Origin of the sequence: Arthrobacter sp. Leaf234 (assembly GCF_001422665.1) — a bacterium.
Taxonomy (GTDB): Bacteria; Actinomycetota; Actinomycetes; order Actinomycetales; family Micrococcaceae; genus Arthrobacter_D.
In genome coordinates, this window is the sequence record NZ_LMLU01000006.1 from 230,412 (window position 1) to 286,979 (window position 56,568).

Here is a 56,568-nt window from a genome sequence, read left to right on the forward strand (position 1 = left end):
TGCCACCACCTCGGCTTCCAGGGAGCGGAAGCCCTGCTCGCCGTCGCGCTCGAAGATCCTGGCGATACTGCCGTGGCGCGAGACGATCACGCGATCGGTGTCGACGAACCGCGCGCCCGTGCGCAGCGCCAGCACCCGACCCACCGTCGATTTGCCCACGGCCATGGGACCCACGAGCACCACAGGCCGGTCCAGCTGCATCAGGCCTGCGCGGAGCCCAGGAACTCCGGGATGTTCTCGAGGTACGTGCGGAGGTTCCGCCTGGTCTCCTCGAGGGAGTCGCCGCCGAACTTCTCGGTGACCGCTTCGGCGAGGACCAGGGCCGTCATGGCCTCGGCGACGACGCCGGCCGCGGGCACGGCGCAGACATCCGACCGCTGGTGGTGGGCACGGGCGGCGGCACCCGTGCTGACGTCCACGGTGCGCAGGGCACGCGGCACGGTCGCGATGGGCTTCATGGCAGCGCGGACGCGCAGGATGTCCCCGATACTCATGCCGCCCTCGATCCCGCCGGCGCGGTTGCTGGCACGCACGATCTTGCCGTCGTCGTCGCGGATGATCTCGTCATGGGCGGCGGTCCCGCGGCGCGCCGCGGTCTCGAAGCCGTCGCCGACCTCGACGCCCTTGATCGCCTGGATGCCCATGAGGGCCGCAGCGAGCCGTGCGTCGAGTCGCCGGTCCCAGTGCACGTAGCTGCCGAGGCCGGGCGGGAGGCCGTAGGCCACCACTTCGACGACACCGCCGAGGGTCTCGCCCTCCTTGTGGGCCGCGTCGACCTCGGCCACCATGGCGTCCGAGGTGTCGCGGTGGAAGCAGCGCAGCGGGTCGGTGTCGAGGGCGATGACATCGCTCGGCCTCGGCAACGGGGCGTCCTCGGGCACGGACACCGAGGCGATGGACACCGTGTGGCTGACGAGGCGGATGCCGAGGCCCTCGAGGAACTTCACGGCGACGGCGCCGAGCGCCACGCGTGTGGCGGTCTCGCGGGCGCTGGCCCGTTCGAGCACGGGGCGCGCCTCGTCGAAGCCGTACTTCTGCATCCCGGTGAAGTCGGCGTGTCCGGGCCGCGGCCGCGTGAGGGGTGCGTTGCGCGCGGAATCGGCGAGCTCGGCGGCGTCCTCCTCGCTCAATGGATCGGCGGACATGATCTTGTCCCACTTGGGCCACTCGGTGTTCGCGACCTCGATGGCCACGGGACCGCCCTGGGTCACACCATGGCGCACCCCGCCGATGATCCGGACCTGGTCCTGCTCGAACTTCATCCGGGCGCCGCGGCCGTAGCCGAGCCTGCGCCGGGCCAGGGACTCCTGGATGTCGGTACTCGTGATACCCACCCCGGCGGGCATCCCCTCGATGATCCCGACCACGGCGGGGCCGTGCGATTCTCCTGCCGTCAGCCAACGCAACATGGCTCCCATACTGCCATGCAGCAGGGCGGTGATCAGCGTCGGGTCACGCCGACCGCGTCACACATCACGCCGAGCACCGCGGCGCGGTCCTGCGCCACCTCGGGGAAGAACAGGCGCACCTGCTCCACCGCCTGATGCAGCAGCATGTCGAGGCCGGGGACGATGGTCCCGCCGGCCCGCTCCCACGCGTCGGCGAGCACGCTCGGCCAGGGGTCGTAGGCGACGTCGAGCAGTGTCGCCTGCGTGCGGAAGCGCTCATCGGCGGCGAGTTCCCTGCCGAGGTCGTCGGCCGCCCGCGGCGGGAGGGTCGAGAGGACGACGTCGGCCGACCGCACGCGCTCCCCCGCGCTGTCCCACGACTGGAGGGAGACGTCGATCCCGAGGGCCGAGCCGATCCGCAGCAGGTCTGCGGCGGCGCCGGGGCGCCGGACCAGCACCGTGACGGCGCGCGCTCCGAGCCCGGCCAGACCTGCCACCGCCGCGGCGGCCGTGCCGCCACCTCCGAGGATCACGCCGCGCGCAGGATCGACGACGCCCGCTGCGGCCAGCGCATGAGAGATACCGGCGACGTCCGTGTTGTGCGCCTGCAGGCGGGCATCACCGCCTGCGTGCTCGACCACGAGGGTGTTCGCGACGCCGAGGACTTCGACGAGCTCCGAGACGCCGTCGGCCAGCCGTGCGATGCCGGGCTTGAGCGGCATGGTGACGGACAGTCCCCGCCAGCCCGGCGTGCTCCGTACGTCGGTGACGAAACCGGTGAGGGCCGACTCCGGCACGTCGATGGCGCTGTAGTCGCAGTCGACGCCGATGAGGCGATAGGCAGCCGCGTGCAGCACGGGCGACTTCGAGTGACCGATCGGCGAACCGATCACGGCGGCGCGCAGATCAGGCGCCGCCGATCCGTCCCGAACCACCTACTCGCATCGCCCGGGGTTGTCCCCGCACCAGGCGTCGTACTCGGCGACGTACCGGAGGTGCTCCGCGTAGGTCTCGGAGAACTTCGTCTCGGCCGTATCGAGGTTGACGGTCACCCAGAAGTAGAACGGCACGTCGGCGGGATTGACCGTGGCGTCGATCGCCTCGTCGCTCGGCGAGCCGATCGGACCCTTCGGGAGCCCGGGATTGGCGAAGGTGTTGTAGGGATTGCTGGTGTCAGCCTTCTCCTCGGGACTCAGCTGGTAGGTCCGCTTCCCGAGTCCGTAGGCCACCGTGGCGTCGGACTGCAGGAGCCCGTTCGTCTCGGTGTTCCCCGGGGTGAGGCGGTTGTTGATGGACCCGGCGACGGTCGCGTAGTCGCCCTCGCCGGCTTCCGCCTGCACGATGCTCGCGATGGTCAGGATCCGGTACTGCTCGCTCGGATCGGTGACGCCGTCCTGCGCAAGGCGGTCGGTGGTCGCCTGGACCATCTCCGCCACGATCTCGGTGGCGGTGGCCTCGACGTCGAAGCGGTACTCACCCGGGTGCAGGTACCCCTCCAGGGACAGCGCCTCGGGCGGCAGCCCGAACTCCGTGGGCTCTGCCGCCAAAGCGTCGAACTCGGCCCGCGGGATCCCCGTGGACGTGCTGAGAATGTCGAACACCTCACCCTGGCGCAGGTCGCGGGCGACAGCGGCGTAGGAGACGAGGGATGGATCCTCTCCGAGGAGTGCCTCTGCGGCATCGGCGGCCGGCATCTGGAGCCGCATCTCGTACTCGCCGGGCTGCACCTCGCGGCCCTCCGAGATGCCACCGAGCGCGTCGATGAAGGTCTGGGAGTCCGCGACGATGTCCGCGCTCTCGAGTCCGGTACCGATCGCCAGCGCGCCGGCGCCTTCGGGAACGGTGAAGACGGTCGTCTCACCGCCCGGCCCGGGATAGTCCGTCACCTCGTTCAGGCCGATCGCGTCCCGGAGCATCAGCGCCGCAGCGTACACCGTTCCCGCGAAGAGCATGAGGACCACGAGCAGGACGACCGTCCGGCGGAGACGCCGCCGCTGCTTGGCCTTCGAGGCCGGCCGGCGAGGGCTGCGCCGGGGCGCCTCCTGGGCCGCGAAGAACTCCTCGACGGGTTCGGGGTGCGCGTAGTCGGCGTCGTCGTACGCCTCCGCGTGCTGGTCCGGGGTGTCCTGGGGCGTGGAGGGGTTGTGGGTCCGATGGTTCACGACTCCTGGTCCCTCCTGCTCGGCGTGCTGTGCTTGATAACTGGCTCCTCCGTAGGGGTCAGCAACGGGTCCTGAGCGCCCGGTGCGTCACGCACAGGAACCGGATCCCCCACGTCCCGTCCACGTGAACGTTGCATGTCGATGGCGTGCTGGAGAATTTCGACGGCCGCCACCTGATCCACTACCTTACGATGCTCCCGGCTGCTCAGACCAGCGGAATGTAGCGATCGGTGCGCGGATACGGTACTGAGCCGCTCGTCGACCAGCCGTACCGGTAACGGATGGGACTGCCGGGATAGTTCCCCCACGAGCAGGTCGGCGTACGTCCTCGCCATCTCCGCGGAGGCACCCTCCCTGCCGGACATGTTCTTCGGCAGCCCCACGATGACCTGCACGGCGCCCCGCTCGATCGCCTCGCGCACCACGATCCGGATGTCGCTGTTCCTGCGGGGGTCCCGCTTCATGGTGCGGACGGGCGTGGCGAGCAGGCCGTCCCGGTCCGACGCCGCAAGCCCGACGCGGACCTGCCCGACGTCGACCCCCAGCTTGGGCCCACGGGGGTACGGGGGTACGGACGGGCCGGCCTCCGCTCCCCCGTCGCCCTCGGACACCGGAACGGTCAGCGCTCGGCGACCGCGGAGCGGATCGCCGAGAGCGCATCGGGGATGCGTGCGGCGTCGGATCCGCCGCCCTGCGCGACGTCGTCCTTGCCGCCACCGCCGCCCCCGAGGATCTTCGCGGCGGTGCGGACGAGGGCACCCGCCTTCACGCCGGCGGCCCGGGCCGCTTCATTGGTCGCCACGAGGACGAGCGGGCGGTCCTGGGAGACACCCGTGGCGGCGACGACGGCGGGTTCGGAACCGAGCCGGCCCCGCAGGTCCAGCACGAGGGTGCGGAGCTCGTCCGCGCCACCGATCGAGCCCGCATCGTGGGCGATCAGGCGGACGCCGTCGACGTCGACCGCCGTGTCGACGAGCGATCCCGCGGCCGCGGCGAGCTGTTCCTTCCGCAGGCGGTCCAGCTCCTTCTCCGCGGTCTTGAGCTTGGACAGCGTGGCGGAGAGCCGCTCGGGCAGCTGCGCGGAGGGGACCTTGAGCATGTCGGACAGCTCGGAGACCAGGGCGCGTTCGGCGGCCAGATGGCGGAAGGCGTCGAGCCCCACGAGGGCCTCGACGCGCCGGTTCCCCGAGCCGACGGACTGCTCGCCGAGCAGGGTCAGGCTGCCGATGAGCGACGTCGAGGCGACGTGGGTACCGCCGCACAGTTCCCGGGAGAACTCGGCATTCATCTCGACGACCCTCACCGTGTCCCCGTACGCCTCGCCGAACAGCGCCGTTGCACCGAGCGCCTTCGCGTCGGCGAGGGACATGATCTTCGTCTCCACCTCGTAGTTGTTGCGGATCGCGATGTTCGAGACCTCCTCGATCTCCGAGCGGGCGGCGGCACTGATGCCCTCGCCCCAGGAGAAGTCGAAACGGAGGTAACCGGCCTTGTTGAAGGATCCGCGCTGGAGCGCCTCGGGGCCGAGGATTTCGTGGAGTGCCGCGTGGACGATGTGCGTCCCCGAGTGGGCCTGCTCGCCCGCGTGGCGGCGCTGCCGGTCGACGGCGGCCGTGACGGTGGCGCCCTGCGCGATCTCACCCTCGCGGACCACCGCGCGGTGGACGCTCAGGCCCTTGACCGGGCGCTGGACGTCGAGGACCTCGACCACGAAGCCGTCGCCCGTGATGAGCCCGACGTCCGCCGCCTGGCCGCCTGCTTCCGCGTAGAAGGGCGTCTGGTCCAGGACCACCTCGATCTCGTCGCCCTGCAGGGCGCTGGGGATCGACTGTCCCTTGTCGAGGACCGCGACGACGAGGGCCTCGGTGGTCAGCTCGTCATAGCCCGTGAAGACGGTCTGACCCCGTCCGAGGAGTTCGGTGAAGACGGAGAGGTCGGCGTGGCCGGCCTTCTTGCCCCGGGCATCCGCCTGCGCCCGTTGGCGCTGCTCGAGCATGAGGGAGCGGAAGCCGTCGGCGTCGACGGCGAGGCCGGCCTCCTCCGCCATCTCCAGCGTGAGGTCGATCGGGAAGCCGTAGGTGTCGTGGAGCGTGAAGGCTTCCTCGCCCGAGAGCTGGCGCTGCTCGGCGAGCGATTCGCGCACGGCGTCCTCGAGACGCGCGGTCCCGGAGGCGATGGTGCGCAGGAAGGCCTTCTCCTCGGCGTAGGCGATGCGGCTGATGCGCTCGAAATCGCTCTCGACCTCCGGGTACACACCCTTCATCGCGTCACGCGATGCGGGGAGCAGTTCGGGGAGGCAGGCCTTCTCGACGCCGAGGAGCCGCATGGCACGCACGGCGCGACGGATGAGGCGGCGCAGCACGTATCCGCGTCCCTCGTTCGAGGGTGACACGCCGTCGGCGATGAGCATCAGTGAGGAGCGGATGTGGTCGGCGACCACCCGCATCCGGACGTCGTCGGTGTGGTGGGGGTCCTCGGGTGACTCGGCGCTCGTGTAGGCCCTGCCGCTCAGCGCTGCGGCCCGGTCGAGGACGGGGCGCACCTGGTCGGTCTCGTACATGTTCTCGACGCCCTGCAGGATCATGGCGAGCCGCTCGAGGCCGAGACCGGTGTCGATGTTCTTCTTGGGGAGCTCGCCGAGGATCTCGAAGTCGTCCTTGCCCGTGCCCTCGCCACGCTGGTACTGCATGAACACGAGGTTCCAGATCTCGACGTACCGGGTGTCGTCGGCCTCCGGGCCGCCGTCGATCCCGTACTCGGGGCCGCGGTCGTAGAAGATCTCCGAGCAGGGGCCGGCGGGGCCGGGTTGCCCGGTGGACCAGTAGTTGTCCTTCTTGCCCATCTTCTGGATGCGATCGGCGGGGACGCCGATGCTGTCGCGCCAGATGCCCAGCGCTTCCTCGTCCTCGTGGTAGACGGTGATCCAGAGCTTCTCCGCGGGCAGACCGAAGCCGCCGTCGGCGACGTCGCTGGTCAGCAGGTTCCAGGCCATGCGGATGGCCTCGGCCTTGAAGTAGTCGCCGAAGGAGAAGTTGCCGCACATCTGGAAGAAGGTGCCATGGCGTGCGGTCTTCCCGACCTCCTCGATGTCTCCCGTGCGGATGCACTTCTGCACGCTGGTCGCACGGTCGTAGGGCGCCTCCTCGCGGGCGGTGAGGTACGGGATGAAGGGCACCATGCCGGCCACGGTGAACAGGAGCGAGGGATCGGAGGAGACCAGCGAGGCCGACGGCACGACCGTGTGCCCGTTCTTCTCGAAGTAGCTCAGCCAGCGGCTGGCGATCTCGTGGGACTTCATGGGAGGAACATCCTTCGTTCAGTGGTCTGGACGCTGCCGTGGGCGCGTCCGGGCACGGGGGCCGACGCCGGTCCGTGGCTGCGGCGCCTGCGGGACATACCGCGCGCCGGAGGGTCTGCTAGCGGAGGGAGCGGCGCGAGGCGGGAGCGGCGTCGGCCTCCGGCGCAGGGGCAGCGGGGGCCGCGGGCGCCTCTACGCCGAGGGCGGCGCGGAGATCGGTCTCCCGCTCGGACATCGCGGACCGGAGGGCGTCGGTGAAATCGGCGAGGCTGTCGCTGATCTGTCCGACGGCACGGTTGAGCCCCTCGGGCCCGAGGTTCGACTTCGCCTGCGACACCTTGCGTACGGCGATGACGCCGATGGTGATACCGGCGGCCAGCCAGAAAGCTCTTCTGATCATCGTTTCTCTCCGGGGTTCGTGGGTCTAGCGGCTGCGGCGTCGGCGCGCGGGTGCGGTCCGGCCGGCGACTGCGGAGCGGACGCCGTAGGAGAACGCCGACACCTTGATGAGCGGGGAGCCGATCGTCGCGGCGATGAGCGACGACAGCGCGGAGATGTTGGCCGAGGCGTCGGAGACGTTCGAGGTGATGCCGTCGACGGTCTTGAGCTGCTGGTGCGTGGTGCTCACGGTGCTGGTGACTTCCTCGATGAGCGGCGTCGTCCCGTCGGTGACGGTCCGGATCGCCGTGCGCAGCTCGTCGAGGACCCGCCCGAGCTTCCAGATCGGTACGGCCAGCAGCAGGACCAGGACGGCGAACACGCCAGCAGCTATCAGGCCCGCAATATCTCCACCTGACATGGGCGGTCTCCTTTACGCAGGGGTGCACCGCCTCCATGGGCGGGCGTGGGAATTCTTGGCTCCTAGTACCTTACAGAACGAAGAGCCCGCGGCGTGTGCCGCGGGCTCTTGGTCCACACTCCTCGCAGATGCCGGCTGGTTCGCAGCCGGTACCGGGCGACTAGCGTGCGTAGTACTCGACGACGAGCTGCTCTTCGCAGGTCACGGGGACCTCGGAGCGCTTCGGGCGACGCACGAGGCGCGCCTGGAGCTTGTCGAGCTGGACATCCAGGTAGCCGGGGACGGCGGGGAGGACGTCGCGGTGCGCACCGGCGGCGGCAACCTGCAGCGGGACCATGGTCTCGCTGCGGCTGTGCACGTGGATGAGCTGGCCTTCGGCCACGCGGAAGGACGGGCGGTCCACGCGGGCGCCGTCGACCATGATGTGGCGGTGCACGATCAGCTGGCGGGCCTGTGCGCTCGTCCGGGCGAAGCCGGCGCGGAGCACGAGGGCATCGAGACGCATCTCGAGCAGCTCGATCAGGTTCTCACCGGTCAGGCCTGCGGTGCGGCGCGCTTCCTCGAAGATGCGGGCCATCTGCGCTTCGCGGATGTTGTACTGGGCGCGGAGTCGCTGCTTTTCGCGCAGGCGGACGGCGTAGTCGCTGTCCTGCTTGCGACGCGCGCGGCCGTGCTGGCCCGGCGCGTAGGGCCGACGCTCGAGGTACTTCTCGGCCTTGGGGGTCAGAGCAATGCCGAGGGCCCGCGAGATGCGGACCTTGCGGCGGGCACGTGTGTTGTTAGCCACGTTCACCTTTCGATTTTTGCGGCGAAGAAGCGGAGTGAGCCACGGGGGCGTCCGCACTTCCTGGTGTCGCTGGCCTCCACTTGCGGAGAGCCGGGATTGGCCGCTTCCCGGTACTACAGTCCGCCGCGACCCTGGCCGCCCGCGCACACACCATCAGCGGAACTGCCGGGATGCGAGGGGAGGCTGGTACACGACGACTTGCCAGTCAGCGTCCAATGGTACCAGCGCCACGGGGCGGGTCCGAATCACGAGGACCCGGACGGATCGGCCGGGCCCGGGCCTATTTCCCGCGGATGATGCGGCGCAGCTTCGACACCCTCGACGCGATGTCGCGCTCGACACCACGGTCCGTCGGCTCGTAGTAGTCCCGACCCACGAGGTCGTCCGGTGCGTACTGCTGGAGGGCGATCCCGTGGGGCTCGTCATGGGAGTACACGTAGCCCTTGCCGTGCCCCAGCTGGGACGCGCCGGGGTAGTGCGCGTCCCTGAGGTGCGCGGGGATGCCCTGCCCCCGCCCGGCCCGGACGTCGGCAATGGCGGCATTGATGCCGTTGTAGGCGGCGTTGGACTTGGGCGCCGTCGCGATGTGCACCACCGCTTCCGCGAGGATGATCCGCGCCTCGGGCATCCCGACGAGCTGGACGGCCTGCGCGGCCGCGACGGCGGTCTGCAGCGCCGTCGGATCGGCCATCCCCACGTCCTCGGCGGCGGAGATCATGAGCCGGCGCGCGATGAACCGCGGGTCCTCCCCCGCCTCGAGCATCTTCGCGACATAGTGCAGGGCTGCGTCGACGTCGGACCCGCGGAGCGACTTGATGAACGCGCTGGCGACGTCGTAGTGCTGGTCCCCTGCGCGGTCGTAGCGCAGGGCTGCGACGTCCACCGCCTTCTCGGCGTGCTCGAGCGTGACCAGGACGGGGAGGACCGACCCGTCGCTGCCGCCCCCGTCGCCGTCCTCCCCGTCGTCCGCTTCGTCCGCACCGGGTCGTCCCGCGGAGGGGTCACCCTGCGCCTCGGGTCGTGCTCGTTGCTCGGGTTGCTCCGACTGCGCGACGCCGGCGGCCGCCTCCAGGGCTGTCAGCCCGCGCCGGGCATCGCCCGCAGCAAGGCGGACGAGGTGTTCGAGTGCCTCCTCCGACAGTTCGACGGACCCGGCGAGGCCGCGCTCGTCGGTCACGGCGCGCTCCAGGAGGCCCCTGACGTCGGCTTCGTCGAGCGGCCTGAGGGTCTGGAGCAGGGATCGGGACAACAGGGGCGAGACCACCGAGAAGGAGGGGTTCTCGGTGGTCGCGGCGATCAGCACCACCCAGCCGTTCTCCACGCCCGGCAGCAGCGCATCCTGCTGGGCCTTGTTGAACCTGTGGATCTCGTCGAGGAACAGCACGGTGGTCTGCCGGTACAGGTCACGGGTGGTCAGGGCTTCATCCATGACGCGGCGGACGTCCTTGACGCCGGCGGTGATGGCGGACAGTTCCACGAACGTCCGGCCCTGGCCGCGGGCGATCACGTGCGCCAGTGTGGTCTTGCCCGTGCCGGGAGGGCCCCAGAGGATCACCGACGACGGCGCCGCATGCGCACCCGGATCGTGCTCACCCGCGAGTGTGCGCAGCGGGGCGCCGCGACCGAGCAGGTGCTGCTGGCCGACCACCTCGTCGAGCGTGCGCGGGCGCATGCGCACCGCGAGCGGACTGCGCGGGCGTGCGGAGCCGGAGGGCCTCGCGCCCCGAGCGCCACGGACGGCGGAACCGTCCGCTCCGTCGTCGTCGGAAGCCGCGCTGAATAGATCGTCCACGACGTCAACGTTACTGTGGGCCACTGACCCCCCGAGCACCACCCGGACCCGCCGGGCGCGTGTCCGCGCGGCGCCGCCGCACCGCCGTCACCGGTCCCTCCGCTCCTGCGGAGAGCCTGACGGCACGCGGCCGAACGGAAGGTGATCATGCCCACGACCAGATCGGTGCTCGTCGAGCCTGCCCGTCTGCCCGGCTGGCTCGCCCGCTTCGAGGAACGGAACGGCGCCTACGCCATCGAGCCCGGCACGACGGCGGACCACGGCGTCGGCCTCGTCGCCGCCAACGGCTGCAGGGCACGGCTGACCCCCCCGCTGCCCGGACCCGGCACCGTGGGAGGTGCGCCCGCGCCGGTGCACCGCGAGGCCCTGCTCGCAGCGGTGCTGCCGGACGCCGAGCAGGCGCACACGGTCGGTCTGGTGCTCGTGCGCCGCGGCGGGTACTCCGTAGGAGTGGCGCGCGGCGGGCAGATCGTGTCCTCGAAGACCGGTACACGGTACGTCCAGGGCCGCACGGCGGCCGGCGGGTGGTCGCAGCAACGCTTCGCACGCCGCCGGGCGAACCAGGCGGATGCGCTCGTCGAGGAGACGGCCGTGCGGGCGGCGGCGCTCTTCCGTGCCGACCCGCCGTCGTGCCTGCAGCTCGGCGGGGACAGGACGCTCGCGGCCGCCGTCCTGGCGGAACCGGTCCTGGCGCTCGTCGCCGATCTGCCGCGGGTGCCCTTCCTGACCGTGCCGGATCCCCGCTTCGTGGTGCTGAAGGACGCGGCCCGGACGGCTCTCGCCGTGCGCATCGCCGTGACGGATCCTCCGGCCGGGACTCCGGACGCCAGCAGCACGGACCCCGGAGCCTGAACCCTCGGGCAGTTCTTCGCAGCGTGCGGCCTGCGCCCGGGCCGCGATCTTCTCGACGGCCTCGGCGTGCAGGACCGCGTAGGTGTCATCGGTGACCCACCGGGGTGCGGGGTGAGGACCGTCCTTGGCGCCGTGAGCAGCGGATGGTCCGCCGTCAGGGGTTCGACGTCGAAGGCGTCCGGCCGGGCTCCCCGGAGGCGCCCGCTCCGGAGTGCTCGGATCAGCGCGTCGGTGTCGTCGAGCGGTCCTCCCGAGGTGTTCACGAGGATCGCCGAAGACGTATCAGCGCCGGTTCACGGGCCCCGACGATCCCTCGGCTGCGGTCGCTCGGCGCGTGGACCGTCGCGACGTCGGACGACGCGAACGGCTCCTCGAGGCCCACCGTCCGTGCGCCGGCTTCCGCTGCCCGTGCCGGATCGAGGTTCTGGCTCCCGCGATGATCTCCGTGCTCACGGTCGCGCCGACGGCTGCGACCCTCGTCCGGCGGTTCGAGAACGGGACGTGGACGAACCCTCGGCCGCCCAAAGGAGCCGGCTCGGGTCAGGTGCCGGAGTGGCCGCCGTCAGCAGCCCGGCTGCCTGCCGCAGCCCGCAGGGAGGCGATCGCGGCGGCGGCGTCCTCGGCCCCGTACACGGAGGAACCGGCCACGAAGACCGTCGCCCCGGCATCGGCTGCGCGGAGGATGGTCTCCTCGGTGATCCCGCCGTCCACCTGGATCACGAGGGGCAGGCCGGCACCCCGGATGGCGTCCGCTGCGCGGCGGATCTTCGGCAGGGTGAGATCCAGGAAGGACTGTCCGCCGAATCCGGGCTCCACCGTCATGACGAGCAGCAGGTCCAGCTCCCCCAGCAGGTCGAGGTAGGGCTCCACGGGGCTGGCCGGACGCAGCGCCATGCCCGCTTTCGCACCGATGCTCCGCAGCTCCCGGGCCAGCTTCACGGGAGCCGCGGCCGCCTCCGCGTGGAAGGTCACCGACGCGGCTCCCGTCTCCGCGTACTGCGGCGCCCAGCGGTCGGCGTCCTCGATCATGAGGTGGATGTCGAGGGGAAGGGGACTGACCTCCTGGATGCGCCGGACGATCGGCAACCCGAGCGTCAGGTTGGGCACGAAGTGGTTGTCCATCACGTCGACGTGCACTGCATCCGCGGTGGAGATCCGCTGCAGCTCGGCCTGCAGGTTGACGAAGTCCGCCGAGAGGATGCTCGGGTTGATGCGGAGGTGGGTCACAGCCGTTCCTTTCGTTGCGGCGCCCTGCCGTGGACCGGCGGGATGTACGCGCTGTGGACGGGTCAGGTGGTCTTCCGGATGAGGGCCAGGTACATGGCGTCCGTCCCGTGGACGTGCGGCCAGAGCTGCGCGGTCGGGCCGTGTCCGGCACCGAGCGCTCCCCCGATGCTGACGGCGTCGAGCGCTGATCCCGCGTCGAGCCGCTCGAAGCCGCTGCGCTTGCGCAGGCAGTCGTCGACGACCGCGTCGGTCTCGGCGTGGTGCGGGGAGCACGTCACGTAGGCGACCACACCGCCCGGCGCGACGGCGTCGAGTGCGGACGTGAGGAGTTCCCGCTGCAGCGGCGCGAGGGACACGAGGTCCGAGGGCGTCCTTCGCCAGCGCGACTCCGGCCGGCGACGCAGGGCACCGAGGCCGGTGCACGGCGCATCGACGAGGACGCGGTCGAAGCTCTCGGGCCGGTCCTTGCCGACACCGCGCCCGTCGGCGACCTGCACCGTCCAGGACTGCTCGGGCAGCGGGCGGAGGGCCTGGCGGACCAGCTGTGCGCGATGCGGGACGGGCTCGACCGCGGTGAGGTGCACCCCCGTGTCCTGGCCGATCGCAGCGAGGAGTGCCGATTTGCCGCCCGGCCCTGCACACAGGTCCAGCCAGCGTTCCGGCTCCGCGCCGCCGCGGTGCCCGAGGTCCACCCCGGCCAGTGCGCGGGCGACGAGTTGCGACCCCGAGTCCTGGACCCGGACGGTCCCGGTCGAGATCCCGGGCAGGCGGCTGACGTCGCCGCCCGCGTAGTAGGCGGAGTCCGGTACCAGACGGCCGGGTTCCGCCCCCTCGGCGAGGGCGGCGTCCAGCGTCGCCAGTCCCGGCAGGGCCACGAGGTGCACCATCGGCGCGGCGTTGTCCGCGGCGAGGAGCGCATCGATCTCGGCGACGTCCCGGCCGTGGGCGACGAGAGCCTGCCGCAGGGCCCGCACGATCCATTCGGGATGGCTGTGGGTGAGGGCAGCGATGGCGGTGCCGTCCGTCAGGCCGTCGGTGATCTCCGTGATCCAGCCGTCGAGATCGCGCACCGTCACCTTACGGAGCACCGCGTTGACGAGCGACGACGGTCCCGCGCCGATCACCGCGCGCACCAGGCCGACGGTCTGGTCGAGCGCCGCGTGGGCAGGGACGCGCATGGCGAGGATCTGGTGCACCCCGATGCGCAGGGCGTCGAGGACCGCGGGGTCGAGCTGGTCGAGTGGACGGTCCACGCAGCGCGCGAGCACCGCGTCGTACGTGCCCTGGCCGCGGAGGGCGCCGTAGGTGAGTTCGGTGGCGAATCCGGCGTCGCGACGATCGAGGCGGTGCCTGCGGATGCTCGTCGGCAGCACGAGGTTCGCGTAGGCGTCCTCGGCCGCGACCGCGCGCAGGACCTCGAAGGCCACCAGTCGGGCCGGATCCGCCCGCCTCGTGCGCTGCGACGGCGCCGCCTGGGAGAACTGACGCTCTCCGCCCCGGTTCCGCTCCCTGCCCTGCTCGTTGCGCCGGCCGGCTCCCTGCCCGCCTGTACCCTGCCCACCGGCTGCACCACCCGAGCGCTGGCCCTTGCCCTGCCGGGGGGTTCCTCGTCCCCGGGATCCGCCGGTTCCTGCGGTCTCGCTCATTCGAACACCAGCTCTCCGCGCGCTGCCGCGCCTCGTGCCCAGTCGAGGGCACCCATCATCTTCTTACCCGCGGGCTGGACCTGTCCGAGCTGCACGGGGGCGGTGCCGGTACCCACGAGGACGGCGCGCCCCTCGACGCCGAGCTCGCCGGGCGCCAGCGCGCGTCGTCCCGGCTCCCCTTCCGTCGGCGCGGCGCCGTCGGGACCGGTGGTCCGGGGTGACCCGGCCGGTTCGGCGGCCTGCGTCACGGGCCCCACCTTCACCCGCTGGCCCTCCAGCGTGGTCCAGGCACCCGGCTCGGGCGTGACCGCGTTGATCCGCCGCCGGACCGCGACGGCAGGCTGTGACCAGTCGATGCGGGCGTCGTCGATGGTCAGCTTGGGTGCGAGGGTGGGCTCCCCCGTCTGGGGAGTCGCCGTGACCTGCCCGGTGTCGATCCCCGTGAGCGTCTGGACGAGGAGCACCGATCCGCTGCGCGAGAGGCGCTCGAGCACTTCACCGCTGGTCGAACCAGGATCGAGCGTCTCGGTCATCACGCCGAACACGGGCCCTGTGTCGAGGCCCTCCTCGAGCAGGAAGGTGGAGGCGCCCGTCACGTCGTCGCCCGCGAGGACGGCGTGTTGCACCGGGGCCGCTCCGCGCCAGGCGGGGAGGACCGAGAAGTGGAGGTTGATCCAGCCGTGGCGCGGGATCCGCAGCCCGGCCGGCGGGACGATGCCGCCGTAGGCGACAATCGCCGCCGCGTCGAGGTGCAGCTCGTCGAGCTCGGCGATGAGTTCCGGCGAGAAGCGGTTCGCCTTGAGGACCGGCAGACCCAGCTCCTCCGCGGCCGTTGCCACGGGGCTGGGCGTCAGGACCTTCCGCCGTCCGAGCGGCGCGTCGACGCGCGTGAGCACAGCGGCGACGTCGAACCCCGCGTCCACCAGCGCGCGCAGTGCGGGCACCGCCACCTCGGGTGTCCCTGCGAACAGGATCCTCATCGGCTCGTCCCGCCGGAAGGTCCCGGCGTCGCTCCCGGCGCCGGCACGACTCCGCGGGTGAAGCTCGAGCCGAGCGATCGGGCCCGCTCCGCGGCGGTGCGGGTCGTCACCCGGTTGTAGTCGGCGCTGCGGATGGCGCGGAGGGCGTTCTTCCGGTCCTCGCCCGCCAGCCGGTCGATGTAGAGCCTCCCCCTGAGATGGTCCGTCTCATGCTGCAGCGCCCGCGCCAGCATGCCGGTACCCTCGACGACGATCTCCTGACCCGCGAGGTCCCTGCCGGTGACCCTGGCCCATTCCGTCCTGTCGACGAAGCTGCCGAGCCCCGGGACGGACAGGCAGCCCTCGACGTCGACCTCGCCCTGCGATGCGCCGGCGACCTCCAGCACCGGGTTGATCACATGGCCCTCGGCGCCGTCCACGCGGTAGGTGAAGACCTGGAGGCCGATGCCGACCTGGGGTGCAGCGAGGCCCGCCCCCTGGACGTCGATCATCGTCTCGGTCATGTCGCCGATCAGGCGCGCGAGCTCGGGGCCGAAATCGGTGACCTCGGCGGCCGGTGTGCGGAGGATCGGGTCGCCGATCATGCGGATGCTCAGGACGGCCATCGGTGTTCGGTGCCTCGTTTCGGTCGCGCGGCGCTCCCGCCGGACTGTGGGTCTGTGCCCCGCGGGCCACTCCATGGCCGCGAGGCTCCCGTCAATCCTAGTGCCGAGCCGGGATCCGGTCGCAGGGACCCACCGTCTGCAGCTCTCGCCTGCATCAGGCGGGGACGGTGGGTCCGGTCCTGCCGGTGGTGCCCGTCGAGGCAGGGTCCGATCCAGAAGGCGAGCCCGTCCGGGCGGGCGGTGGACCGACGGGCAGGAGGGCGCGCCCTGCCTCCTCCGCCTCCAGGCCTGCCTCCCACGCACGCCGCAGCGCGCAGAACCGCAACCAGTGGTTCCTGAGCACTGCCGGGTTGGCACGCATGGCGCGAACCTCGGTCTGCCCGACGGCCACGCCGAGCAGGAGCGGCTGGTCTCCGTGCGCCCACGGGCGCCATTGCCCCTTCTCGGGATCGACCAGCGACTCCTCGGCCTTCATCCCTGCGACCAGCTGCATGACGACCTTGTCGTCGAGTGCCTTCACGAACCCATGGCGGTCCGTGTTCTTGGTCTTGTAGTCGATTAGGCACGTGCGTCCGCCGATCGTCGCGACCAGGTCGAGGGTGCCCGCGTAGCCGAGTGCAGCGTTCCAGACGGTGATCTCCGGTTCCACGGGCCGGACGTCGTACAGGTCCCACCATTCGTCGAAGCGCTGCGCGAAACCCTGCTCCCCGTTCTCCTCGAGAGCCAGGCGCGCGGAGTCCAGCGCGTCGGGCCTGCCGAGGGCCCGCAGCGCCACCTGCTCGCAGTAGTGGTGCACCCGGGTTCCGCGCAGGGCCGCCTCGTCGCGGTACCGTTCGGCCGCCGAGGACGCGTCCCGCACCGTGGTCCGCAGTTCGGCGGGGTTGCCGAGCGCGCCGGGAAGCCGCGGATCCTTGGCCAGGGCCGTTGCGGCCATGTGGCCGTACCAGCCGCCGAGGGAGCTGGGCAGCTGGGAGATGACGGTGGTGATGGAGGGTACGGCGGGCTGTTCCGCGGTGGAACGCGCGTACATCCTGCCGTGGGGCGTCGCATGGGCGAGGAGCGGAGCGGTCATAACCCAAGTCTCTCAGGCACCTCCGACAGGATGGTGCGAGGGCGGCCCAGGGCCGTGATGCGGAGAGCGGACCGACGGCACGTCGCGAAGCCGGACCGCCGGCGTCGGCCGATTGGACGAACCCCCGAACGTCCTATAGAGTTTTTTCTCGTTGGAAAACGAAGAAACACCGTGAAATGCAGGTCATCGAGCGGATATTTCGGAGCATTTTCTTCTGCGGACGTAGCTCAGCTGGCTAGAGCACCACCTTGCCAAGGTGGATGTCGCGGGTTCGAATCCCGTCGTCCGCTCGCAAGTCACTGTGAAGCCGGACCAGTCCGGTGACCGGAGTCATCCGGTCATGGTGGGGTGGCCGAGAGGCGAGGCAGCGGCCTGCAAAGCCGTATACGCGGGTTCGAATCCCGTCCCCACCTCGGTGCAGTACGAGCAGCACAACCCATGAATTTGGGCGATTGGCGCAGCGGTAGCGCGCTTCCCTGACACGGAAGAGGTCACTGGTTCGATCCCAGTATCGCCCACGACGGCGCCCCCTCGGGGGCGCTTTTTTGCGGACGTAGCTCAGCTGGCTAGAGCACCACCTTGCCAAGGTGGATGTCGCGGGTTCGAATCCCGTCGTCCGCTCTCAGGCCGGTCGTCGGCCGTTGCCCGGTCCTGGCGAGGACCGGGCATTTTTTATGCCCTGCGCGTACCGGCCTCACTCCCGGTCCTGCTCGGAGGACATCCCCCTGTTCGTGCCCTAGAATTTCGGGAGCGGAGACGGACTGCGTCTCCACGACCGAAAGGAGGTGTCCGTGGGTTTATTGGACGGGCTCAAGGGCAAGGCCGGCACCCTCGCGGGTAAGGCGACCGAACTCATTGGCGATAATTCCGACAAGGTGAAGAACGGCATCGGGAAGGCCGGCGACTTCGTCGACGGCAAGACCCATGGCAAGTACGCGCACCACATCGACGGAGTGCAGACGAAGGCTTCGGAGATGGTCGACAAGATCGACAAGAAGGACGGCAAGGGCGACGTCGGCCCTACCCCTCCGCCGGCCGTGTAGTACCCAGCCTGGCAATACGGAAGCGCCGGTCCCGCCGAGAGGCGGCACCGGCGCTTCCTGCGTTCCCGGGCGAGACCGGGGCGCATGACGTTCTAGCCTGCGACCTCACTGCCCTGCCGGGCCAGAGCCGTGAGGCGTGAGACAGCGCGGTAGTACTTCTTCATGTAGCCACCGTGCATCATCTCCTCGGTGAAGAGCTGATCGAAGGTCGTCCCGCTCGCCATGATGGGCACGTCGCGGTCGTAGAGACGGTCGGCGAGCACCACGAAGCGCAGGGCGACGGACTGCTCGGTGATGGTCTCCACGCCGTGCCACGCCACGGCATCGACGCCGTCGAGGAGCTGCCGGTAGCGGCTCGGATGGACGTCCGCGAGGTGACCGACGAGCTCGGAGAAGTCGTCCTCGGCGAGGACCCCGCCGGAGAAGGAGTCGATCCGGTCGCGGAGCGCTGCGTCGTCCATGGCGTCCGGTGCCTGCGGGAGACCGCGGTGGCGGTAGTCCTCGCCGTCGATCCGCGCCACGTCGAACTGGTCCGCGAGGACCTGGATCTCCCGCTGGAAGTCCTCTGCGGCGAACCGTCCGTCACCGAGGGAACCGGGGAGGGTATTGGACGTCGCGGCCAGCTTGACCCCGGCGTCGGCCAGTTCACGCATCAGGCGGGACATGAGCACGGTGTCACCGGGATCGTCGAGCTCGAACTCGTCGATGCACACGAGGCTGTAGTCGCTGAGGGCCTCGACGGTCTTCCGGAAGGTCAGCGCTCCCACCAGGTTGGTGTACTCGACGAAGGTCCCGAAGGACTTCTTACCGGACGAGGCGTGCCAGAGCGAGGCGAGGAGGTGGGTCTTGCCGACGCCGAACCCGCCGTCGAGGTAGATACCTGCCCGGGAGGGAGCCTTCCTCGCCCCGAAGAGCTTCCGTAGGCCCGAGGGTGCCGGCTCGTCGACCGTGCCGGCGAATTCCCGCAGTGTCGTGACGGCGGCCGCCTGGGAGGGTTGCTGGGGATCGGGCCGGTAGGTGTCGAAGGACACCTCCCCGAACCTCGGCGACGGGTAGAACCCGCCGAGCAACTCATCGACGGAGACCTTCGGTGAACGCTGCGTCAGGTGTTCGATGACTGGCACGGATGTGGACCGCTTTCTCTTTCCGGCAGGCGCGTCCCGTCCGGTACACGCACACGACGGCGGTGTGGTCACAGCGCCGCCCCGCTACGCCAGACTACGGCACGGTGCGCACCGCGGGCGGCCCACTCCGGCGCCGGTACCGCGCCTTGACCTCGCCGTCGACCGCTCCCCCACAGCCTCCGGCGACCGGAAGGAATTGCCGCCTCGCGTGGTTAGGGTAGGGGAAGACCAGCACCGTGCACACCGCTATGCGAAAGGCCGCAATGACCCTGGCACCAGACACGCAGGACAAGTTCGCCGAATACGCCCATCCGGAGCGGCTCGTCTCCACCGACTGGCTCGCCGCGCATCTCGGCGCCGACGGACTCGTCGTCGTCGAGTCCGACGAGGACGTGCTCCTGTACGAGACGGGCCACATCCCCGGTGCCGTGAAGATCGACTGGCACACCGAGCTCAACGACGAGGTCACGCGCGACTACATCGACGGCGCGGGTTTCTCGCGCCTGATGGCCGCCAAGGGCATCGCGCGCGACTCCACCGTGGTCATCTACGGAGACAAGAGCAACTGGTGGGCGGCCTACGCCCTCTGGGTCTTCACGCTCTTCGGCCACGAGGACGTGCGCCTGCTGGACGGAGGCCGCGACATCTGGGTCGCCGAGGGTCGGGACATCACGACGGACAGGCCCGATGTCGTCGCCACCGACTACCCCGTCGTCGAGCGCGACGACTCCTCGATCCGCGCCTATCTCGGTGATGTGCTCGAGCACCTCGGCAAGCCACTGATCGACGTCCGATCCGGCGACGAGTACACCGGCGCACGCACCACCATGCCCGCCTATCCCGAGGAGGGTGCGCTCCGTGGCGGCCACATCCCGACGGCGGCGTCCGTCCCCTGGGCGCGAGCCGCGGCCGAGGACGGGACCTTCCGGACACGGGCGGAACTCGATGCCATCTATCGTGGCGAGGCCGGGCTGAAGGACGGCGACGACGTCGTGGCCTACTGCAGGATCGGCGAGCGGTCGAGCCACACGTGGTTCGTCCTCACGCACCTCCTCGGCTTCGAGCGGGTGCGCAACTACGACGGCTCCTGGACCGAGTGGGGCAACGCGGTCCGTGTCCCGATCGTCCGAGGCACGGAGCCCGGCGAGGTTCCCGTGTCCGTGAACCGCTCCGCGCAGGCCGCACGATGACCACCGGGACCGTCCCCGCGAAGCTCGCCGAGATCATCGACGACTTCCAGGACCTGACCGAGCCCGACCGCCTGCAGCTGCTACTCGACTTCTCCCGGGAGCTGCCCGCCCTGCCGGAGCGCTACAGCGACCACCCGGAGCTGCTGGAGCAGGTCGTCGAGTGCCAGAGCCCGCTGTTCCTCACGATGGAGATCGGCGAGGCCCCCGGGCACCCGGTGCACCTCTTCTTCTCGGCACCCCCCGAGGCTCCCACGACCCGAGGTTTCGCGGGCGTGCTGCTCGAGGGGCTCGACGGACTCCCGGCCGCGGAGGTACTCGCCGTGCCAGACGACGTCCCGGACCGCCTCGGCCTGACCCGCGCCATCACTCCCCTGCGCATGCGGGGCATGTCCGCCATGCTGGGGCGCATCAAGCGGAAGATCCGGGAGTCCGTCAGGGACGAGGCGTAGGCGCGGGCGGCTCCTGCGCCGCGGGCCCGGCGGACCGACCGCCGGGCAGGGTCCTGCCGAAGACGTTGTCGTCCAGCCAGTGCTCGACGACGCTCTCCCACCGTTCCGGCGCGACGTTCCACTCCTTCGTGTGGCGCGCCCGCTGGAATCGCTCGAGCGTCACGAAGGTCGGGTTCTTCGCCGCGAGTTCCGCCGAGGGCCCGATGGGCACGAACTCGTCGTCCTCGCTGTGCAGCACGAGGGTCGGCAGGGTGAGCTGTTCCGCGCGGGCGATCCAGTCCATGCTCTTGAGGTCAAGGGGCGCGGCCAGCCCGGTGATGCGTCGGGCCCGCTGACTGGCCAGCAGGTACTGGCCCAGGCGGCCCACCGGTGCGGGGATCCTGTTGAGCTCGGCGTGGTGGGCGAGCACCTCGATCCAGTTGATGACCGGTCCGTCGAGCACGAGCGCCCTGATGCGCCGCCTGTGGCGCGAGAGATCGGCCGTCTGCAGCACGATCGCGCCGCCCATGGACCAGCCGAACAACACGACGTCGCGTGCACCGTGGGACACCGCGTAGTCGATCGCGGCATCGACGTCGTGCCACTCCGTCATCCCGAGTCCGTACCTGCCGTCCGGTGCCGAGGGGGCTTCGCCGTCGTTCCGGTAGGACAGCACGAGGCTCGTCATCCCCAGCCGGCGCGCGGGTCGCAGGGCGCGCAGGGCTTCCGCGCGGGAGGCACCCCGACCGTGCACCATCACGGCCCACGTACTGGCGGGGCCCTCGGCCCGGACGAGCCAGGCCGGTGCCGAACCGCCCTCGACCGGGATGAGGACCTCCTCCTCGGCGAAGCCCATGGCGAAGGGGCTGGGGTAGACGGCGCCGCCCCACCAGCCCCTCGTCGCCGCGGCGAGGTCACCCGCGTAGACCTGCTCCACCTCACGCTCGACGGTGCCCTCCCGGGGCACGTAGGAGCGGATGGCGCCGATGCGCGCGTGCCCCGTTCCCTGGGCGAAGTGGAGGCTGTAGGTCCCCTCAATCGTCGTGTCGTCGGTGGCGGGGAGGATGACGGTCTGCCGGCCGGTGGCTCCGACCACTGCGAGGATGTCCAAGTTCTCGACCCGGACGCGCGAGGGTGTCACGATCTGCCGCGCGAAGTACACGGCCAGCCCGGAGACGGCGCCGGCCGCGGAGGAGGCAAGGGCTACTCCCGCCCCGATCCCGAGGGCGGTCCACCTGAGCCAGGAAGCAGGGGGCCGCTGCTCTGCGGCCGGTGACCTCGTCGATGCCATGGTTCCATTTCTACCCTGCCCGAGGCCCGTCCTGCGACGTGCCGCCGCATTCCGGTGCCCGTGGCGAGGCGAGGCTCCCCCGCCGGCAGTACAGTGGCGCCATGAGCCAAACGATCCTCGTGCTGACCGAGGAAGCCCTGACGCCCGCCGATCTCCTGAACCTGCGGACCCTGCAGGGTGATGACCCCGCGGATCTCGTGGTCCTCATCCCCGAGGACCGGAACGAGTCGGTGCTCGGGGAGTTCTTCCGCCATTTGAGCCTCCTCGAGGTCGGCGAGGCCTTCCGCAGCTTCTCGCCCGACGACCGACGTCATGACGAAGCAGCGGCACGTGCCGCCGTCGAGGAGTCACTGCGGCTGCTCTCCCGCGAGGGCTTCACCGCACGCGGGCGGACGACCACCGGGAACCCCGTGGACGCGCTGGTGGAGGAGGCCGCCGCCGGCGGTGCGACCCAGGCCGTCGTGATCACCCGACCCCACGCGATGGCGGACACCTTCCACACCGACTGGGCCAACAGGGCGCAGGACAAGCTCGGCATCGCCGTGCTGCACCTGTACTCGGGATCGGGATTTATTGGCGACTCGTAGGCGTTGAGCACGGTATGACGACCGAACGCGAGGCATTCCTGCCTGACATCGACAAGTCCGACGACGAGTGGCGGCAGGAACTGACGCCCGAGGAATTCCAGGTCCTGCGCAAGGCGGGCACCGAACGTCCCTACACCGGCGAGTACTACGACTCCAAGGCGGAGGGCACCTACGCGTGTCGGGCCTGCGGCGCCGAGCTGTTCACCAGCAACGAGAAGTTCGACTCCCACTGCGGTTGGCCGTCCTTCTGGGCACCCCTCGCCGAGGACAAGGTGCGCTACCTCCATGACCGCTCCCTCGGCATGGAGCGCATCGAGGTCCGTTGCGCCCGGTGCGACTCGCACCTCGGCCACCTGTTCAAGGGCGAGGGTTTCGACACCCCCACAGATCAGCGCTTCTGCATCAACTCCATCTCCATGCGGCTCGTCGAAGCCTCCTAGGGCCTGATCGACCCGCTCCGCTGCACGACGAAGGCCGGCCCCCGCGCCGGCCTTCGTCGTTCTCGTGATGATCCTCCCGGGCGGTGAAGGAGGACTGGTCCTCGGCGGGACCTCCTGACGTCCCAGCGTAAGGAACTCTGGATCTCACCGAACTCCTCTGTAAGTATTCCTGTTCCCCTTGCTACGCTCGCCGCAGACGTACACCGCCCGGCCCGTCCCGAGGAAGCAGGAGCCATGACACTCGCCCCGATCGACAGCACATCTGCCCGGAACACCCCCCACGAGCACGCGTCCTGGCTCTCGCTGAAGCACGCCGTGGAGGAGCTGCGCCTCCTGCAGGTCAAGGACGGCTCGATCCCGGATCCCGGACACCACGATGCCGCCGGAGCACTGACGACCGCCATCATCCAGTCCGTCCAGGACCTCGCGCCGCTCTTCCCCCAGGATGCCGAGTACCTCGCCAACACGGTCACGGCCTTCGAGGCGTGGCGGACCGGGACGTTCGGCGTCCCCGACTTCCTCGAGCCGCTCCTCGCCTTCCAGCCACAGCTGGACCGTGTCGACGGGCTGCAGCATCTCGTCGTGTTCCCCATGTACACCCAGAACGGCAGCACCAACAGGCTCGTCGAGGCCGTGCTGATCGAGGTCCTCTGGCCCGATTTCATCGACGAGCTCGAAGCCGGCGCCTACTCCAACGCCCTGTTCGTCCCGATCCGCTTCCTCGATTTCACCGAGGGCTACAACACCAATTCCGCCGTGCTCTTCCCCGAGACCGTGGCCGTCAGCTCCACCCCGACCTTCACCTGGGGCGCCATCTTCGCCGATCGCGAGGCGGCCCGCTTCCGCCGGGTGGTCCGCGCAGCGGCGGAGATCACGCGCCTGGACCTGCCCCAGGATGCCATCGAGCTGCTCGACGACCAGACCCTGACGGAGGAGACCTTCGTCATGTGGGACCTGATCCACGACCGCACCCACATGCGCGGCGACCTGCCTTTCGACCCCTTCATGATCAAGCAGCGGATGCCGTTCTTCCTCTACTCCCTCGAGGAGCTCCGCTGCGACCTGACGGCCTTCCGCGAGTCGGTCCGCATCGAGAAGGACGAGGACGCATCACCCGAGGCCCGGAAGCATGCCCGGCTCGTGCAGTACGCGGTCATCTTCGACCGCATCTTCCGCTTCAGCATCACCGGGAGCCGGGTGCGCAACTACGACGGCCTCGGCGGCCAGCTGCTCTTCGCCTGGATGCACCAGCACCATGTCCTCCACTGGACCGACACGAAGCTCACCATCGACTGGGACAAGGCCGCCGACGTCGTCGTCGCCCTCGGCGAGCAGATCGAGCAGCTGTACTGGCGTTCGATCGACCGTCCGAAGATCGCGCACTGGCTCGCCGCCTACGAGCTCGTGTCCGCGACGGTCACGCCCCACCCCGCCTCGGTGTGGGCGAAGGGGCCCGCGGCGCTCGAACTCATGGGTCCGCCGCGCGGCCTGACGGACGCCGTCCTCGATGACGAGTTCCCCCTGTCGATGTTCTTCGAGGCCCTCGACCGCAAGATGAAGCCGGTCATCGAGTCCACTGCCGGCATCACCGCGGACGCGGCATGACGGGAGCCGGAGCACGGACGGCGGTCGTCGCAGGCGCCTCGAGCGCCTCCGGCGCGACCCTCACGCGGGCCCTGCTCGAGGACGGCTTCACCGTCGTGGCGGTGGGAACCGATGCCGGCCGCCTCGCGTCGGCCTTCGACGGGCTCGACGGCGTCGACCGGCGGGTGTGCGACCTGACGGACGAGTCCGCCGTCGCCGCCCTCGCGGCGGAGGTCCTCGTCCAGCACGGGGGCGCCGACGCGCTCTTCCACCTCGTCGGCGGATGGCGCGGGGCCAGGGGCATCACCACGCAGGCGAGATCCGACTACGACACCCTGCACCGCTCGGTGTTCGTCACGCTCTTCACCACCAGCCGCGCGTTCTACGACCAGCTGGCTGCCCGGGACGGACGGCTCGCGGCCGTGTCCGCCACGGCCGTCGCAGCACCCACCGCCGGCAATGCCTCGTACGCGGCCGTCAAGGCATCGGTCGACGCGTGGCTGCAGGCGGTCGCCGACGGATTCTCGAAGGACGGGACGGCGGCGGCAGCCACGGCCGTCGTCGTGAAGGCCCTGGTGGACGACCGCATGCGGGCGGAGCACCCCGAGCGGACCTTCCCCGGGTACACACACGTCGCGGACCTCGCCCGGATCCTCGCGTCCCTCCCCGGCCGGCCGGCCACGGAGATCAACGGGGCCCGCATCGACCCCGTTCGGGGATAATGGCATGGTGACCGAGACCATGATTCCCGCCGCTCCCGCCTCCCCTGCGCTGCACGACCCCACGCAGCGCAGCTTCGCCTCCGACAACTACTCCGGCGTGCACCCCGAGGTGCTGACCGCACTCGCGGCCGCCAACGAGGGGCACCAGGTCGCCTACGGGGACGACCAGTACACCGCGCGCCTGCTGGAGGTGATGGAGCAGCACTTCGGCGAGGGCATCTCCATCTACCCCGTGTTCAACGGCACCGGCGCCAACGTCCTGTCCCTGCAGTCGATCCTGCCGCGCTGGGGTGCCGTGATCTGCCCCCAGACCGCGCACATCAACGTCGACGAGAACGCGGCCCCGGAGCGCGTCGGCGGCATCAAGCTCCTGACGGTCCCGACGCCGGACGGCAAGCTGACGCCCGAGCTGATCGACCGCGAGGCCTGGGGCTGGGGCGACCAGCACCGTGCGCAGCCGCTCGCCGTCTCCATCACGCAGACCACGGAGCTCGGGACGCTCTACTCGGTCGCCGAGATCAGGGCCATCGCCGACCACTGCCACACCCGGGGCATGCGCGTCCACATGGACGGGGCGCGGCTCGCCAACGCAGCCGCGGCCCTCGGCCAGCCGTTGCGAGCCTTCACGCGCGACGCCGGCGTGGACATCCTCTCCTTCGGGGGCACCAAGAACGGGCTGATGTTCGGCGAGTGCATCGTGGTCCTGGACCAGGAGGCCTCCACCGGACTCGACTACCTGCGCAAGCTGAACATGCAGCTCGCCTCGAAGATGCGCTTCGTCTCGGCCCAGCTCATCGCCCTGCTCGAGGGGGATCTCTGGCTGCGCTCCGCATCGCATGCGAACGCCATGGCCGCCCGGCTCACCGAGGGCGTGCGCGCCATCAAGGGTGTCGCCCTGACGCAGGAAACCACCGCCAATGCCGTCTTCGCGATCCTTCCGCCCGGTGCAGCGGACCGGATCCGCGAGAGCTTCCGGTTCTACGACTGGGACCAGGCCACGGGCGAAGTGCGCTGGATGTGCTCGTTCGACACCACCGAGGAGGATGTCGACGCCTTCATCGAGGCGATCCGCCGGGAAGTGTCGAACTGACGGTGCCGTGATCCGGGAGGCCGACACCTCCCGGGAGCGGCGCGCCGCCGAACGTCCGCCGGGATCAGGGCGTAGCCTGCGGGGGTGAGTGCAATCGGCGGCGTATCCCATCTTCCTGGGGAATTCCTCGACGCCCTCGCCGGCCTGCGGACAGCGGCCCGGCGCAGCGAGATCAGGCTCGAGGAGATCCCGGCCCCCTCACGCCTCGCCCCGTTCGCGGTCGCGCTCGGGGCCGAGGTGTTCGAGGCGACACCTGTCGTGCCGCCGCCCCTGCATGGACCGGCCCGCACCCTGCTGGTTCCGCCCGAACCGCAGGAGCTGGCCACCGGGCGTTTCATCCTCCTCTACGACCCGGAGGGCTCCGAGGTCTGGAACGGGCGCTTCCGGATCGTCACCTACATCCGGGCGCAGCTCGAACCCGACATGGGTAACGATGCCCTGCTCGGATCCGTCGCCTGGACGTGGCTCGTGGAGGCCCTCGACAACCATGGTGCACGCCACCACAGCACCGGCGGTACAGCGACCCGGATCCTGTCGGAGAGCTATGGAACGCTCGAGGACCGCCCCGACACGATCGACATCGAACTGCGGGCCTCCTGGACACCCGAGACCTCCGACGTGCAGCGGCACCTGGAGGCGTGGTCCGAGATGGTCTGCACGTTCGCCGGCCTGCCTCCCCTTCCCGCCGGCGTCGCGCACCTGCCCCACCGCCGATCCTGACCGGTCAGGGAGCCGTCCGGTTCCGCCCGGCAGGCGGCCGCGCGGGGATAGACTGAAATCACCATGAGTTCCCACACCTCCGAGCAGACGGACAGCACCGAAGCGTCCGGTCCCGCAGCCACCGAAGCCGATGCCCCGATCGAACTCCCCCTCCTGACCGAGCCGCGTGACGGCGTCCCCCTCGTCGTCGACACCCGGGCCGGGCTCGAGCGGGCGGCGGCGGCCCTCGCCGCCGGTACCGGACCAGCAGCGGTCGACGCCGAGCGGGCGTCGGGGTTCCGGTACGGACAGCGCGCGTTCCTGGTGCAGATCAGGCGTGAGGGAGCGGGGACCTGGCTCATCGACCCCGAGCCCTTCGAGGACCTCCGGATCATCGACGACGCCCTCGACGGCGTCGAGTGGATCCTGCATGCCGCGAGCCAGGACCTGCCCTGCCTCTCCGAGCTCGGGATGTGGCCCGATCATCTCTTCGACACGGAGCTCGCCGCCCGTCTGGCCGGTCTGCCGCGGGTCGGCCTCGCGGCCGTGATCGAGTCCCAGCTGGGCTTCAGCCTGGCGAAGGAGCACTCGGCCGCCGACTGGTCCAAGCGACCGCTGCCCGAGCCATGGCTGCGCTACGCGGCGCTCGACGTCGAGGTCCTGGCCGAGCTCCGCGACAGGCTCGCCGAGTTGCTGGAACGCGACGGGAAACTGGCCATCGCCGAGCAGGAGTTCGAGCACATCCGGCAGACTCCGCCGGCGGAACCACGCGTCGATCCCTGGCGCCGGACCTCCGGGCTGCACCAGCTGCGTGACCGCCGCCAGCTGGCGGCCGTCCGGCAGATGTGGCTCGAGCGCGAGGACCTCGCCCAGCGACGCGACGTCGCTCCCGGGCGCCTCGTCCCGGATTCCGCCATCATCGCTGCCGCCAAGGCCATGCCGGCAACCGTCCCGCAGCTGCTCGGTACCAAGGGCTTCCACGGGCGCGCCGCGCAGAAGGAAGCACCGCGGTGGCTGAAGTGCATCAGCGACGCGCGGAAGCTGACTGACCTGCCGCCGCTGCACATCTCCACGAATGCCCCCCCACCCCCTCGCATCTGGGCCGAGAAGGATCCGGAGGCAGCCGCCCGGCTGCTGACGGCGCGGCCCCGCGTCGCAGCACGCGCCGAGTCGCTCGGCATGCCGGTGGAGAACCTGCTCACCCCCGACTACCTGCGGCGCATCGCCTGGCGGCCCCCTGCCGAGGTGTCCCTCGAATCGGTCTCGGCAGCCCTGGCGGACCTCGGTGCGCGCCCCTGGCAGATCGAGGAGATCGCCGCGGTCATCACAGTGGCGTTCCTCGACCCCGATCCCCTGCCCGACAAGGGCCGGGCACAGCAGCAGGTTGCCGCCGGCGACTGAGCCCGCCGCCTCCCGGGCTTGCTTGCACGCTATGTTACCCACCAGTAACATGATCGCGGATCAACAACTCGAAGAGGAGCACCAGGTGAGCCAACACACCGAGACCCCTGCCGCGCGGCGTACGTCACGTGCCGTCCGCGACGTCGTCTTCGTCGACGGAGTCCGCACACCCTTCGGCCGAGCAGGCGAGAAGGGCATCTACGCCGGGATGCGCGCCGACGACCTCGTGGTCAAGTGCATCCGCGACCTCATGCGCCGCAACCCGTCGCTGCCGGCCGAGCGCGTCGACGAGGTCGCGATCGCCGCCACGACCCAGACGGGGGACCAGGGCCTGACGATCGGCCGCACCGCCGCCCTGCTCGCAGGACTCCCCCGGACCGTACCGGGTTTCGCCATCGACCGCATGTGCGCGGGTGCCATGACCGCCGTGACCACGACGGCCTCGGGTATCGCCTTCGGCGCGTACGACGTCGTGATCGCCGGTGGCGTCGAGCACATGGGGAACCACCCGATGGGCTCGGGAGCCGATCCGAACCCCCGCTTCATGTCGGAGCGCATCGTCGATCCCGCTGCACTGAACATGGGGAACACCGCGGAGAACCTGCACGACCGCTTCCCGGACATCACGAAGGACCGCACCGATGCCTACGCCGTGCGGAGCCAGCAGAAGCTGGCGAAGGCCTACGAGGCCGGGCTGATCCAGCCGGATCTCGTCCCCGTCGCGGGCAGGAAGGCCGGCGGGGGCTGGACCTTGAACACCGTGGACGAACCTCCCCGCCCCGACACGACCGTCGAGGACCTCGCGTCCCTGCGCACGCCCTTCCGGGCCCATGGCCGTGTCACGGCAGGCAATGCGGCAGGCCTGAACGACGGGGCGACCGCCGCGCTGCTCGCCTCCGGGGACGCCGCTCTCGAGCTCGGCCTCCCGGTCCGGATGCGCCTCGTGGCCTACGCCTTCGCCGGCGTCGAACCCGAGGTCATGGGGATCGGACCGGTGCCGGCGACCGAGAAGGCGCTGCGTCAGGCAGGGCTCGGCATCTCCGACATCGGGCTCTTCGAGATCAACGAGGCCTTCGCCGTCCAGGTGCTGAGTTTCCTCGACCACTTCGGCATCGACGACGAGGACCCGCGCGTGAACCGCTACGGCGGCGCCATCGCCGTCGGGCACCCCCTCGCCTCCTCCGGCGTCCGGCTCATGAACCAGCTCGCCCGCCAGTTCGAGGAGGACCCGTCGGTGCGCTACGGCATGACGACCATGTGCATAGGCCTCGGCATGGGAGCCACGGTCATCTGGGAGAACCCGCACCACGAGCACTACGGACAGGACGCAGCATGAGCTTCGAACGCTACGACGAGCTGGCAGCACTCGTCCCCACCGAGATCGTCACCCACTCCTACGTCCAGGACATCACCCTGCCGGAGGGCGCCGGCGTCCTGGCTCTCATCACGCTCGACAACGACCTCGACCATGCGAAGCCGACGACGCTCGGGCCGAACACGCTCATCGAGTTCGGCCGGACGCTCGAGGGCCTGAAGGAGCGCGCTGCGCACGGTGAGATCCAGGGTGTCGCTGTGACCGGCAAGCCGTACTTCCTCGTTGCGGGGGCCGATCTCAGCACGGTCAAGAGCGTGAGGTCCGAGCACCTGGGCCGCCTCATGGCCGAGCTCGGGCACGAGGCGTACGATCTCCTCGCGGATCTGGGCGTGCCGAGCTTCGCCTTCATCAACGGCGTGGCCCTCGGTGGCGGGCTGGAGATCGCCCTTGCCGCGAACTACCGGACCGTGTCCTCGGGCGCCACGGGGATCGGTCTGCCCGAGGCGTTCATCGGCCTGGTTCCGGGCTGGGGCGGCGTGTACCGCCTCCCGCGCCTCGTCGGGCCCGCGAACGCAGTCAAGGTCATGATCGAGAATCCCCTGAGCAACAACCGCAGCCTGGACGGCGCCTCGGCGCATGCGCTCGGGATCGCCGATGCCCTGTTCGAGCCGGCGGACTACCTCGAGCAGTCACTCCTCTGGGCGGCGCGGATCCTCACCGGCGGCGGGACACTGGAGGCCGTCACCCGCCGCCGTGCCGAGCTCGGCTCCTACGACGACGCCGCGTGGACGGGCGCGGTCGCCGCGGGGCGGGCGTTCGTCGAGGCGAAGACCGGCAATGCCGCGCCGGCGCCGTCGCGCGTGCTGGACCTGCTCGAGGCAGGCCTGACGCTCACGCGGAAGGAATCCGCGGCGGCCGAGTGCACGGCCCTCGCCGAGCTGATGCAGACCCCGGAGTTCCACGCGACGGTCTACGCATTCCTCGACCTCGTACAGAAACGCGCCAAGCGCCCGGCCGGAGCACCCGACAGGAGGCTCGCGCGGCCCGTCTCGAAGGTCGGCGTCGTGGGGGCCGGACTCATGGCGGGCCAACTCGCACTCCTCTTCGCGCGCCAGCTGAAGGTGCCGGTGGTTCTCACGGACATCGACCAGGCGCGCGTGGACAAGGGCGTGGCATACGTCCACGCCGAGATCGAGAAGATGCTCGGTCGGAAGCGGTTGTCCCAGGACGCGGCGAACCGCACGAGGGCACTCGTGACCGGCTCCGTCTCGAAGGACGCGTTCGCAGACGCGGACTTCGTGATCGAGGCCGTCTTCGAGGAACTCTCCGTCAAGAAGCAGGTGTTCGCGGAGGTGGAGGCCGTGGTTTCCCCCGACTGCATCCTCGCGACCAACACCTCCTCGCTCTCCATCGCCGAGATGGCCGCGGACCTGAACCACCCGGAGCGCGTGGTCGGCTTCCACTTCTTCAACCCCGTCGCGGCCATGCCGCTGCTCGAGGTGGTGCGCGCGCCGAAGACCGACGACGCCGTCCTCGCTACGGCCTTCGTCCTCGCCAAGGGCCTGAAGAAGAACGCCGTGCTGGTGCAGGACGCGCCGGCCTTCGTGGTCAACCGCATCCTGGGACGCATGTTCGGGGAGATCACCGCCGTCTTCGACGAGGGGACCGACGCGGCGACGGCCGACAACGCACTGCGGCCCATGGGTCTTCCGATGACGCCGTTCATGCTGCTCGCTCTTGTGGGTCTGCCCGTCGGCCAGCATGTGCAGGAGTCGCTGCACTCGGCCTTCGGCGACAGGTTCCACGTCTCGGCGAACCAGCAGAAGCTGATCGACGCGGGCGTGAAGGGGCTGTGGCAGAAGCAGGAGGACGGCTCCTTCACCGTCCCCGAGACCACGCTCGCCCTCCTGGAGCGCCATGCGTCGCCGTCCTCCGCCGACGAGGTGCTCCGCCGGACGCAGGACGCGCTGGCGGACGAGATCGGACGCATGCTCGACGAGGGCGTGGTTGCGGCGCCCGAGGACATCGATCTCTGCATGATCATGGGAGCGGGGTGGCCCATGCACCTGGGCGGCATCACCCCGTACCTCGACCGAGTCGGTGCCTCCGAGCGCGTCCGCGGGAGGGCTTTCCACCGGGCCTGATACCACCGGCGCCTAGGCCGTGCTCCGTCGACCGCCCGCTCCCCGCGAGCGACGGCCACCGCGAGCAGCGGAACGGGTGGTGGGGCGTTGCCCCACCACCCGTTGCGCTACTGCCTGTGACATGCGGCGCGGCGTGCTAGTGGGCCTTGCCGTTACCGGGTCGCACGGTGATCTCGGCCGCCGCGGTCGTCTCGATCCCGGCGTGGTTGACCGCCGTCGCGATCAGCTCGTAGCTGCCCTTGAGTCCTTCGAGGGGCAGGTCGTATCGGCCGTCGCTTCCAGTGATCTCCTGACCGTCGAAGGTGACGATGAGCGAGCGGACGCCCGATTCGGCGTCCTCTGCCCGGACGTCGACCGTGAGCCCCCGTTTGGCACCGACCTTGGTGTCCTTCAGCCCTGTGACGACCGGTGCTGTCCCATCCAGGACCGGGGCGTTCACGTAGGTGATGCTCGGCGCCGCAGGCATGGTCATTCCCTCGCCGAGGAAGAAGCTCGTGTGAGGGGGCTGGTTGTACGCGGTGTTCTGCCAGGCGACGCCGAGACGGTACACGGGGTCGTGCATGAGGGTGCGGATGCGGTGCTCGGTGACAGCGGTGGTGGTGAAGATCTTCAGCGAGGAGTGGTCGGCACTGCGGTAGACCAGTTCCTCGCGCCAGTCACCGAACAGGTCGGCCTGGAGTGCCGGGTTTCCCTTGGTGCCGTTTCCGGTGAGGGTGCCGTCGAGCGTGAGCAGCCGATCCTCCGCGCCGGACTCCCAGTTCCACTTCGAGATGGTCGGCGTCGCGCCGGTGGCGAGCTCCAGGGGGTCGGTGTAGTCGTGGTCGGTGATCTCGCGCAGCAGGTCCCCGTCCCACCAGGTGAGGAAGTTCGCCGCGGGAATGCTGGCGCCGAGGTCGGTGCCGTCGGCTGCCCGGAGTGATCCGACCTTCGAGGAGAACTTGTAGGTGCCGCCGATCGCCCACGCCTCATTGCCCTCGTGGGTCGGGTCGATGTCCCCTGCAGCTCCACGACCGGTGTCGCGGGCACCGGGTATGGACCACAGGATCTCGCCAGTCCCTGCGTCGCGCATCGTCGCGGCACGCTGACCGCTGCTCGTCATACTCTCGTGCACCGAGTAGACCTCGAGGCCGTCACGGGACGGAACGTGGTCTGCAACGTGCATCGCGTCCCCGTGGCCGAGGCCGGTGGCGTACAGCGGAGTGCCATCACTGTCGATCGTCATCGATCCGAAGACGATCTCGTCAGACCCGTCGGCGTCGACGTCGGCGATGGAAAGGTTGTGGTTGCCCTGCCCGGCGAACTGGTTCCCGGCCGTGGTCGAATCGAAGGCCCAGCGCTCCTGGATCCTGCCGTCCATGAAATCGAACGCGGCGATGGAGGTCCTGGCGTAGTACCCGCGGCTGAAGATCATGCTCGGAGTCTCACCGTCGAGGTAGGCGGTGCCGGCCAGGAAGCGGTCCATCCGGTTGCCGCTGGTGTCACCCCATGAGGCGAGCTCTCCGCGCGCCGGTACGTAGTCGACGCTGTCCAGGGCCGCACCGGTCAACCCCTCGAAGACGGTCAGATATTCCGGCCCGGCGAGGATGCGGCCGCTCGTGCTGCGGTAGTCCGCCGAGGCGTCGCCGATGACCACGCCGGCGCCGTCCACCGTGGCGTCAGCGGTCTTCATGGCGAGTTCGGCCCGACCGTCGCGGTCGTAGTCGAACACCTGGAACTGGGTGTAATGCGCTCCGGCACGGATGTTGCGGCCGAGGTCGATCTGCCACAGCCGTGTGCCGTCGAGCTCGTAGGCATCGAGGTAGACGTTGCCGGTGTAGCCGGAGCGCGAGTTGTCCTTCGCGTTCGTCGGATTCCACTTGAGGATGATCTCGTACTCGCCGTCGCCGTCGAGGTCTCCGACCGATGCGTCGTTGGCTTCGTACTCGTACGCCTCCCCTGCCGGAGTCGTCCCGCCTGCCGGACGCTGGAGCGGGATGTCCAGGGACTGGTCCCCCCACGGGGTGAACTCATCGGTGACCGTCACCTCTCGCTCGTCGATCAGCGCGGTCACGCGGTAGACCGAAGCACTGGTCCCTTCCGCGTCGAGCAGGTTCGTGCTGCCGGTGATCGGGGTCCCGGTGATGCGGACGCCGTCGCGGTACACGTGGAAGCCGATCGATTCGGCGTCGAGCCCGAGCATCCGCCAACCGACGTAGACTCCGCCGTCGGTGGTCACGGCGACCGGGGCCCGATCGAGGTATTCCATCTGCCGGACCGGTGTGTCTTCCGGCGCAGCTGATGCAGGCATGCTCACCAATGTCGCGGCAGCAACGGCTGCCGCTGCCGCCGCTCCCAGTGCTCGTCGTGATCTTCGTGCGTGGACGATTGAAACCATTATCATCTCCTGTGATGTCCTGGTGCAGAAGCAGGGCAGGATCCCCCAGTGGGAAACCGCTTTCCTGATCTGCCATCGTCCGTTCACCCTGAGTCTGTTGTCAAGAGCAACAGATCGGGTGGCCGGGCCGACGACATCTCCCCCGCGGGCCGGTCACGTCCTCCAGCGTCGTGGTCAGGCCGCTCAGGCGTGCGGGTGATCCTTCAGCCACATCGTGGCCTCCTCGACGGTCCTGAAGTGACGCGTCGGATACGGGGGCTGGTGAACCTCCGTGAAATAGCTCACCAGCAACCGATCGACCGGTGACGGACCTACCAGGGCCATGGCTGCGATGTTCAGACCGTGGGACAAGGTCTTCAAGGCGCCCCTGCTCAGGGACACCATCTCGTTGAGCACCACCAGCATCGGCGGACACGCGTCAGGGCACAGGGCATCGACCCTGGCCACCAGAGAGAACGCCTCATGATCGGTCACGGTCGATCCGGCGACCCACTCGATCCGCACGACGTCACCGCGCAGTTCCGCGGTGAACGAGTCCTCGGCAGGTCCGCCCGGAGCGATCATGATGATGCCCCCTCCCCCGGGATCAGCGAGATCCACCGAAGCGCACACTACGCCCTCAGCCCTCCATGTCCAGAGAATCCGCGGTCCGGCCTGCCCACACGGTCACTGCCGCGGACCCGGCGTCACGTGTGCGGTCCCCAGATCTCCAGTTGGACCAGGGCCGCGAGTGTCCGCAGCTTGTGCTCGTCGGCGGGGCTGAAACTGCGGGGAGCGTCGTCGATGATGCACAGCGCGCCGATCCTCATGCCCCCTCGGCCGTGGACGGGATGCCCGGCGTAGAACCTGATGAACGGTGGACCGGTGACGAAGATCCTGTCCCTGAACAGGGTGATCGCTGCTCCCAAGACACCGAAGTGGTCCCGCGTCATGCGCGGCAGCCGTTCCAGGTTCCCGGACACGGGTGCGTCGAGGAGCCCGGAGGTGTACAGGGACTCGACACGGGCCTCCTCTGCTTCCTGCGTCAGCGGAATCAGGTGATCAGGCGGGCGCCCGTGCTCGGCCAGACGTTCACCGTCCAACTCACTCACCCCGTACCCACCGGCCATCGCCACACTCGCACTGCTGTAGGGGGCGCGGGAGGTGCCGGCGCCCGCAGAGGGACCCGCGAGCTGCTCGTTGACCGCGTGCGCCATCAGGTCCCGTTGCAACTGCGGCAAGGTGGCGGATCCCGCCAGGTAGCGGAGCACCTCGGACTCGGTACTCATGCCACCCGTCTCCCTATAGACGGCGTAGATCCTGCGCACGTCCAGGTGGTGTTGCAGCACCAGATCAGCCGTGACCCCCTGCTGCACATCAGCATCACTCATCCGCGCATCGCCCCCCGAGGCTTTCCAGCCACGCCCCCAGTGGCGTGGACTCCGACGTACAAAAGGTCAGCGGGAGTTGTTCGTTCCCCGATCACCGCACACCTGTTCTTCGCCGGCACCCACGACAGGGATTGATCGTCGAACGTTCTATCTTCGACCGTTTCCACGCCGCCGATCGACGAACTCGACGAGAGCTGCGGGATCAGGAGGCGGCCTGCCGGTCGGAACGAAAGGGTCAGGAAGTGCAGGCTGGTCTTGAGTCTTTACCCGGTCGATGTTGCGAGTGTGCTGCGCATACTGGATGTACGCCTGAACGATGGCCCGCACTGTGTCTCTGCAGGGTGCGGGGCTCAGCCGGCCACACCGACGAGCCTCGTGCACGAACGTGGGATCTCCTTCACAGGTCAAGCAGATGGACTGCGGGGGAGAACTGAACGCGGACGAGCAGGAACGACGTCGGGCACCTCATCGAATCGGTCAGGGGACTGGCCGGTTCCTCTGTCGCGTCGAAGGATCGTGCACCCGTGACCACTCCTGCTTCCTCCATCCCGGAAACCCCGGATGCTTCGGGGGCCCTGGCTGTCCAGCCTGCTGTCGAGGTCCCGTCGGCTGAACCGGTCGAGTACTTCGCCGACTGCCCCACCGGGATCGTCGAGCACTACTTCGAATCGCCGGCTCTGCACTGGTCCGATGAGCTGTATCGCATTCATGGGTACGAGCGAGGCGAGATCGTACCCACCCTCGACCTCGGCATCTCCCACGTCGAACCTGCGGACCGGCATGCGGCAAGATCGCTGTGGGAGAGCCTGTTGAGCAGGGGCGGCCCACGTTCGGCGTACCTGTCCCTGCGGGACGCGAACGGCAGGATCCGCAAAGTGCTGATCTCCGGCGACTACATCCTCGCGGACGCCGCACAGGGCAGGGAAGCGATCGGGGTATGGGCGCTGGTCGTGGATCTCACACGATCCATTCATGAAGACACCCACCAGCTGGCGAATCAGGCCGTTGCTGCGTCCGCGTTGCAGCGCAGCGTGATCGAGCAGGCCAAGGGCATCCTGATGGCGCAGGCCGGGATGACGGCCGCCGAAGCGTTCGACTGGCTCAGCCGGCGCAGTCAACTGAGCAATCGGAAGGTCGTCGCCGTCTCCCAGGGCATCATCGATCGTATCCGGCAGCTCAACCAGGAGAAGCGACCTGCTGCCCGGGCCGACGCCCTGCTGAATCTCCTCACGACGCCGTGAAGGAGCCCGGGCAGCACCGCGCGCATCGCACGGCGTCGCAGTACGCGCGCTCCCGCAGTTGAGGGAGAGCGAAGCAGGAGGAAGCAGCGGTACTCGGTGCGGGTCCACCGGGGTGGCCACTGCATGGCAACGGCGGGACGGTACCCCGACGACGACGACAGGTACGCCGGCCACATCACCGCTCCTCCAGCGTGGGCGACAGGACGCGGCGTTGCCGCCCCTGGTGAACGGAGCTGCAGCAGATCCGCGGTAGTCTTCAGAGCCGTGGCACCAGTCCACCTGAGCTGACGGGAATCGATCTTCGTGACCACCTTGTACCGCGACCGCGGGGGCCGTGCCGCCCGCACCGAGCAGTGACCACTCCGAGCACCACCGCGTCGACCCTGGTGGTCATCCCCGCCTTCGGTTCGCCGGAGTTGACCGACGCCGTCGTCGGTGACCTGTGCCGCGACGGCAATGATCTCGATCCGGACGTGCGGATCGTGGTGGTCGACAACGCCGGCGACTACGTCCTCCCGCAGGGGAACATCTCGGTCCACCGCCCCGGGCGCAACCTGCGCTGGATCGGCGCCACGAACTGGGCCCTGCAGACGTCCAGCCGCGATGGACATGCCGTCTGCGTCGTGCTGAACAACGACATCCGCCTGTCGCCAGGGTTCCTCGACGGCTTGCTCGCGACGTTCTCGACCGCGGACGACATCGCGATCGCAGCTGCCTGCTACGACGACTTCTGGCTGCACCAGCGAGCCCGGACCATCCCGCCCACTGCCACAGACTACGTCCCGCAGGACGTGCTGCGCGACGTCGATTTCTGCGATGGGACGGCGATCGCCTTCGCGGTACCCCCCGTCGTCGAACTCGGGGGCCTTGACGAGGTGACTTTCACCCGGCATGGCTATGGCGCGGACATCGACCTGGCGATCCGGGTCCGCGCGGCCGGCCTGCGGTGCGTGGTCACCGAACGCGCCTATGTCTCGCACCTGCGACGGCAGACGATGAACCGGACCGGCCAGACCTCGGAGGACAACCGCGCGGAGATCCTCCACGGTCTGGACGCCAAGTGGGGCGACGACTGGCGGGCGGAGGTCGGGCTCGGCCCGGATTCCTTCCCTGCCCACAACGTCGGCAGCGGCGCCTCGTGGTACCTGACACCTCCGGCATGACCACTCGTCCCGGCCTGTCGCCGGGGCGGATCGTCTATGCGGGCTTCGCCACCGCCCACCACAGTGGCGGTGTGCATGTCATGACCCAGCACGTCCGGCTCCTGCGCGAGGGCGGCCACGAGGCCTGGCTGTGGCTGCCCGACCCGGACGATCGCACTGACTGGATCCCCGACGGCGTGCCGATGCTGTTCGGCGCCACCACTGCGATCGGCGCTGACGACCTCCTGGTTCTGCCGGAGACCCCGACCGTCCAGGGCCGCGATCCGGCGCCCGGAGCCCGGAAGGTCATTTTCAACCAGAACCACTTCTATACCTTCGCTGCCGGCACGCCAGGCAAGGAGTTCCCCGGCTGGTCACCGGCGCCGGCTGTCTGGGTGGTGTCCGAGGAGAGCCGCGACGTGCTGGCCGCAGCACTTCCGGGTCTGCCGGTGAGCCACGTGCCCAACCCCGTGGACGGCGAGCTGTTCGCGCCCTCGGCGAGCGAACAGCTGCGGGTGTGCTGGTTCCCCAAGAAGCGGCCGCGGGAGGCCTCACTGCTGAAGCGGTTGCTGGCCGGCGACCCGCGGCTCTCAGGGGTCGATCTGGTGGAGCTGGTCCAGGCTCCGCGGGCGGAGGTGGCGGCGACCCTGGCGAGCAGTGCCGTCTTCGTCGCGCTCGGACATACCGAGAGCTTCGGTCTGCCCGTCGCCGAGGCCCTGGCGGCCGGCTGTCTCGTCGTCGGCTACGACGGCGGTGGTGGCCACGAACTGTTCGAGGCCCCCGGCGCGTGGCGGATCCCGGATCAGCGGCCGTTGCTCCTCCGCGACAGGGTGGCGGCTTTGATGCAGGAGCTGAACACCTTGACACCGGTGCGCGCAGCGAACCGCCGTTGGGTCCTAGACCGCTATCCGTTCGCCCGGACCGGGGCTGCGCTGGAGGAAGCGGTTGCCGCTGCACGGGAACGGCCCGGGGCGGCGACCGTGGCCGTGCATCCGGTGGCATGGCTCGACACCCTCGGCCCGCACTTCACGGCCTTCGCCTGACCCGTCAGTCTGCGCTCTTCACGACGTTGACGAGCTCCTCGCCGGCGAGATACCGGTGCATCTGAGCATTGACCAGCGCGAAGGCACGGGGGCCGGACTGGCTGACGGACCCGGCCGCATGCGGGGTGATGATCAGGTTCGGGGCTGACCACAGCGGGTGATCAGCCGGCAGGGGCTCGGGCTCCATCACGTCCAGCGCGGCGCGCAGCCGACCGGCGGTCAGCTCCGCAAGCAGCGCGGACGTGTCGACGACCTTTCCGCGTGCCACGTTGACCAGCAGGGCGCCGTCACGCATGTGGGACAGGAATTCCGCGTCGACGAGACCCGTCGTGTCCGCCGTGAGAGGAACGGTCAGCACCACCACGTCGGCCTCGGGCAGCAGGCCCGGCAGCTCCGACGTCGCATGGACGCCGTCGCGGGCCGTGTGCGCCACGAACACCGGGCGGGCGTCGAAGCTCCTCAGCCGGTGCGCGGTCTGCTCCCCGAGGTCACCGGCGCCGATGATCAGGACGCGCTTGTCGCGCAGGTCATCGGCCTCCATCGGATCCCACCGGCCCTGCCGCTGCGCTTCATCGAAGTGGGGCAGCCGACGCAGGGTGGCGAGCACGACGGCCAGCACCAGTTCGGCGACCGCCGAGCCGTGCACACCTCGCGCACTGCACAGCGTCACGCCGTCCGGGACGTGCTCGAGGATGTCCTCCACGCCGGCACTCGTCAGCTGGACGACCTCGAGCTTCGGCATCGCGGCGAACTTCTCGACGAGGTCGGTCGAGTCCTCGACCTGCGGAACCCAGAAGAGGGTCTCCGCCAGCCGATCGGGCTTGTCGTTCCCGCCATCCCAGACAATCACCTCCACTCCGTCGGGGAGGTTCCCCAGGAGATCTCGGGCGTTCTGGTCGGGGATGCATACGACGGTCATTTTGTCAGTGTAATCATTCGCTTGACCTGCGCTGGGCTATGGTGTGGGAGGGACTTCTACAGAAGTAAGAAATTCGTCGGGGGCACCGGGGAACACCCGGGTCGACGGATGCGCCCAGTACACCCGTGTGGCTTCGAAGGCAGAAGCGAACTTCTACAGGAGACGCGCCATGGCAATCACGCAGCTCGCTTACCCCGCTCAGGAACCGGAACTCGCCGGCGAGGACATCCGGCTCCGCAACTGGGCCAGGAACTCCCGGCTGGGCCTGCCCGGCTCGGTCGTCACTCCGGCCACCGAGGCCGAGTTGTGCGACTTCCTGTCCACCAGTGACGGCGCGGTCCGGATGATCGGGAGCCGGATGTCGCCCGGCCGGATGATGTCGGTCGCGGACGGGGCCGGCACGCTGCTGGACCTGAGGCGGCTGAGCGGCCTGATCTCCAGCACCGAGGACACCGTGACCTTCGCCGGCTCGACCCCGTTGTCCGAGGTGTACGCGTTCCTCACCGCGCGGGGCCGGATGCTCAACGCCTCGCCCGGGGTGATCGCCGAGCAGACCCTGGCCGGCGCGGTGTCCACGGGAACCCATGGTCAGGGCCTGCAGCAGAGCTCGATCGCGGGCGACGCGCTCTCGATCCGGATCGTCCTGGCCGATGGCACGATCGCCGAGTTCGACGAGGAACACCCGGACTTCGGCGCCGTGCAGCTCGGCCTCGGCTCCCTGGGCGTGATCACCGCCGTGACGCTGCGCACACGGGAATCGCTGGTCTACACCTGCGTCAAGCAGGCGGTCGACGCCGACACCCTGGAAGCGGACCTCGAGACCTGGAACCGGGAGAATCTCCTGGTCAAGGCGTGGTGGTTCCCCCAGGAGAACCAGGTCCAGGTCTGGACCGCCAACGAGGCGTCCGACGACGAGGTCTCCAGGTACCGGGCCGGCGGCGGGGAGCTGCTGGAACACGCCGGCACCAACGCCACGATGAACACCACCGTGGAATCGACGTTGCGCCTGCTGCGCGCCGACTCGAGGGGTGTCGCCGACGACGGCAAGCCGATGCGCACCGTGACCCGCTTCAGGGACTTCACCGACGTCACGGGGGATGTCTACCAGGTGTTCTGCCGCGGGATCGCGACCCCGCAGATCAACGTGGAGATCGGTATCCCCCTCGCCCGGGCGGGAGCGGTGATCAGGAAGATCAAGGACTGGCATGCGGAGACCCAGCCTCGCATGCACTACCCGGTGATCCTGCGCTGCACCGGCGCGTCGGACGCGTGGTTGAGCCCGTCGAACGGCGAGGACACCTGCTACTTCGGCTTCGTGGTCTACTACTCGGCCGACGGCTCGCTGTCCGAGGAGGGCGACAGCTTCCTGAGGGCCGTGGAGCGTGCCCTGTCCGAGGAGGGTGGCCGTCCCCACTGGGGCAAGTACTTCGACGAGTCCCTCTACGACTGGCCGGCGCTCTACCCGCAGTGGGAGGCCTTCCGCCGGGTGCGCGAAACCCTGGACCCGCAGCACCGCTTCGCGAACGCGTTCACCGCCGCCCTGCTCGACTGACCCGACCCCGCTATTAGGACAGGAGCAGCACAGATGAATGCCTGGGTGACGTTGCTGACGCAACCCCACTACCTGATCGGGGTCCGGACCCTGCGGGCCTCGCTGGCCGACTCCGGTAGCGACGCTCCCCTGGTGGTCATGGTGACCGAGGGGATCGACGAGCAGGCCCGGCGCCTGCTGCTCGACGACGGATGCATCGTGCGCGACGTCGCGCCGTTGCGACCGGCCGGCGGGTCCGCCGACAGCTACGCCAACGCCCGGTTCGCGGAGGTATGGACCAAGCTGGCCGTCTGGGGCCTCACCGAGTACGAGCGCGTCGTGTTCCTCGACGCCGACATGCTGGTGACCCGGACCATGGACGAGCTGTTCTCGCTGGACCTCGCCGACGGTGCCATCGCCGCCTGCCACGCCTGCCGGTGCAACCCCAACCGGATTGCGAGCTACCCGCCGAGCTGGACACCCCAGACCTGCTTCTACACGCACTGCCGGGGCCGGGACCACGTCACCGAACCGGATGCGACGGACAACTACCTCAACGGCGGCTTCCTCGTGCTGTCGCCCGACGAGGCCGTCCTCGCCGACATGGTGGCCCGGCTCGCGGCCGTCGAGGACCTCTCGGACTATCCGTTCGCCGAACAGGACTTCCTCAACGAGTACTACCGCGACCGCTGGCAGCCACTGCCCTACATCTACAACGCACTGAAGACCCTGCCGCACCAGCACCCGACGGTCTGGGATGCAGCGGAGGTGAAGAACATCCACTACATCATCGACAAGCCGTGGGAGAAGCCCCTCGACCCCACCGACCGGTACGCCGAGGTCAACCGGCTCTGGTGGACGACGGCTGATCGGCTGATGGATCGGGCGTCGGGTCCCGCGGCCGGGTGACGGCACGGTCTGCCCGACACGGCGGTACCTCATGGGTCGGCTTGTCGGTCGACCTTGCAGGTCCCGGCCTGCACTGCTGAGTGGCATGGTAGACGACCTCTTCGGAATCGTCCCCGGGACCCCGGGCGGTAACGCCACTCAGGCCGTCGGTGCCGGGAAGATGCGATCCAGTTCGGCGAGGTCCTCATCGGTCGGCGTCCAGTCGGCGGCCTCGGCGTTCTGCCGCACCTGCTGCGGCGTGGTGGCTCCGGCGATCACGGAGCCGACCGCCGGCTGGGCCGCGAGCCACGAGAAGGCGACCTGCACCTCGATCACGCCGCGCTCGGCCGCGAAGGCCGAATATGCTTCGAGCTGGTCCCAGTCGGCGGTCTCGAGGACATGCTGGCGTGAATGGGTGAGCCGGCTGCCCTCAGGTACCTCGTTCCGCCGGTACTTGCCGGTCAGCAGACCATTGGCGAGCGGGAAGTAGGGCAGCACCCCGAGTCCGTACGCCTCGACGGCCGGGACCACCTCGCGCTCGAGTCGGCGGTCCAGCAGGTTGTACGGGTTCTGGGCCGAGATGAACGGCGTGTAGCCGCCGCTGCGCGCCGTGAACTCGGCCTCGGCGATCTGCCAGCCGGCGAAGTTGGAGTGCCCCACGTACCGGACCTTGCCACTGGTCACCAGGTCGTCGAGCGCCGCGAGGCTCTCCTCGATCGGCGTGAGGGCATCGGGCGCGTGGTACTGGTAGAGATCGATCCAGTCGGTACCGAGACGGCGGAGGGAGGCCTCCGCCGCGCGGACGATGTACCGCCGTGAGCCTCGCGCGTTCCAGTCGGGGCCGTTCACCCCTCCCATGTCGAGGCCGAACTTGGTGGCGAGGACGACGTCGTCGCGCCGTGGGCCCAGCGCCTTGCCGAGCTGCATCTCGCTGACACCCGGCGCCTTGCCGTACATGTCGGCGACGTCGAAGAGGGTGATGCCGGCATCGATCGCGGCATGCACGACCGCGTCCGTCCCCTCCTGGGATTCCGAGGCGGTGCCCGCTCGGCCCAGGTTGTTGCAGCCGAGCCCGACGGTGGAAACGCTGAGCCCGGAGGTGCCCAGTCTGCGGTAGGTCATCATGTACCTAACCTACCAACACAGTTGCCCCGGGCACATGACCCGGGGCACCTGGCGCGAACGGGGTGGGATCAGGCGAACCAGATCCCGATCTCCCGCTCGGCGGACTCCGCGGAGTCGGATCCGTGGACGAGGTTCTGCTGGACCTTGACGCCCCAGTCGCGGCCGAAGTCGCCGCGGATGGTGCCCGGCGCTGCTGTCGTCGGCTCCGTCGTACCCGCGAGCGAGCGGAATCCCTCGATGACCCGCTGGCCCTCGAACACCGCGGCGACCACGGGTCCACTCAGCATGAACTCGACGAGCGGCTCGAAGAAGGGCTTGCCCACGTGCTCGGCGTAGTGCTCCTCGAGCAGCTCACGCGTCGCGTGCACCTGCTTCAGCTCGGCGATGGTGTAGCCCTTCGCCTCGATCCGGGCGAGGACGGTGCCGGTCAGGCCACGTGCCACGCCGTCGGGCTTGACGAGGACAAGGGTGCGCTCGGTACTCATGGGTCTCCTGGGGGTGGGGCGCCACGGGAGGCGGCGCGGATGTCGGGGTATCACCCCCGACTCTACTCAACGGCGGGGCCTTCCTCGGGATGGGCCTTCTCCCACTCGGCCTGCAACCGGTCGCGCTCCACGTTCTCGCGGTCCACGCGCGCGCCCTGCCTCAGCCCGTAGAGCCAGGTGATCGCGAACGCGAGTCCGACGACGAACATCGCCGGCTCCAGGAAGCCGCCGGCGATGATGACGAGCTGGAGCACCCAGCCCACCGCGATACCCCACCTCTTCGTGACGACTGCACAGGTGAACACCAGGAGGACGCTGAGGATCACACCCGAGGTCAGGATCACGGCCGGTGAGATCTCGTCACGCCGCAGCCCGAACACGGTGAGGGTGGCGAAGAAGACCACGAACGCCTCGAGCAGGAGCACGGTCGAGGCGAACATGACCTTCGTCGAGCGCCGCTTCTTTGGCATCCCGGGCCGCCACTCGCGCTGGGCCTTCGTCATGCGTCCTGCCATGCCTGCCTACTTCCCTAGGAGCGTGCGGGCTTCGCCGACCACCGTGACGGAGCCGGTCACGAGGATGCCGCCGGACAGGTCGTTGTTCTGCTCGGCCTTCATGACCGCCCACTCGAGGGCGTCGTCGAGGGCCGGGAGGATGGTGATGTTCTCCTCGGCGAAGCCTGCCGAGAGAGCGGCCTGCAGGAGGTCGGCAGCCGGGACCGAGCGGGGCGAGGTGGACTGCGTCAGGCACACGTCCTCGAGGATCCCGCCCAGTTCCTCGTGGAGCTCCGCAAGTATCCCGGCGGCATCCTTGTCCTGCAGCACCCCGATCACGAGGACCAGGCGCGAGAAGTCGAAGGCCTCGCTGATGCCCCTGGCGGCGGCGCGCGCACCGGCCGGATTGTGCGCGGCATCGACGATGATGCTCGGCGCCGTCCGGACCACTTCGAGGCGCCCCGGGGAGGTGACGGCGCGAAGGCCGTTCCGCACGAGGGTGGTGTCCAGCTCCCGCTCCCCTCCCCCGAGGAACGCCTCCACCGCGGCAACGGCGACCGCCGCGTTCTCGGCCTGGTGCTCACCGTGCAGCGGCACGAGCAGTTCTCCGTACCGTCCCGCGAGGCCCGTCAGGGACACCACCTGGCCGCCGACCGCGACCGTCCGAGACTCCACGCCGAATTCGACGCCCTCGAAACGGAATTCCGCTCCGACCTCGCGGGCCCGTTCGAGGAGCACCTGTGCGGCATCCCGCGGCTGGATCGCGCTGAGCAGGAAGGCTCCGGGCTTGATGATGCCGGCCTTCTCCAGCGCGATGTCCTCCACCGTGTCACCGAGCAGTTCGGTGTGGTCGAGGGAGATCGGCGTGATCACGGCGACCTGGCCGTCCCCCACGTTCGTGGCGTCGGTGATCCCGCCGAGCCCCACCTCGATCACGCCGACGTCGATCGGTTCGTCGGCGAAGATCGCGAAGGCGAGGATGGTGACGCACTCGAAGTACGTCAGTCGCGGCTCACCGGCGACGAGCAGTTCGCCGTCCACGATGTCCAGATAGGGCTTGATCTCGTCCCAGACGCGGACGAACGTGCCGTCGCTCACGGGCTCACCGTCGATGCTGATGCGCTCGGTGACGCGTGACAGGTGAGGGCTCGTGAAGCGTCCGGTACGGAGGTCGTGCGCCAGCAGGATGCTCTCGATCATGCGCGCCGTCGACGTCTTGCCGTTGGTGCCGGTGATGTGGATGATCGGGAAAGACCTGTTCGGCTCCCCCAGGATCTCCATGGCGCGGTGCAGCGGGGCCATGCGCGGTTCCATCCTGTGCTCCGGTGCGCGGCTCAGGAGCTCGGCGTAGACACTCTCCACGGAGAAGCCGTCCGCCTCCCGTCCGTTGTCCGCCGCGCCCGCCTGGGTGTCGCTGGTCTCACTCATGGTCCTGCTCCTGCTTTCCTACGGTGATGCCGAACTCGGTTCCCGCGGCGTCGTCCGCGATGATGCGGAGCTCCGTCGTGAGGGTCTCGGACCGGATCAGCCCGGCGTTCGCCTCGAGCGCCTGGACCTGATGGGGTGCCACGGTGATGGTCGTGGAGATCCGGTCGCTGATCTCGAGACCCGCGTCGCGGCGGGCCTGCTGGACGGCACGGATCGCATCGCGCGCCGTGCCCTCCGCCGCAAGCTCGTCCGTCACCTCGGTGTCGAGGACGAGGAACCCGCCGCCCGGAAGGACCGTCACGGCCTTGGACGTCGCGCCGTTGCCCTCCACGACGGTGTCGAGCGTGTACTCGTGCGGCTCCAGGGCGAGGCCGCCCGCTGTCACGCCGCCGTCGTCGGACACGGACCAGTCACCGGACTTGGACGCCTTGATGACGGTCTGGACATTCTTGCCGAGGCGCGGGCCTGCTGCACGGGCGTTGACGACGAGCCGCTGCGAGATGCCGAACTCCGCGGGCTCGGCGTCCGCCGAATCCACCAGGCGGACGCCCTTGAGGTTCAGCTCGTCGGCGATGATCGAGGAGTACTGCCCGGACAGTGCGCCTGCACCGGGAGCGACGACGGTCAGCTCGCGCAGCGGCAGGCGCACGCGGAGGTTCGCGGCCTTCCGCAGGCTCGAGCCGACGGAACACACCTGCCGTGTCCGGTCCATCCGCTCCACGAGGTCCGGAGCAGCCGGGAACGACGCCGTGTCCGGCCAGTCGGTGAGGTGCACCGACCGTCCGCCGGTCAGTCCACGCCAGATCTCCTCGGTGACGAGCGGCAGCAGGGGCGCTGCGGCACGGCAGACCGCTTCCAGGCACGTGTAGAGGACGTCGAAAGCGTCGGTGTCCTCCTCGAAGAACCGCTGGCGGCTCCGGCGCACGTACCAGTTGGTGAGCGTGTCGAGGTACCGGCGCAGCGATTCGCAGGCGTCGCTGATCGTGAAGGCGTCGAGGGACGTCGTGAGGTCACGGACCAGGTTGCCGGTGTTCGCCAGGATGTAGCGGTCGATCGGCTCGGGGAGCTGCGCGGCGGCCTCGGCCGTCACGGTCTTCGCCTCGTAGCCCTGTCCTCCGTTCGCGGCGTTGGTGTACAGGCTGAAGAAGTGCCACACGTTCCAGAGGGGCAGGATCACCTGGCGGACTCCGTCGCGGATGCCCTGCTCGGTGACCACGAGGTTGCCACCGCGGAGGATCGGCGAGGCCATGAGGAACCAGCGCATGGCGTCGGAGCCGTCGCGGTCGAACACCTCGGAGACGTCCGGGTAGTTGCGGAGGCTCTTGGACATCTTCTGGCCGTCGGAACCGAGGACGATCCCGTGGCTGATCACGTTGCGGAACGCGGGGCGGTCGAACAGCGCCGTGGACAGGATGTGCAGCATGTAGAACCAGCCGCGTGTCTGCCCGATGTACTCGACGATGAAGTCGGCAGGATTGTGCGTGTCGAACCACTGCCCGTTCTCGAACGGGTAGTGAACCTGGCCGTAGGGCATCGAGCCGGAATCGAACCAGACGTCCAGCACGTCCTCGACCCGACGCATGGTCGAGCGGCCGGTCGGATCGTCCGGGTTCGGCCGGGTCAGGTCGTCGATGAACGGACGATGCAGATCCACCTCGCCCTGCTTGTTCAGCGGCAGCCGGCCGAAGTCGGCCTGCAGCTCGGCGAGGGATCCGTAGACGTCGGTCCTCGGGTACTCGGGATCGTCGGACTGCCACACGGGGATGGGGCTTCCCCAGAAGCGGTTGCGGCTGATGGACCAGTCGCGCGCATTGGAGAGCCAGGTGCCGAACTGGCCGTCCTTGACGTTACCGGGGATCCAGGTGATGTCCTGGTTGAGCTCCACCATGCGGTCGCGGATCTTGGTGACCTCGACGTACCAGGAGGACACGGCGCGGTAGATCAGCGGGTTGCGGCAGCGCCAGCAGTGCGGGTAGCTGTGCACGTAGCTGGCCTGCCGGACGAGCCGGCCCTCGGACTTCAGTACGCGGGTGATGTGCCGGTTCGCCTCGAAGACCTGCAGCCCCACGATCTCGGCCAGCGGACCGCGCCCGAACATCGGCAGGAACTTCGCGCCCTCGTCGACCGAGAGGATGACCTGGATGCCGGCCTCCTCGCAGATCTTCTGGTCCTCCTCGCCGTAGGCGGGGGCCTGGTGCACGAGGCCCGTTCCGTCCGTCGTCGTGACGTAGTCCGCCACGAGGATGCGGAAGGCGTTGCGGTAGCCGCCCTCCTCCGGGTCGGCGAGGTAGTCCCACAGCGGCTCATAGGTGAGGCCCTCGAGCTCGGTGCCCCGGTACCGCGCTGTGACGGCGTCGCGTGCGGCGGCGGCATCGGCGAAACCGAGGTCCTTGGCGTAGTTCCCCAGCAGGTCCTCGGCGATCAGGTAGCGTCCGGCCCTGCCGTCGCGCACGGCCTCGACGACGGCGTAGGTGATGTCCGGCCCGACGGCGAGCGCCGCGTTGGTGGGCAGGGTCCACGGAGTGGTGGTCCAGGCGAGGGCCTGCACGCCGGCGAGGTCCTTCGACAGCTGCGAATCGCCGACGAGGAGCGGGAACGTGACGGTGACGGTCTGGTCCTGGCGGTCCTGGTACACGTCCTCGTCCATGCGGAGTTCATGGTTGGACAGCGGGGTCTCGTCGTTCCAGCAATAGGGCAGAACGCGGTAGCCGTTGTACGTCAGACCCTTCTCGTGGAGCGTCTTGAACGCCCAGAGGACCGACTCCATGTACTCCGGGTTGAGCGTCTTGTAGTCGTTGTCGAAGTCCACCCAGCGGGCCTGGCGCGTCACGTAGTCACGCCACTCCCCCGCGTACTTCATGACGGAGGCACGTGCGGCATCGTTGAAGTTGTCGATGCCCATGGCGACGATCTGCTGCTTGTCCGTCATCCCGAGCTGCTTCATGGCTTCGAGTTCTGCGGGCAACCCATGGGTGTCCCAGCCGAAGCGGCGCTCGACGCGGTGCCCACGCTGGGTCTGGTAGCGGCCCACGAGATCCTTGGCGTACCCGGTCAGGAGGTGCCCGTAGTGCGGGAGTCCGTTCGCGAAGGGGGGCCCGTCGTAGAACACGAACTCGTTGGCGCCGTCGTCGCCGGCGTCCCGCTGGTCGATGGAGGCCTGGAAGGTCCCGTCCTGCTCCCAGTAGCGGAGGACGCGCTCCTCGAGGTCCGGGAAGCGCGGCGACGGGCCGTGCGGCTGGTTCGCCCCGTTCTCGTCGGGTGACACGGCTTTGGGGTAGATCTGCGGCATGAATCTCATCCTGTGTACGGCGGCGTGGGTGGAGCAGGAGTCCTGCCGTGAGGACGGTTGCCGGGCCCGCCGCCACCGGTTGCCTGACCGGTGCCGGGAGCACCGCACCCGCGGTACCACCTCACTTGCCGCCGTCGCCGCCGTGCCGCTCGCTGCGGTCACGAGGGCTGGGCTGCCGCTCGTTACGGGCTGTCACGGGCCTGCCCGTCCGGTTCTACTGGTCCGCCCTGAGGCGTCCGTTCTTCCGGAAGCTCGCCGGTGATGGCCGGGTCGATGCTTGTGCGCCCAGTCTAGCCCCGGGCGGAAATCGTTGTCGAAAGGTGTGCGCGAGGAGAAGCAAGGGCCGGGGGGCTGCGGAACGGGCGTTGTGCCGCGCGGGCGGTCTTGGCAGGGTGGGGGGCACCCGGCCGCTACAGGATGGACACCGCCGCATGTCGAGTCCCGCACTTCCCACCGCTTCCGCGCTCGATACGGGACGGCTCCTGCTCGGGGTGTTCCTGCCCACCGTCGCCAAGGGGCCGATCATCCGACGGCCCTGGGCGGTCGGGTTGGCGGCGCGCCTCGATCTCGACACGAGGGCCGTCGGGATCGTGACGACGATCCACGCGAAGTACCCCACCGGTCCGCTCCTGCTGAAGGTGCCCCTGCGGAAGCAGGCCATCGTGCTGGCGCCCGAGGACGCCAACGCCCTCCTCGCCGCGTCGCCAGAGCCCTTCTCCCCGGCGAGCAGCGAGAAGAAAGCCGCGCTGTCCCATTTCCAGCCCCACAACGTCCTCATCTCCCGAGGGCCGGTCCGTACCGTCCGCCGTGCCCTGTAGGAACAGGTCCTGGACACTGACCACCCCGTGCACCATCTGGCGGACCGCTTCGTGCCCGTGGTCGAGGAGGAGATGCGGCAGCTGCTGGCCGAGGCTGCACGTGGGGGCTCACTGCCCTGGGACGATTTCCTCGACGCCTGGTACCGGGTGGTCCGTCGGGTGGTGTTCGGCGACCACGCGCGGGACGACAAGGACCTGACCGCGATGATCATCCGGTTGCGGAAGGACGGTACCTGGGCCTTCCTGAGGCCAAAGCGGCGGAAGGTGCGGACGGCGTTCCTCCGGCGGGTGGCCGACGAAGTGGCCGACGCCGAACCCGGCAGCCTCGCCGCGGTCATGGCAGCCGCCCCGAAGGGCGACGGCGCCGAGCCGGCGGAGCAGGTACCCCAGTGGCTCTTCGCCTTCGACCCGGCAGGGATGGCGGCCTTCCGGGCGCTGACCGTGTTCGCGACACATCCGGAGGCGATGGCTGCCGCCCGCCGCGAGGCGGACGCGGACACCTCCGGGCGCCGGTTCCTCCCCTACCTGCGCGCGAGCATCCTGGAGTCGCTGCGGCTCTGGCCGACGACACCGATGATCCTGCGACAGAGCACGCGGCCCGTGGAGTGGGCTGACGGGACGATGCCGGCGGACTGCGGCGTCCTGCTCTACGCGCCGTACTTCCACCGCGACGACCGCCATCTGCGGGACGCGCACGGTTTCTCGCCGGAGCGCTGGCTGACCGACGAGGACGACGGCTGGCCGCTCGTCCCCTTCAGCGACGGACCGGTGGTGTGCCCCGGCAAGCAGCTCGTGCTCCTGCTGACGAGCGCGGCGCTGGCTTTCGTCGTCGGCGATCACGACCTGCGCGTGGGGCGGGGGCAGCACCTCGATCCGTCGCATCCACTGCCCGGAACCCTGGACAACTACTCCGTGGCGCTGAGCGTGTCGCCACGCTCCTGAGGCAGGACGCCTAGAGGTCTGCGGCGATCTCCCGCAGGGCGGCCAGGTGACTCCGCCAGACCGCATGGCCCTCCTTCGTGGCCTTGAGCCACGTCCGCGGGCGCTTGCCGATGAACCCCTTGCGCACCTTCACGTAGCCCGCGGTCTCCAGCGCAGTCACCTGCTTGCTGAGCACGGAGTCGGAGACCTGGAGGTGGTCACGCAGGGTCGCGAAGTCGAACTCCTCCGTCTGCGCCAGCGCGGCCATGAGCGAGAACCGCACGGGATGACCGAGCGTTTCCGCGAGGAGATGCCGCGGATGGGCCGGCGTGTCCTGCGTGCTCATCGTCGTGCCTCGTAGAGGGCGCACCCGGCCGTCAGGAGCGTCAGTGCTGCGGCGTGGGCGGCGGCGAAGCCGAGATCGCCCACGAACACGGAGCCGGCGAGGATGATGCCCGCGACCCACAGGACGCTCCATCCTCCGATGTACAGGCCCCAGCGCGCCCCGAACCCGCGCTTGGCCGTCTGCGCGAAGACCAGAGCCATGGTGACGAAGATGGCGAGCCAGACGAGCATCGCACCCATCGGCAGGACGATCGAGGCACCGGGGATCTGTGCCGCGTAGGCCAGGGCGATGACGCCGAGCGAGGAGATGGCGCCGAGCCCGAGCAGCAGGCTGATCTGCGGCCAGCCCGCGCCGGTCCGGACGCTCCCGCCGATCTGGTCCGCCTGGGCGAGGAGCCTCCGGGCCTGGTCGGCGTCCGGTGCGGTCGGCATGTCGGTCTCGTTCATGGTGTCCCCCTGCTGAGAAGTGATGATGATCCACTCTCGCAACTAGTTTCCAGTTTGGCAAGTACTTTCGCATGGTGGAATGCTTCAGGGGCGCGGATTCACCGTCATCGGCTGGGCGACACCGCGTCACCAGGCCGGCCCGTCGGAAGCAGCACTCGCAACGCTGAAGGATCGACGCTCACCGTCATGGGCAACGGACCCACGAGTTCACCGTCGGCATAGACGTTCAGCTCCCGGTCCGCGCTGATCGAGATGACGCGGCCGCGTCGGGAGCTGACGCCGGGCCGCCCCAGGTGGCGCCCCCGGTAGGAGAGCAGGTAGACGACGACGACGTGCGCGATCGAGGACTTCCCGAGGGAAACCACATTGAGGAGTCCGTCGTCGATCTCGGCGTTCGGACAGATCCGGAGTCCCCCGCCGTACTGGCCGAGCCCGCCGACGGCGGCGAACCACCCTGTGAAGGAGCGCTCCTGGCCGTCGACGCCCACCGTCAACGTCACATCGCGCCATGCTCGGAGGGCCCTGATTCCGCCGTACAGGTAGACGAACGGTCCGAGGGGGAACCGGGCCGCGTTGCCGTACTCGTTGGCCAGTGCGTCGAAGCCCGCGTGGGCCACCCCGAGGAAGGGGCGTCCGTTGACGAGGCCCACATCGATCGACCGGACACTCAGCTCGCGTATCGCCCGCACGGCGCGCACGGGATCGAGGGGAAGTCCGAGCCTCCTGACGGTGTCGTTGCCGCGTCCACCGGCCAGCGGCAGCACCACGGCACCGGAGACCCTCGCGCCCGCCGCCACGGCTCCGAGGAAGCCGTCGCCGCCGAGGGCGGCCACGATCGTTCCCTCCGCAGCACGTCGGGCGCACTGCGTGGCCTCGGCGAGACTTCCGGTCATCACGACGACCGGCGAGAAGCCCTGCTGCCGCAGGGCGTCCGCGACCGATGGTCCGAGGCGCCCGGCACGCCCGCGGCCGGCGGTGGGATTCACGAGGAGGAGCACCGCCGGTGATCCCGGTCGTCGGGTATCAGGCGCCGGGCCGGGACGGCCCGGACCGAGCATCGCGCGGACCCGCCGGAGCAGATCGGTCAGGGACGGCACCGGCAGGTCAGCTCGACCGCAGCACCTTGTGGTTCGCCGCCTGCGCCAGCGGCCGGAGGACGAGCTGATCGATGTTCACGTGGTGCGGGGTATTCAGGGTGAAGGCGACGGCTGCGGCGACGTCGTCGGCCGTCAGCGGGTTCGCCACGCCCGCGTAGACCTTGTCGGCAGCGCCCTGGTCGCCGCCGAGGCGGTTCAGAGAGAACTCCTCGGTGTGCACCATGCCGGGCGACACCTCGATGACGCGGATATTGTTCTCTGCCTCTTCGAGGCGGAGCGCTCGTGCCATGGACTGCTGTGCCGCCTTGACCCCGCAGTAGCCGGCGCCGCCCTCGTAGGCGGCGATCGCGGCGGTGGACGTGAGGAACAGGACACTTCCCTGGCCGCCGTCACGCAGCGCCGGGAGCAGTGCCCGCGTCATGCGCAGGGAGCCGAGCACGTTGACGTCGTACATCCGCTGCCAGTCCGCCGTGGTGGTGTCCAGAACGCGGTCAGCACCGAACGCGCCGCCTGCGTTGTTGATCAGGGCATGGACCGGTCCCGCAGCCGTCACCTCCGCGGCGAACGCCTCGACGGACACCTGATCGGCGACGTCGAGGGCGAGCGGGACGGCTCCCGTCTCGTCCGCGAGCGCCTGAAGACGGTCGATGCGGCGGGCCGCGGCGACGACATCCCACCCGTCACGGCGGAGCGCACGGACCGTGGCGGCACCGATACCGGAACTGGCTCCGGTGACGACGGCGCGCAGTGCGGACGGGGCGGGATCGGCGGGAGCGCCGAGCTGCGGGGAAGAGGTCTCAGTCATGGGCCCACTGTAATCATCCCGTCCCGGCTCCGCCGCCGGATGTGGAGGGTCGCCCACCGCACCGGGACTCCGCCGGTGCTAGTACTGCCGGAGTCGTTCGATGAACTCGTCGGCGCGCTCGAGCGTCAGGGCGAGCTTCTCGCGCCTCTCCTCGGCGGAGGATCGGAAGACGTCCAGGGCCACGTGCAGCCGTGTCCGCTCATCGGGGTCCTCCTCCACGTCCAGGGCGTCGGTGACCGCGAGCAGTTCCTGCATCTCGTCGAGGGTGAACCCGAGTGGCTTCATGCGCCGGATCAGCACCAGCCGGCTCGCGTCGGTCTCCGTGTAGACGCGGAAGCCACCCTCGGTGCGGCCGGTGGCCGGCAGGATGCCGACATCGTCGTAGTGCCTGATCGTGCGCAGCGAAAGGCCGGTCCGCTCGGCCAGCTCACCGATGTGCATCGTCCTCCCTGCGGGAGAACCGTGTGCGTCCTTCGTTCCGGGCACGGTCACCACCCTTTCACGAAGACTCTACCCTTACGTTAGGGTTGAGTACGTCACCCCTGTACAGCGCGGTACAGATTCCCCTGCCCGTCGCCCCCGTACGCCATGAAACCGCGACACCGCATCAGACCGCGACGGCCACCGGCACTCCAAGGAACCCCTGCCATGCACGCAGCTGCACACACCGCGCCGCCCGGGCTCACGCCCGCCGAACGGCAATCCGTCGTCCGCACCCTGAAGACTCCCCGCCTCCTGAAGACCGAGGTCCTCGCGGGTCTCGTCGTCGCCCTCGCACTGATCCCGGAAGCCATCGCGTTCTCGATCATCGCGGGCGTGGACCCGCGCCTCGGACTGTTCGCCTCCTTCACCATGGCGGTGTCGATCGCCTTCCTCGGTGGCCGCCCGGCCATGATCTCGGCCGCGACCGGCGCCGTCGCCCTCGTCATCGCCCCTCTGGTGGCCAGCCACGGCGTGGACTACTTCATCGCGGCCGTCATCCTCGGCGGCGCCTTCCAGGTCCTCCTCGGTCTCGCCGGTGTCGCGAAGCTCATGCGCTTCATCCCCCGCTCGGTCATGGTCGGGTTCGTGAACGCCCTGGCCATCCTGATCTTCATGTCCCAGGTGCCCGAACTCCTCGGTGTCCCCTTCCTCGTCTACCCCATGGTCGCGGTCGGCCTGCTGATCGTCTTCGGTCTCCCCCGACTGACCTCCGTCGTCCCGGCGCCGCTCGTGGCGATCGTCGTCCTGACCGTCTTCGCGGTCCTCGCCGATGCCCTGGTCCCCACGGTCGGGGACAAGGGCGAACTTCCCGAGAGCCTTCCGTCCCTGTTCTTCCCGAACGTCCCGCTGAACCTCGAGACGCTGCAGATCATCGCCCCGTTCGCCCTCGCGCTGGCAGCCGTCGGACTCCTCGAATCCCTGATGACGGCGAAACTCGTCGACGACATCACCGACACCCGGTCGAACAAGACCCGCGAATCCTGGGGGCAGGGCGCGGCGAACATCATCACCGGGTTCTTCGGCGGCATGGGCGGCTGCGCGATGATAGGCCAGACCATGATCAACGTGAAGGCCTCCGGCGCCCGGACCCGCATCTCCACCTTCCTCGCCGGCACCTTCCTGCTGATCCTCGTCGTCGCGCTCGGCGACATCGTCGCCCTCATCCCCATGGCGGCCCTCGTCGCGGTGATGATCTTCGTCTCCATCGCCACCTTCGACTGGCACAGCATCCGGCCGACCACCCTCAAGCGCATGCCCAAGAGCGAGACCACCGTCATGCTCGCCACCGTCATCGTCACCGTGTGGACGCACAACCTCGCCATCGGCGTCGGCGTCGGCGTCCTCGTCGCGATGGTGGCGTTCGCCCGGAGGGTCGCCCACTTCGTCACCGTCGAGCGCACCGAAGACACCGGGAACGGGCAGCGCCACGCCACCTACACCGTGAACGGCGAACTGTTCTTCGCATCCTCCAACGACCTCTACACCCAGTTCGAATACGCCACCGACCCGCACCGGGTCACCATCGACCTGCACGGCTCCCACCTCTGGGACGCCTCCACCATCGGCGCCCTCGACGCCATCCAGGAGAAGTACCGCAGCCACGGCACCGAGGTGAAGATCGTCGGACTCAACGACGCCTCCGCCATGATGCGCGAACGCCTCGGCGGGAAGCTCGGCGCCGGACACTGATCAACCCGGCACGTGACCCGCGACGGGTAGGGAACAATGGAGGGATGGCCGATACCACCCAGGGCACAGACACGCCCTCTCCCCAGCCCGTTTCCGTTCCCGACAAGCCCGCGCTGGAGGGCCTCGAGGAGAGGCTGTCCCGCCAGTGGCGCGAGGACGGCACCTACACCTTCGACCGCGACACGACCCGCGAGAGTGTCTACTCGATCGACACCCCTCCGCCCACCGCCTCGGGTTCGCTCCATGTGGGCCACATGTTCTCCTACACGCAGACCGACGTCATGGCGCGGTTCAAGCGGATGAACGGCGCCAACGTGTTCTACCCGATGGGCTGGGACGACAACGGGCTGCCGACGGAACGCCGCGTGCAGAACTACTACGGTGTACGGTGCGACCCGTCGGTGGCCTACGACGCCGGCTACCGCCCACCCGCGGAGCCCGCGAAGAACCAGCGCGACTTCGACGCGGTCTCCCGCCGCACCTTCATCGAGCTGTGCGAGGAACTGGCCGTCGAGGACGAGAAGGTCTTCGAGAACCTCTTCAGCACGCTCGGGCTCTCGGTCGACTGGGACCTCACCTACCGGACCATCGACGACACCTCGCGGTCCGTGTCCCAGCGGGCCTTCCTCGACAACCTCGCAGCCGGCGACGCCTACCTCGCAGAAGCACCGACGCTCTGGGACGTGACCTTCCGGACCGCCGTCGCGCAGGCCGAACTCGAGGACCGCGAGCAGCCCGGCGCCTACCACCGCATCGCGTTCCACGCGCCCGACGGCAGGCAGGTGCACATCGAGACCACGCGTCCCGAGCTCCTGCCGGCCTGTGTGGCCCTGGTGGCGCATCCCGACGACGAGCGCTACAAGCCCCTCTTCGGCACCACGGTGACCTCTCCCCTGTTCGACGTCGAGGTGGAGATCAAGGCGCACCCGCTCGCGAAGCCGGACAAGGGCAGCGGTATCGCCATGATC

General features: G+C 69.5%; 53 protein-coding genes, 4 tRNA genes and 1 pseudogene (2 of these 58 running past the window's edge). 26 read left to right on the plus strand and 32 right to left on the minus strand.

All coding sequences use genetic code 11. From position 1 onward, the window contains the following. The 10 genes from ASF21_RS11925 to ASF21_RS11970 form a co-directional block, all read right to left on the minus strand. Window positions 1-201, minus strand: the 5' portion of a protein-coding gene (locus ASF21_RS11925; protein WP_082471516.1) for a shikimate kinase. It extends 462 nt beyond the left edge of the window; only the first 201 of its 663 coding nucleotides appear in the window; it begins with the start codon at window positions 199-201; the stop codon falls past the left edge of the window. Beyond that, window positions 201-1,409, minus strand: a complete 1,209-nt coding sequence (gene aroC, locus ASF21_RS11930) for a chorismate synthase (protein WP_055771382.1) — start codon at window positions 1,407-1,409, stop codon at window positions 201-203. Before aroC ends, ASF21_RS11925 begins: the two co-directional genes overlap by 1 nt. A gap of 32 nt (window positions 1,410-1,441) precedes the next feature. After that, window positions 1,442-2,323: a shikimate dehydrogenase gene (locus ASF21_RS11935; RefSeq protein ID WP_055771385.1), complete on the minus strand. Its 882-nt coding sequence runs from the start codon at window positions 2,321-2,323 to the stop codon at window positions 1,442-1,444. Then, on the minus strand, window positions 2,324-3,550 hold the full coding sequence (locus tag ASF21_RS11940) for an endolytic transglycosylase MltG (protein WP_055771390.1): 1,227 nt from the start codon (window positions 3,548-3,550) through the stop codon (window positions 2,324-2,326). Further along, window positions 3,547-4,161, minus strand: a complete 615-nt coding sequence (gene ruvX / locus ASF21_RS11945) for a Holliday junction resolvase RuvX (protein WP_055771393.1) — start codon at window positions 4,159-4,161, stop codon at window positions 3,547-3,549. The genes ASF21_RS11940 and ruvX overlap by 4 nt, the downstream gene beginning before the upstream one ends. A gap of 8 nt (window positions 4,162-4,169) precedes the next feature. After that, on the minus strand, window positions 4,170-6,848 hold the full coding sequence (gene alaS / locus ASF21_RS11950) for an alanine--tRNA ligase (protein ID WP_055771396.1): 2,679 nt from the start codon (window positions 6,846-6,848) through the stop codon (window positions 4,170-4,172). Window positions 6,849-6,966: 118 nt separating this feature from the next. Continuing rightward, window positions 6,967-7,248, minus strand: coding sequence for a DUF6167 family protein (locus ASF21_RS11955; RefSeq protein ID WP_055771399.1), 282 nt, complete (start codon window positions 7,246-7,248; stop codon window positions 6,967-6,969). Window positions 7,249-7,272: 24 nt separating this feature from the next. Next, entirely contained in the window at window positions 7,273-7,647 is a 375-nt protein-coding gene (locus tag ASF21_RS11960; RefSeq protein WP_055771402.1) for a DUF948 domain-containing protein, read from the minus strand. 160 nt (window positions 7,648-7,807) lie between these two features. Continuing rightward, entirely contained in the window at window positions 7,808-8,434 is a 627-nt protein-coding gene (gene rpsD / locus ASF21_RS11965) for a 30S ribosomal protein S4 (RefSeq protein ID WP_055771608.1), read from the minus strand. Between the two features lie 280 nt (window positions 8,435-8,714). Next, entirely contained in the window at window positions 8,715-10,226 is a 1,512-nt protein-coding gene (locus ASF21_RS11970) for a replication-associated recombination protein A (RefSeq protein ID WP_055771405.1), read from the minus strand. A 147-nt stretch (window positions 10,227-10,373) separates the two neighbouring features. Between ASF21_RS11970 and ASF21_RS16925 the strand changes: the two genes are divergently transcribed. Then, window positions 10,374-11,078, plus strand: coding sequence for an acVLRF1 family peptidyl-tRNA hydrolase (locus ASF21_RS16925; protein WP_055771408.1), 705 nt, complete (start codon window positions 10,374-10,376; stop codon window positions 11,076-11,078). Between the two features lie 113 nt (window positions 11,079-11,191). On the opposite strand, the pseudogene ASF21_RS17590 reads toward ASF21_RS16925, so the two are convergent. From ASF21_RS17590 to ASF21_RS12000, 6 genes and pseudogenes are all read right to left on the minus strand, one after another. Then, window positions 11,192-11,347, minus strand: a pseudogene (locus ASF21_RS17590) (NAD(P)-dependent oxidoreductase); the annotation flags it as partial. Window positions 11,348-11,618: 271 nt separating this feature from the next. Next, entirely contained in the window at window positions 11,619-12,305 is a 687-nt protein-coding gene (gene rpe / locus ASF21_RS11980) for a ribulose-phosphate 3-epimerase (protein ID WP_055771412.1), read from the minus strand. A 62-nt stretch (window positions 12,306-12,367) separates the two neighbouring features. After that, window positions 12,368-13,951: an RsmB/NOP family class I SAM-dependent RNA methyltransferase gene (locus ASF21_RS11985; protein WP_055771415.1), complete on the minus strand. Its 1,584-nt coding sequence runs from the start codon at window positions 13,949-13,951 to the stop codon at window positions 12,368-12,370. Beyond that, window positions 13,948-14,931 (minus strand): methionyl-tRNA formyltransferase, encoded by a 984-nt coding sequence (locus ASF21_RS11990; protein ID WP_055771417.1) that lies wholly within the window; start codon window positions 14,929-14,931, stop codon window positions 13,948-13,950. The genes ASF21_RS11985 and ASF21_RS11990 overlap by 4 nt, the downstream gene beginning before the upstream one ends. Continuing rightward, window positions 14,928-15,536, minus strand: a complete 609-nt coding sequence (gene def, locus ASF21_RS11995; RefSeq protein ID WP_055771420.1) for a peptide deformylase — start codon at window positions 15,534-15,536, stop codon at window positions 14,928-14,930. Before def ends, ASF21_RS11990 begins: the two co-directional genes overlap by 4 nt. Before the next feature lie 154 nt (window positions 15,537-15,690). Next, the gene (locus ASF21_RS12000; RefSeq protein ID WP_055771424.1) at window positions 15,691-16,608 is read right to left on the minus strand and encodes a cytochrome; all 918 of its coding nucleotides are present in this window, start codon (window positions 16,606-16,608) and stop codon (window positions 15,691-15,693) included. A gap of 216 nt (window positions 16,609-16,824) precedes the next feature. Here ASF21_RS12000 and ASF21_RS12005 point away from each other — a divergent pair. The 5 genes from ASF21_RS12005 to ASF21_RS12025 all read left to right on the plus strand — a co-directional run bounded on the left by ASF21_RS12005 (window position 16,825) and on the right by ASF21_RS12025 (window position 17,651). Further along, window positions 16,825-16,898 (plus strand) — tRNA-Gly (locus ASF21_RS12005). 52 nt (window positions 16,899-16,950) lie between these two features. Then, a tRNA-Cys gene (locus ASF21_RS12010) sits at window positions 16,951-17,021 on the plus strand. Between the two features lie 33 nt (window positions 17,022-17,054). Beyond that, window positions 17,055-17,126, plus strand: a tRNA-Val gene (locus ASF21_RS12015). Between the two features lie 29 nt (window positions 17,127-17,155). Further along, window positions 17,156-17,229: transfer RNA gene (locus tag ASF21_RS12020), tRNA-Gly, on the plus strand. Between the two features lie 170 nt (window positions 17,230-17,399). Further along, window positions 17,400-17,651, plus strand: coding sequence for an antitoxin (locus ASF21_RS12025; RefSeq protein WP_157365892.1), 252 nt, complete (start codon window positions 17,400-17,402; stop codon window positions 17,649-17,651). Window positions 17,652-17,743: 92 nt separating this feature from the next. On the opposite strand, the gene zapE is transcribed toward ASF21_RS12025, so the two are convergent. Further along, complete coding sequence (gene zapE, locus ASF21_RS12030; RefSeq protein WP_055771429.1) at window positions 17,744-18,775, minus strand: cell division protein ZapE; 1,032 nt, start codon at window positions 18,773-18,775, stop codon at window positions 17,744-17,746. A 263-nt stretch (window positions 18,776-19,038) separates the two neighbouring features. Between zapE and ASF21_RS12035 the strand changes: the two genes are divergently transcribed. Further along, window positions 19,039-19,965 carry a sulfurtransferase gene (locus ASF21_RS12035; protein WP_055771432.1) on the plus strand — a complete coding sequence of 309 codons (927 nt, stop codon included), beginning with the start codon at window positions 19,039-19,041 and terminating at the stop codon, window positions 19,963-19,965. Then, on the plus strand, window positions 19,962-20,414 hold the full coding sequence (locus ASF21_RS12040; protein ID WP_055771435.1) for a SufE family protein: 453 nt from the start codon (window positions 19,962-19,964) through the stop codon (window positions 20,412-20,414). Before ASF21_RS12035 ends, ASF21_RS12040 begins: the two co-directional genes overlap by 4 nt. Here the strand turns inward: ASF21_RS12040 and ASF21_RS12045 are convergent. After that, window positions 20,398-21,684, minus strand: coding sequence for an alpha/beta hydrolase family protein (locus ASF21_RS12045; protein WP_055771438.1), 1,287 nt, complete (start codon window positions 21,682-21,684; stop codon window positions 20,398-20,400). The genes ASF21_RS12040 and ASF21_RS12045 overlap by 17 nt on opposite strands. Before the next feature lie 101 nt (window positions 21,685-21,785). On the opposite strand from ASF21_RS12045, the gene ASF21_RS12050 reads away from it, so the two are divergent. From ASF21_RS12050 to ASF21_RS12090, 9 genes are all read left to right on the plus strand, one after another. Beyond that, entirely contained in the window at window positions 21,786-22,271 is a 486-nt protein-coding gene (locus ASF21_RS12050) for a hypothetical protein (RefSeq protein ID WP_055771441.1), read from the plus strand. Window positions 22,272-22,285: 14 nt separating this feature from the next. After that, window positions 22,286-22,711, plus strand: coding sequence for a peptide-methionine (R)-S-oxide reductase MsrB (msrB, locus tag ASF21_RS12055; protein WP_055771444.1), 426 nt, complete (start codon window positions 22,286-22,288; stop codon window positions 22,709-22,711). A 234-nt stretch (window positions 22,712-22,945) separates the two neighbouring features. Further along, the gene (locus tag ASF21_RS12060; protein WP_055771446.1) at window positions 22,946-24,316 is read left to right on the plus strand and encodes a DUF6421 family protein; all 1,371 of its coding nucleotides are present in this window, start codon (window positions 22,946-22,948) and stop codon (window positions 24,314-24,316) included. Further along, a complete protein-coding gene (locus ASF21_RS12065; protein ID WP_055771448.1) occupies window positions 24,313-25,017 on the plus strand; it encodes an SDR family NAD(P)-dependent oxidoreductase in 705 nt (234 codons plus the stop codon). The genes ASF21_RS12060 and ASF21_RS12065 overlap by 4 nt, the downstream gene beginning before the upstream one ends. A 4-nt stretch (window positions 25,018-25,021) precedes the next feature. After that, entirely contained in the window at window positions 25,022-26,107 is a 1,086-nt protein-coding gene (locus tag ASF21_RS12070) for a threonine aldolase family protein (RefSeq protein WP_200914825.1), read from the plus strand. Between the two features lie 93 nt (window positions 26,108-26,200). Further along, window positions 26,201-26,827, plus strand: coding sequence for a DUF3000 domain-containing protein (locus ASF21_RS12075; protein ID WP_055771614.1), 627 nt, complete (start codon window positions 26,201-26,203; stop codon window positions 26,825-26,827). Window positions 26,828-26,890: 63 nt separating this feature from the next. After that, on the plus strand, window positions 26,891-28,207 hold the full coding sequence (locus ASF21_RS12080; RefSeq protein ID WP_055771451.1) for an HRDC domain-containing protein: 1,317 nt from the start codon (window positions 26,891-26,893) through the stop codon (window positions 28,205-28,207). 85 nt (window positions 28,208-28,292) lie between these two features. Further along, window positions 28,293-29,543, plus strand: coding sequence for a thiolase family protein (locus ASF21_RS12085; RefSeq protein ID WP_055771454.1), 1,251 nt, complete (start codon window positions 28,293-28,295; stop codon window positions 29,541-29,543). Beyond that, complete coding sequence (locus ASF21_RS12090; RefSeq protein ID WP_055771457.1) at window positions 29,540-31,666, plus strand: 3-hydroxyacyl-CoA dehydrogenase NAD-binding domain-containing protein; 2,127 nt, start codon at window positions 29,540-29,542, stop codon at window positions 31,664-31,666. Before ASF21_RS12085 ends, ASF21_RS12090 begins: the two co-directional genes overlap by 4 nt. A gap of 136 nt (window positions 31,667-31,802) precedes the next feature. On the opposite strand, the gene ASF21_RS12095 is transcribed toward ASF21_RS12090, so the two are convergent. The 3 genes from ASF21_RS12095 to ASF21_RS12105 all read right to left on the minus strand — a co-directional run bounded on the left by ASF21_RS12095 (window position 31,803) and on the right by ASF21_RS12105 (window position 35,308). Beyond that, window positions 31,803-33,953, minus strand: coding sequence for a rhamnogalacturonan lyase (locus ASF21_RS12095; protein WP_235498954.1), 2,151 nt, complete (start codon window positions 33,951-33,953; stop codon window positions 31,803-31,805). A 270-nt stretch (window positions 33,954-34,223) separates the two neighbouring features. Beyond that, window positions 34,224-34,640 (minus strand): STAS/SEC14 domain-containing protein, encoded by a 417-nt coding sequence (locus ASF21_RS12100; RefSeq protein WP_055771460.1) that lies wholly within the window; start codon window positions 34,638-34,640, stop codon window positions 34,224-34,226. Window positions 34,641-34,726: 86 nt separating this feature from the next. Beyond that, window positions 34,727-35,308, minus strand: a complete 582-nt coding sequence (locus tag ASF21_RS12105) for a GAF domain-containing protein (RefSeq protein ID WP_157365893.1) — start codon at window positions 35,306-35,308, stop codon at window positions 34,727-34,729. Between the two features lie 626 nt (window positions 35,309-35,934). Between ASF21_RS12105 and ASF21_RS12110 the strand changes: the two genes are divergently transcribed. From ASF21_RS12110 to ASF21_RS12120, 3 genes are all read left to right on the plus strand, one after another. Continuing rightward, window positions 35,935-36,651, plus strand: a complete 717-nt coding sequence (locus ASF21_RS12110) for a PAS and ANTAR domain-containing protein (RefSeq protein WP_235498956.1) — start codon at window positions 35,935-35,937, stop codon at window positions 36,649-36,651. A 353-nt stretch (window positions 36,652-37,004) separates the two neighbouring features. After that, on the plus strand, window positions 37,005-37,814 hold the full coding sequence (locus tag ASF21_RS12115; RefSeq protein ID WP_055771466.1) for a glycosyltransferase: 810 nt from the start codon (window positions 37,005-37,007) through the stop codon (window positions 37,812-37,814). Next, a complete protein-coding gene (locus tag ASF21_RS12120; protein ID WP_055771469.1) occupies window positions 37,811-38,836 on the plus strand; it encodes a glycosyltransferase in 1,026 nt (341 codons plus the stop codon). Before ASF21_RS12115 ends, ASF21_RS12120 begins: the two co-directional genes overlap by 4 nt. Window positions 38,837-38,840: 4 nt before the next feature. Here ASF21_RS12120 and ASF21_RS12125 read toward each other — a convergent pair whose 3' ends face one another. Then, on the minus strand, window positions 38,841-39,755 hold the full coding sequence (locus tag ASF21_RS12125) for a 2-hydroxyacid dehydrogenase (protein ID WP_055771471.1): 915 nt from the start codon (window positions 39,753-39,755) through the stop codon (window positions 38,841-38,843). A gap of 169 nt (window positions 39,756-39,924) precedes the next feature. On the opposite strand from ASF21_RS12125, the gene ASF21_RS12130 reads away from it, so the two are divergent. Together ASF21_RS12130 and ASF21_RS12135 are read left to right on the plus strand one after the other, a co-directional pair. After that, complete coding sequence (locus tag ASF21_RS12130) at window positions 39,925-41,307, plus strand: D-arabinono-1,4-lactone oxidase (protein ID WP_055771474.1); 1,383 nt, start codon at window positions 39,925-39,927, stop codon at window positions 41,305-41,307. A gap of 33 nt (window positions 41,308-41,340) precedes the next feature. Continuing rightward, entirely contained in the window at window positions 41,341-42,195 is an 855-nt protein-coding gene (locus ASF21_RS12135; RefSeq protein WP_055771477.1) for a glycosyltransferase family 8 protein, read from the plus strand. 138 nt (window positions 42,196-42,333) lie between these two features. Here ASF21_RS12135 and ASF21_RS12140 read toward each other — a convergent pair whose 3' ends face one another. The 5 genes from ASF21_RS12140 to ileS all read right to left on the minus strand — a co-directional run bounded on the left by ASF21_RS12140 (window position 42,334) and on the right by ileS (window position 48,995). Continuing rightward, window positions 42,334-43,299, minus strand: coding sequence for an aldo/keto reductase (locus ASF21_RS12140; RefSeq protein ID WP_055771480.1), 966 nt, complete (start codon window positions 43,297-43,299; stop codon window positions 42,334-42,336). Between the two features lie 68 nt (window positions 43,300-43,367). Beyond that, entirely contained in the window at window positions 43,368-43,784 is a 417-nt protein-coding gene (ndk, locus tag ASF21_RS12145) for a nucleoside-diphosphate kinase (protein ID WP_055771482.1), read from the minus strand. Window positions 43,785-43,846: 62 nt separating this feature from the next. Further along, window positions 43,847-44,299 (minus strand): DUF4233 domain-containing protein, encoded by a 453-nt coding sequence (locus ASF21_RS12150; RefSeq protein ID WP_055771484.1) that lies wholly within the window; start codon window positions 44,297-44,299, stop codon window positions 43,847-43,849. A 6-nt stretch (window positions 44,300-44,305) separates the two neighbouring features. Beyond that, window positions 44,306-45,706 carry a bifunctional folylpolyglutamate synthase/dihydrofolate synthase gene (locus ASF21_RS12155; protein WP_055771487.1) on the minus strand — a complete coding sequence of 467 codons (1,401 nt, stop codon included), beginning with the start codon at window positions 45,704-45,706 and terminating at the stop codon, window positions 44,306-44,308. Then, on the minus strand, window positions 45,699-48,995 hold the full coding sequence (gene ileS, locus ASF21_RS12160) for an isoleucine--tRNA ligase (RefSeq protein WP_157365894.1): 3,297 nt from the start codon (window positions 48,993-48,995) through the stop codon (window positions 45,699-45,701). The genes ASF21_RS12155 and ileS overlap by 8 nt, the downstream gene beginning before the upstream one ends. Before the next feature lie 431 nt (window positions 48,996-49,426). On the opposite strand from ileS, the gene ASF21_RS17165 reads away from it, so the two are divergent. Next, window positions 49,427-49,813 carry a hypothetical protein gene (locus tag ASF21_RS17165; RefSeq protein WP_200914826.1) on the plus strand — a complete coding sequence of 129 codons (387 nt, stop codon included), beginning with the start codon at window positions 49,427-49,429 and terminating at the stop codon, window positions 49,811-49,813. Window positions 49,814-49,840: 27 nt separating this feature from the next. Continuing rightward, window positions 49,841-50,755 carry a cytochrome P450 gene (locus ASF21_RS12165; RefSeq protein WP_200914827.1) on the plus strand — a complete coding sequence of 305 codons (915 nt, stop codon included), beginning with the start codon at window positions 49,841-49,843 and terminating at the stop codon, window positions 50,753-50,755. 10 nt (window positions 50,756-50,765) lie between these two features. On the opposite strand, the gene ASF21_RS12170 is transcribed toward ASF21_RS12165, so the two are convergent. The 5 genes from ASF21_RS12170 to ASF21_RS12190 form a co-directional block, all read right to left on the minus strand. Further along, window positions 50,766-51,080: a winged helix-turn-helix domain-containing protein gene (locus ASF21_RS12170; RefSeq protein ID WP_055771490.1), complete on the minus strand. Its 315-nt coding sequence runs from the start codon at window positions 51,078-51,080 to the stop codon at window positions 50,766-50,768. Then, window positions 51,077-51,526 carry a hypothetical protein gene (locus tag ASF21_RS12175; protein ID WP_055771493.1) on the minus strand — a complete coding sequence of 150 codons (450 nt, stop codon included), beginning with the start codon at window positions 51,524-51,526 and terminating at the stop codon, window positions 51,077-51,079. The genes ASF21_RS12170 and ASF21_RS12175 overlap by 4 nt, the downstream gene beginning before the upstream one ends. A 104-nt stretch (window positions 51,527-51,630) precedes the next feature. Beyond that, window positions 51,631-52,524 (minus strand): diacylglycerol/lipid kinase family protein, encoded by an 894-nt coding sequence (locus ASF21_RS12180; RefSeq protein WP_055771496.1) that lies wholly within the window; start codon window positions 52,522-52,524, stop codon window positions 51,631-51,633. Window positions 52,525-52,630: 106 nt separating this feature from the next. Further along, a complete protein-coding gene (locus ASF21_RS12185) occupies window positions 52,631-53,428 on the minus strand; it encodes an SDR family oxidoreductase (protein WP_082471524.1) in 798 nt (265 codons plus the stop codon). A gap of 78 nt (window positions 53,429-53,506) precedes the next feature. Then, the gene (locus tag ASF21_RS12190) at window positions 53,507-53,869 is read right to left on the minus strand and encodes a MerR family transcriptional regulator (RefSeq protein ID WP_055771499.1); all 363 of its coding nucleotides are present in this window, start codon (window positions 53,867-53,869) and stop codon (window positions 53,507-53,509) included. 207 nt (window positions 53,870-54,076) lie between these two features. Between ASF21_RS12190 and ASF21_RS12195 the strand changes: the two genes are divergently transcribed. Continuing rightward, window positions 54,077-55,600 (plus strand): SulP family inorganic anion transporter, encoded by a 1,524-nt coding sequence (locus tag ASF21_RS12195; protein ID WP_055771502.1) that lies wholly within the window; start codon window positions 54,077-54,079, stop codon window positions 55,598-55,600. 44 nt (window positions 55,601-55,644) lie between these two features. Continuing rightward, window positions 55,645-56,568 carry the 5' end (the start) of a valine--tRNA ligase gene (gene valS, locus ASF21_RS12200; RefSeq protein WP_055771506.1) on the plus strand. 1,701 nt of this gene lie beyond the right edge of the window, so the window shows 924 of its 2,625 coding nt (coding positions 1-924); the start codon lies at window positions 55,645-55,647; the stop codon falls past the right edge of the window.

Bases quoted from the DNA above. Each gene is read 5' to 3' on its own strand.
- ASF21_RS12195 (WP_055771502.1), top strand. From the start codon at position 54,077: ATGCACGCAGCTGCACACACCGCGCCGCCCGGGCTCACGCCCGCCGAA.
- ASF21_RS12070 (WP_200914825.1), top strand. From the start codon at position 25,022: ATGGTGACCGAGACCATGATTCCCGCCGCTCCCGCCTCCCCTGCGCTG.
- ASF21_RS17165 (WP_200914826.1), top strand. From the start codon at position 49,427: ATGTCGAGTCCCGCACTTCCCACCGCTTCCGCGCTCGATACGGGACGG.
- ASF21_RS12040 (WP_055771435.1), top strand. From the start codon at position 19,962: ATGACCACCGGGACCGTCCCCGCGAAGCTCGCCGAGATCATCGACGAC.
- ileS (WP_157365894.1), bottom strand. From the start codon at position 48,995: ATGCCGCAGATCTACCCCAAAGCCGTGTCACCCGACGAGAACGGGGCG.
- ASF21_RS12155 (WP_055771487.1), bottom strand. From the start codon at position 45,706: ATGAGTGAGACCAGCGACACCCAGGCGGGCGCGGCGGACAACGGACGG.
- ASF21_RS12060 (WP_055771446.1), top strand. From the start codon at position 22,946: ATGACACTCGCCCCGATCGACAGCACATCTGCCCGGAACACCCCCCAC.
- msrB (WP_055771444.1), top strand. From the start codon at position 22,286: ATGACGACCGAACGCGAGGCATTCCTGCCTGACATCGACAAGTCCGAC.
- ASF21_RS11955 (WP_055771399.1), bottom strand. From the start codon at position 7,248: ATGATCAGAAGAGCTTTCTGGCTGGCCGCCGGTATCACCATCGGCGTC.
- ASF21_RS11985 (WP_055771415.1), bottom strand. From the start codon at position 13,951: ATGAGCGAGACCGCAGGAACCGGCGGATCCCGGGGACGAGGAACCCCC.
- ndk (WP_055771482.1), bottom strand. From the start codon at position 43,784: ATGAGTACCGAGCGCACCCTTGTCCTCGTCAAGCCCGACGGCGTGGCA.
- ASF21_RS12000 (WP_055771424.1), bottom strand. From the start codon at position 16,608: ATGACCGCTCCGCTCCTCGCCCATGCGACGCCCCACGGCAGGATGTAC.
- ASF21_RS12035 (WP_055771432.1), top strand. From the start codon at position 19,039: ATGACCCTGGCACCAGACACGCAGGACAAGTTCGCCGAATACGCCCAT.
- ASF21_RS12170 (WP_055771490.1), bottom strand. From the start codon at position 51,080: ATGAGCACGCAGGACACGCCGGCCCATCCGCGGCATCTCCTCGCGGAA.
- ASF21_RS16925 (WP_055771408.1), top strand. From the start codon at position 10,374: ATGCCCACGACCAGATCGGTGCTCGTCGAGCCTGCCCGTCTGCCCGGC.
- ASF21_RS12135 (WP_055771477.1), top strand. From the start codon at position 41,341: ATGAATGCCTGGGTGACGTTGCTGACGCAACCCCACTACCTGATCGGG.
- ASF21_RS12095 (WP_235498954.1), bottom strand. From the start codon at position 33,953: ATGCCTGCATCAGCTGCGCCGGAAGACACACCGGTCCGGCAGATGGAA.
- ASF21_RS12190 (WP_055771499.1), bottom strand. From the start codon at position 53,869: ATGCACATCGGTGAGCTGGCCGAGCGGACCGGCCTTTCGCTGCGCACG.
- ASF21_RS12105 (WP_157365893.1), bottom strand. From the start codon at position 35,308: ATGAGTACCGAGTCCGAGGTGCTCCGCTACCTGGCGGGATCCGCCACC.
- ASF21_RS12150 (WP_055771484.1), bottom strand. From the start codon at position 44,299: ATGGCAGGACGCATGACGAAGGCCCAGCGCGAGTGGCGGCCCGGGATG.
- ASF21_RS11960 (WP_055771402.1), bottom strand. From the start codon at position 7,647: ATGTCAGGTGGAGATATTGCGGGCCTGATAGCTGCTGGCGTGTTCGCC.
- ASF21_RS12090 (WP_055771457.1), top strand. From the start codon at position 29,540: ATGAGCTTCGAACGCTACGACGAGCTGGCAGCACTCGTCCCCACCGAG.
- alaS (WP_055771396.1), bottom strand. From the start codon at position 6,848: ATGAAGTCCCACGAGATCGCCAGCCGCTGGCTGAGCTACTTCGAGAAG.
- ASF21_RS12065 (WP_055771448.1), top strand. From the start codon at position 24,313: ATGACGGGAGCCGGAGCACGGACGGCGGTCGTCGCAGGCGCCTCGAGC.
- ASF21_RS12175 (WP_055771493.1), bottom strand. From the start codon at position 51,526: ATGAACGAGACCGACATGCCGACCGCACCGGACGCCGACCAGGCCCGG.
- ASF21_RS12130 (WP_055771474.1), top strand. From the start codon at position 39,925: ATGGCAATCACGCAGCTCGCTTACCCCGCTCAGGAACCGGAACTCGCC.
- ASF21_RS12050 (WP_055771441.1), top strand. From the start codon at position 21,786: ATGAGCCAAACGATCCTCGTGCTGACCGAGGAAGCCCTGACGCCCGCC.
- ASF21_RS12125 (WP_055771471.1), bottom strand. From the start codon at position 39,755: ATGACCGTCGTATGCATCCCCGACCAGAACGCCCGAGATCTCCTGGGG.
- ASF21_RS12120 (WP_055771469.1), top strand. From the start codon at position 37,811: ATGACCACTCGTCCCGGCCTGTCGCCGGGGCGGATCGTCTATGCGGGC.
- def (WP_055771420.1), bottom strand. From the start codon at position 15,536: ATGGCCGTCCTGAGCATCCGCATGATCGGCGACCCGATCCTCCGCACA.
- ASF21_RS11990 (WP_055771417.1), bottom strand. From the start codon at position 14,931: ATGAGGATCCTGTTCGCAGGGACACCCGAGGTGGCGGTGCCCGCACTG.
- ASF21_RS12045 (WP_055771438.1), bottom strand. From the start codon at position 21,684: ATGGCATCGACGAGGTCACCGGCCGCAGAGCAGCGGCCCCCTGCTTCC.
- ASF21_RS12185 (WP_082471524.1), bottom strand. From the start codon at position 53,428: ATGACTGAGACCTCTTCCCCGCAGCTCGGCGCTCCCGCCGATCCCGCC.
- aroC (WP_055771382.1), bottom strand. From the start codon at position 1,409: ATGTTGCGTTGGCTGACGGCAGGAGAATCGCACGGCCCCGCCGTGGTC.
- ASF21_RS12140 (WP_055771480.1), bottom strand. From the start codon at position 43,299: ATGATGACCTACCGCAGACTGGGCACCTCCGGGCTCAGCGTTTCCACC.
- ASF21_RS12080 (WP_055771451.1), top strand. From the start codon at position 26,891: ATGAGTTCCCACACCTCCGAGCAGACGGACAGCACCGAAGCGTCCGGT.